Origin of the sequence: Actinophytocola xinjiangensis (assembly GCF_001921215.1) — a bacterium.
GTDB lineage: Bacteria > Actinomycetota > Actinomycetes > Mycobacteriales > Pseudonocardiaceae > Actinophytocola > Actinophytocola xinjiangensis.
Genome location: NZ_MSIF01000009.1, coordinates 1 through 57671 on the forward strand (window position 1 = coordinate 1; position 57671 = coordinate 57671).

The following is a 57671-nucleotide window of genomic DNA, read 5'->3' on the forward strand; positions in this document are numbered from 1 at the left end:
CCCGCGTCCGCGCGCGGGTCAGCGGCTACGGCGCGTCGGCCGACGCCCACCACGCCACCGCGCCCGACCCGTCCGGCGCCGGGGTCGCCGCCGCCATCGGCCACGCGCTGGCCGACGCCGGGCTCGCCCCGGGCGACATCGACCACGTCAACGCGCACGGCACCGCCACCCGGCTCAACGACGCCGTCGAGGCACAGGTGCTGGCCAGGCTGTTCACCGACGGCCCGCCGGTGACCTCGGTCAAGGGCGTCACCGGGCACTCCCTCGGCGCGGCCGGCGCGATCGAGGCGGCCTGTACCGCGCTGTCCATCTCGCAGGCGGTGCTGCCGCCGACGGCCAACCTGGACACCATCGACCCGGCGCTGGACATCGACGTCGTGCGCGGCCGCGCCCGGACCACCCCGGTCCGCGCGGCCATCAGCAACTCCTTCGGCTTCGGCGGACAGAACGCCGTCCTCGTGCTCACCGCGAACTGAGGCACCATGCTCACCATCTCCCCCACCGGCGAGTTCACCGAGTTGCGTGACCGGGTCGCCGCCGCCGGCCTGCTCGACCCCCGCCCCGACCACTACCTCGTGCGGATCACGGTCAACCTCGCCTGCGCCGCCGCCTGCTGGACGGCGTTCGCGCTGGTCGGTGACTCGTGGTGGCAGCTGCTGGTGGCGGTGGCGCTGGGCGTGACGTTCGTGTGGTCGGGGTTCATCGGCCACGACGTCGGCCACCGGCAGGTGTCCCGCTCGCCGCGCACGGTGCGCGTGCTGGGGCTGCTGCACATGAACCTGCTGATCGGCGCGGCGTTCGGCTGGTGGGTGGCCCACCACAACCGCCACCACAGCGAGCCCAACAACCTCGACCAGGACCCGGACACCCAGCGCCGCCAGGTGATCTTCGACGTGTCCGAGCTGCCGGCCAAGGCCCGCACACCGTTTCGCCGGTTCGTCATCCGGTTCCAGTCGGTGATGTTCTTCGTGCTGTTGGCCCAGGAGGCGTGGCGGGTGCACCTGGCGGGGTTCACGGCGGCGCGCGCCGGGGCGCTGCGCCGGCCGTGGCTGGAGCTGGGGTTGGTGGTGGCGCACGGGGTGGCGTTGGTCGGCGCGACCGTGCTGGTGCTCTCGCCGCTGCGCGCGGTGGCGTTCCTGCTGATGTCCCAGACGGTGTTCGGGGTGTACCTGGGGGCGGTGTTCGCGCCCAACCACAAGGGAATGCCGGTCTACCGGTCCGATGTGGAGCTTGACTGGCTGCACCGCCAAGTGCTGACGGCCCGCAACGTGGCGCCCGGCCCGGTGACGGATTTCCTGTACGGGGGCCTGAACTACCAGATCGAGCACCACCTGTTCCCCGGGATGCCGAGGGGCAATCTGGGGCGGGCGCGGCCGATCGTGCGGGCCTACTGCGCCGAGCACGGGATCCCGTACGTCGAGGTGTCGGCGTGGGCGTCCTACCGGGAGGTGGCGCGGTTCCTCGGATCGGTCAGCGAGCAGGCCCGATGCGTGTCCTGATCGTCGCGAACCCGGCGGCCGGCGCGGTGACCCCGGCCGTGGTGTGGCAGGTTGTTCGGGTGTGTCCGGCGCCGGTTTCCGTGCGGTGGACGGGTTTCCCCGGCGAGGCGACGACGATCGCCCAGGACGCGGCGAACAGCGTGGACCTGGTGGTGTCGGTCGGCGGGGACGGCACGGCCAGCGAGGTGGCCGCCGGCCTGGCGACCGCGTACCGCCGGGTGCCGATGATGGTGGTGCCGGCCGGGACCGCGAACTCGCTGTACCGCACGCTGTGGGCTGACACGCCCTGGCCGGCGGCGCTGTCCCTGGCGCTGAGCGGTCTGCCGCCCAGCTGGCTGGATCTGGCCGAGGTGGACGGCAGCCTGGTGATCACCGGTGCCAGCGCGGGTTTCTCCCCGCTGTCCATCCACACCGCGAAGACCGCCGCGATCGGCTACCAGGACGCGATCCGTGACCTGGCCGGCCGTTACCGCCCCTACCCCGGCCGCGTCCTGGTCGACGGCCAACTGGTCCATTATGGATCGACGTTCGTGGTCAACGTCGGCGGCAGCCGCTACCGTGGCGGCGAGTACGCCCTGCTGCCCCATTCGGTCGTGGACGACGGCCTGCTGGACGTGTGCGTCATCGGCGGCGAACACCCGGCCCCGGTGGTCATCTCCTCGACGAGGGCTGGCGAACACCTGAACCTGCCCGGTGTGGTCTACACCCGGGGCCGCGAGGTCCGCGTCGAACGCACCGACGACCGTCCACTGTGGTTCGAACACGACGGCGAGGTGGCGCCGGTGGGCCGCCGCGGCTACACCGTCACGGTGCGGCCCGGCGCGGTCGGTGTCCTCGCGGCCCCGGACGCGCCGTCGGTCACTCGCCGGAGCGAGGTTTGCGGTCGTAGACGCAGGTGACGCGCCGCAGCCGGCCGTCGTCGGCGAACTGGGCGTAGTCGACGCCGGCGATGGTCGCCGAGCCGCCGAGGTCGAGCATCGCCCAGGTGTAGCGGGCGCGGTCGTGGTGGGAGAAGACCTCGCTGGTGCGGCAGAAGACGCGGTTGGGGTACTTGTCCTGGATGCGGGTGATGTTCTCGCTGATGGCGGCGTAGCCGTGGGCCTCGACCGCCGGCGCGTGGTAGGTGCCGTCGGTCGACCACACCGACTCGATCAGCGCGTGCCGGTGACCGACGTCGGACTCGTTCCACGAGTCGACGTACCTGTCGATCTGTTCCTGGCGTTGCCTCACGGCACCAGGTATAACCCGCCGCACGCGCGTCCGACCAGGGCAGGCGAGTACCCCTCGACCTGCCCGCGAGCCGCGCGTCAACGTCTCGTGCCCGATTCTGCTTGCCGGCACTCGATGTTGACTCAAGTCACACTCCAGTGTGGACCTGACCGAACGTCCGCCGGTAGTCCTTCGGCGCCACCCCGACCACGCGGTTGAAGTGGTGGCGCAACAGCGCCGCCGACCCGAACCCACACTGCTCGGCCACGTCCTCCACGGCGAGGCGCGTCTCCTCCAGCAGCTGACGCGCGTGCAGGACCCGCTGGGTGGTCAGCCACTTGTGGGGGGTCGTCCCCGTCTCCGCGACGAACCGCCGGGCGAAGGTCCGCTCGGACATCGACGCCCGCCTGGCCAGCGCCGCAACGGAATGCTCGGTCCGCAGGTTGGCGACCATCCACGTCAACACCGGCGACAGGCTGTCGGCCGTGCACGCGGGGATCGGCATGTCCACGTACTGCCGCTGCCCCCCGTCCCGCTGCGGCGGGACGACCATCCGCCGCGCGATCGCCGTGGCGGCAGCGGACCCCTGCTCCCGGCGGATCAGGTAGAGACAGGCGTCGATCCCGGCGGCTGTCCCGGCGCTGGTGACGATGTCCCCGTCATCGACGAACAGGACGTCCGGGTCGATCAACGCCTTCGGATGCCGCTGGGCGAGCAGGTCGACGTAACGCCAGTGGGTGGTGCACCGCCGCCCGTCCAGCAGCCCGGCCGCCCCGAGGATGAACGCGCCGCTGCACACCGAGATCAGCGTGGCGCCCCGGGCCGAGGCCTCCCGCAACGTCTCCAGGACGGCGACCGGGTAGTCGTCGGCCTCACGGATGGTGGCGGCGGCGACGGCGACCAGGTCGGCGTCGGCCACCCGGTCGAGTCCGTGCTCGGGGACCAGCGTGGCCCCGACGCCGGTCTGGACCGCCTTACCGGCGGACTCCCCGCACACCCGAAAGTCGATCTTCGGCACCCCTTCCTCGGTGCGATCGACACCGAAGACCTCACACAGGACCCCGAACTCGAACGGAGCCATCTGATCGATGACCACAGCGGCGACGGTTCTGAGCATGGGGTCGAGCGTAGATGGCAGAAAGTTGACGCACAAGGTCAGTCCTGCCACTGGTGGCGGGATTGAGGTGGGCGCAAACTTACTGCCATGGCACTTTTCATGACATTGACGGTTCTCGGAATGGTCCTGTGGGGACTGGAGCGCAACAAGAGCGGGAAGGGGGTCCTGGTCGGCTCCACCGACGTCCAGGACCGAGACCGCGAGAGACTGAACGCCGATCTGATCCGTCGCGCGTGAACTGTGGTGGGTCGCGTGGGTCCTGCCGCACGACAGGACTCAGGGCCGGCGCCCCACCCCGCCGTGATCAACGGTTGTGGGGCGCCCCTGAACCGGGGTTCCAGCCGCGCAGCGCCGCTGGGACCGCTGACCGGAAGGTGGCTTCGGCGGTGGCCGGGTCCAGGGCGCCGGCCAGCTGGAGTGTCACGACTCCATGGAGGGTCACCCAGAGCGAGAGCGCGATGGCGGTCGCGTCGCCGGTGAGGATGGATGCGGCCAGGGCGCGGTCGATGGCGCTGAGCAGCGGTCGGACAGGGTCCCCGGCCCCGACCGTGCCCGAGGGGTCGAAGGTCCGCACACCGCCGAACAACGCCATGTAGAGGTTGGCGTGTTCGGTGCCCCAGCGCCGGTACGCGACGGCGAGGGCGTGAAGGTCGGCGAGCGGATCATCGGTGTGACCGGCACCGCCGCGAGGTCGCGGTACAGGCTCGCGACCGCCCTGCCGCGCCCTTGAGGGAGAAGGTCAGGGCGATCGGCCCGATTCTGAAATGGAACTACCCCCGTGCACGTGATCGAGATCAACGACGGCGAGTTGATGGCGCGGCTGACCGATGGCGGTCGAGGTGACCGGGCAATCTCCGGACATCCGCACGCCGCGCAGATCGGCACCCATTTCGCTCGGGTGTACGCGGTGGCCGTCTGAAGTGGCCCCGGTCCGGCCTCTGCCCGTGCGACGACACGCCGCCCCAGACCCGGACGGCGGGTGCCGCTGTGGCTGGTCCAGGCGCGGCCGCGACCACCCTGGACTCCCACCCTCCACTCGAATACATTCGGTCAGGACTGCTTTTAAGGTGGTGTCACCATGCCCCTGACCGGCAAGACCGTCGTCATCACCGGCGGCGCCCGTGGAATCGGTGCGGCCATCGCCGAGGCGCTGGTCAACGAGGGCGCCCACGTCGTCGTCGGTGACCTCGATCTCGCTACCGCCACCGAGACGGCCGAGCGGATCGGTGCCATCGCCCTGCCGCTCGACGTCACCGACCACACCGGTTTCACCAAGTTCCTCGAGGAGGCCGAGGGCCAGCTGGGCCCGATCGACATCCTGATCAACAACGCGGGGATCATGTCGCTGTCCCCGCTGGAGGACGAGAGCGACCGGGCCACGGCCCGCCAGCTGGCCATCAACCTGCACGCGGTCATCCACGGCACCCGCGAGGGCATCCGTCGGATGCGGCCCCGCGACAGTGGGCACATCGTGAACATCGCGTCGGCGGCCGGGAAGGCCGGGTTCGCGGGGGCGGCGACCTACTGCGCCACCAAGCACGGGGTCGTGGGGCTGTCGGAGGCGATTCGGTCGGAGCTGCGCGGTACGGGGATCCACGTCACCGTGGTCATGCCGGCGATCGTGCGCACCGAACTCGCCAGTGGGCTGAAGGAAGCGCGGTTCTTCACCTCGGTCGAGGCCACCGACGTGGCCAACGCCGTGGTGAAAGCGTTGCGGCGCCCCAAGTTCGAGGTCTACGTCCCCAGTTCGCTCGGCGTGATGAACCGGGTCACCCGCCTGCTGCCCCGCTCCGCCGCCGAGTGGCTCGTGCGCGCCTTCAAGGGTGACCAGCTCCTCGTCGACACCGAACGTGACGCGCGCGCCGCCTACGAGGCCCGGGCCGCGGCCAGCGCCCCCGCCACCGAGGACGGCTGATGACCCCACCGACCCTCACGCCCGACCTGGCCGAACGCCTCGCCGCCCTGGTCACCGGCGACCCCGCCACCACCTACACCACCACGGCCGTGTTCACCGGCGGGGACCTCGCGACGCTGCCCCGGTCAACGGTCGCCGACGTGCACACCGCCTACGAGCGTGCCGCCCGCGCCCAGCCGGCCTGGGCCGACACCCCGCTCGCCGAGCGGCTGGCCGTGTTCGACCGGTTCCACAGCCTTCTGCTGCGGGAACGGGACATCGTCACCGATCTCATCCAGGCGGAGACCGGCAAGGCCCGGCGCGACGCGTTCGAGGAGTTCTGCGAACCGGCGCTGGTCACCAGCTACTACCTGCGGGTCGCGCCCCGGCTGCTGCGCGCCCGCCGCCGCGCCGGGTTGCTGCCGGGGGTGATCGGCGCCCGCGAACTGCGCCAGCCCAAGGGCGTCGTCGGGATCATCGCGCCGTGGAACTACCCGCTGGCGCTGTCGATCGGCGACCTCATCCCCGCCCTGATCGCCGGGAACGCCGTGGTGCTCAAACCGGACAGCCAGACGCCGCTCAGCCCGCTGCTGGGGGCCGACCTGCTCTACCGGGCCGGTCTTCCCGACGACCTGTTGCAGGTCGTGCTGGGAGACGGGCCGGTGATCGGCGGCGCGGTCGTCGACACCTGCGACTACCTCGGGTTCACCGGGTCGTCGGCCACCGGGGCGCTGATCGCCGAACGGGCCGGGCGGCGACTGGTCGGGTGCTCGCTCGAACTCGGCGGCAAGAACCCGATGGTCGTCCTGGACGACGCCGACCTCGCGCACACCGCGCGGACCGCCGTGCGCGCCTGCTTCGCCAACGCCGGACAGCTGTGCCTGTCGCTGGAACGGATCTACGTGCACGACTCGGTCCTCGACCGGTTCACCGACGCGTTCGTCGCCGAGACCGGGCGGCTGCGGCTGGCCGCCGGATACGACTACGGCGCCGACATGGGCTCGCTGACCTCCCAGCGGGCGCTCAAGACCGTCGCCGAGCACGTCGACGACGCCCGCGCCAAAGGGGCCACCGTGCTCGCCGGCGGGCAGGCGAGGCCCGACCTCGGACCGTACTTCTACGAGCCGACCGTGCTCGCCGGGGTCACCCCCGACATGCGTTGCCACGCCGAGGAAACGTTCGGCCCGGTGGTGTCGCTGTACCCGTTCGCCGACGACGACGAGGCCGTCGCGCTGGCCAACCAGACGCCCTACGGGCTCAACGCCGGGGTGTTCGGCCGCGACCGGCGGCGGGCCGCCGCGCTCGGCGCGCGGCTGCGGGTCGGCACGGTCAACGTCAACGACGGGTTCACCTCGGCCTACGGCAGCACCGACGCCCCCATGGGCGGCATGGGCGCCTCCGGGCTCGGCCGCCGGCACGGCGCCGACGGGCTGCTCAAGTACACCGAGGCGCAAACGATTGCCACCCAGCGGTTCGGTGCGCTGAACCCGCCACGCTGGCTGCCCTACGGCCTCTACGCGAAGGTCATGACCCGCTCACTTCGCCTGCTGCGGCGGCTGCGGCTGCGCTGAGCGCTGACTGTGAACTGGGAAAGGCCCGACGCGCCAAACCTCTGTTTGGCCCCTTGTGGTGGGTGGAGTTCTCAGGTGAACATCAGCTACCAGGTGTAGTGGCCGTGAGGGCACCCGAGAGGGTTCGGCCCACCGCACCGGACAACTGAAGATCACCTCCGCGCCGACCTGGTCGGCGTCCCCTGCAGGAGGCAATGCGTGAGACACACACGCCCGTCCATCATCACGGTCGGGGCGCTGGCCGCCCTGTCCCTCATCCTGTCCACCACCGGTGCCTCGGCCTCCGACCAGGAGCCAGCCGCGCCACCGGTCGACCGAGCGTCCGCCGAGTACTACGTCTCCGGCGACCTCGACGTCCACCTGCGCAACGCGGTCGCCAAGACCGGCGCGGTGGTCAACTCCGTCGAGCACGGCGCGCTCAACATCACCGCCACCCCCGCCGAGGTCCGCGCGATCGAGGCCCTCGGCCTCGCCGTCGACGCCGAACCGGGACTCGCCCACTCCCACGACGCCGACGACGTCACGCCCCAGGACTTCCCGCCGGCCGACTCGAACTACCACAACTACGCGGAGATGACCTCGGTCATCAACGCGGCGGTCGCCGACCACCCGACGCTGATCAGCAAGCGGGTCATCGGCCAGTCCTACCAGGGCCGCGAGATCGTGGCGCTCAAGATCTCCGACAACGTCGCCACCGACGAGAACGAGCCGGAGGTCCTGTTCACCCACCACCAGCACGCGCGCGAACACCTCACGGTGGAGATGGCGCTGTACCTGATCGCGGAGTTCACCGACAAGTACGGCACCGACAGCCGGATCACGAACCTGGTCAACTCCAGGGAGATCTGGATCGTGCCGGACATGAACCCCGACGGCGGCGAGTACGACATCAGCTCCGGCTCGTACGCCGGCTGGCGCAAGAACCGCCAGCCCAACTCGGGCAGCTCCGCGGTCGGCACCGACCTCAACCGCAACTGGGGCTACCAGTGGGGTTGCTGCGGCGGCTCGTCCGGTTCGCCGTCGAGCGAGACCTACCGGGGTTCGGCGGCCGAGTCGGCGCCCGAGGTCAAGGTCGTGGCCGACTTCGTCCGCACCCGCGTCGTCGGCGGGGTGCAGCAGATCAAGACGAACATCGACTTCCACACCTTCTCCGAGCTGGTGCTGTGGCCCTACGGCTACACCTACGCCGACACCGCGCCGGGGCTGACCGCCCGCGACGCCAACGCGTTCGCCACGTTGGGCCGGCAGATGGCCAGCACCAACAACTACACGCCCGAGCAGGCGTCGGACCTCTACATCACCGACGGGTCGATCGACGACTGGCTGTGGGGCAACCAGAAGATCTTCGCGTACACGTTCGAGATGTACCCGTCCTCGGGTGGCATCAGCGGCTTCTACCCGCCCGACGAGGTGATCCCGAGGGAGACCTCGCGCAACCGGGAGGCCGTGCTGCGTCTGCTCGAGTACTCCGACTGTGTGTACCGGGTGATCGGCGAGACCTGCGACGGTGAGGAGCCGCCGCCGGCCGGGCCGACGTTCGAGAACGCCACCAACGTCGACATCCCCGACGCCGGGACCGCGGTGACCAGCCCGATCACCGTGTCCGGCGTGGCCGGCAACGCGCCGTCGGACCTGCAGGTGGCGGTGGACATCAAGCACACCTACCGCGGCGACGTGCAAATCGATCTGGTGTCACCCGACGGGACGACGTTCCGCCTCAAGAACACCGGCAGTGACTCCGGCGACAACATCGTCCAGACCTACACCGTCAACGCGTCCGGCGAACTCGCCAACGGCACCTGGCAGCTGCGGGTGCAGGACCTCTACCGCCTCGACACCGGCTACATCGACCGGTGGGCGCTCACCTTCTGACTGATTCCGGTCGGGGAACGAAAGGACACGAACACATGACAGCGAAGACCTGGCTCTCAGGCTTCAGACGACTCACCCTGATCACCGTCGGCGCCGCCGCCATCCTCGGCGCGGCCGCCGGCCAGGCGGTCTCGGCCCCGCCCCCGGCACCGGCCGACGACGTCACGCCCCAGGTCGTCGGCGGCACCCGGGCCGCCCAGGGCGAGTTCCCGTGGATGGTGCGCCTGTCGATGGGCTGCGGCGGCGCCATGTACACCACGCAGCTGGTGCTCACGGCGGGCCACTGCGTCAACGGAACGGGAAACAACACCTCGATCACGGCCACCCTCGGCGTGGTCGACCTCCAGGACCCGGCCCGCACCACCGTGCGGTCCAACTACGTGTACCGCTCCCCCGGCTACCCGGGCGGCGGTGACGACTGGGCCCTGATCCGCCTGGAGCGCGCGGTCAACGTCCCGACCCTGCCGGTCGCGTCCACCACCGCCTACGACAGCGGAACGTTCACCGTCGCCGGCTGGGGCGCGGCCACCGAGGGCGGGGCGCAACAGCGGTACCTGCTCAAGGCCAACGTGCCGTTCATCAACGACACCCAGTGCGCCCAGGCCTACTCCGACCTGATCCCCGCCGAGGAGATCTGCGCCGGCAACTGGAGCAGCGGCGGCGTCGACACCTGCCAGGGCGACTCCGGTGGCCCGATGTTCCGCCGCGACAACAACAACGCGTGGATCCAGGTGGGGATCGTCAGCTGGGGCATCGGCTGCGCACGCCCGCAGAACCCGGGGGTGTACGCCCAGACCAGCTACTTCTCCGCCGCCATCGCGGCCGCCGCGGCCGACCTCGGCGGAGGCGGCGGCGAACCCCAGCCGACCTGCACCACCCAGGCCAACACCACGCGGGTGTCCATCCCCGACGCCGGCACCGCCATCACCAGCCCGGTCACCATCGCCGGCTGCTCCGGCGCCGCCTCGGCCACCAGCACGGTGAAGGTCGACATCAGCCACACCTACCGGGGTGACCTGGTCATCGACCTGGTCGCACCGGACGGCACCGCCTACCGGCTGAAGAACTCCAGCAGCTCCGACTCGGCCGACAACGTCGTCGCGACCTACACGGTCAACGCGTCCAGCGAACAGGCCAACGGAACCTGGCGGCTACGGGTCCAGGACGTCTACGCGGCGGACACCGGCGCCCTGAACAACTGGGCACTGACCGTCTGATTCTCCCGCTCGACCGCGAGCCCAACGTTCCCCGTGAACGTTGGGCTCGCGGCGTCACAGCCCGAACCGGGCATCGCCAACGACACGCCGCACGACAGACGGGCCGGGTTCGGCTCGGCCGGCGCCAGTTCGTGACTGCCCCAGCTCGGCACCCACGAAGGCCCGGCTGCCGGGGCCGACCACGGCCGACGGTGCCGCGTCGGCACGATCGGTCCAGCCGCGACGAGCAACGTCCGCGCCGACGTCGCATCCAACGCGCACGAGTGGAAGCACCTCGACCGCTCCCGCGGGCCGCCCGACTTCCTCACCAACCCACGATGTCGACACGGTGAGTGATCGAACAGGCACTGCTCGGGTCTGGCCTACACCGGCTCAGGCGGGCAAGATGTGCGGCAAGTTACTGTGAGGTAGGCGGCGCTCAGGCCAGTCAGCGCCCCCCGCACGTGCCAAGGAGCTGATGATGCGCGAAGTTGCGGTGCCCCCGCTGACCACGATCGCGGACAGTGGTGGTCTGGCCGACATCGTGTTCACCAACGCCGTGGAGGCGCCCGGTGCCACGGCGTTCCGGCGCAAGATCGACGGCACCTGGCGCGAGGTCACGACCACCCAGTTCCGCGCCGAGGTCGTCGAGGTCGCCAAGGGGCTGGTCGCGAAGGGGATCGGGCCCGGGGACCGGGTCGGGATCCTGTCGGCGAACTGTTACGAGTGGACGCTGTTCGACTTCGCGATCTGGGCGGCGGGGGCGGTGTCGGTCCCGATCTACGTGACGTCCTCGGCCGAGCAGATCGAGTGGATCATGTCGGACTCGGGGGCGGTGGCCGTCGTCGCGGAGAACGGGGCGTTGGAGGCCAAGGTCGAGGACGTTCGGGGGAAGCTGCCGGCGCTGGAGCACGTGTGGCGCATCGACACCGACGCCGTGTCCGGCCTGGTCTCGGCGGGGCAGGGCACCAGCGACGACGTCGTCACCGAGCGGCGTACGGCGGTCACGCCCGACGATCTGGCCACCATCATCTACACCTCGGGCACCACCGGCCGACCCAAGGGCGTGGTGCTCACGCACCGCAACCTGCTGTCCGCTGTCGGCAACGCCGTCGAGTACCTCGGCCCGATGTTCAAGAGTGAGGGCGCCTCGACCCTGCTGTTCCTCCCGCTCGCGCACGTCTTCGGGCGCATGGTCGAGGTCGGCGCGGTCATGGCTCGCGCGACGCTCGGGCACTGGGCCGACGTCAAGACCCTCACCGACAACCTCGCGGTCTTCCGCCCCACCTTCATCCTCTCCGTGCCCTACGTGCTGGAGAAGGTCTACAACGGCGCCCGGCAGAAGGCCCACGCCGGCGGCAAGGCCAAGATCTTCGACGCCGCCGCCGCCACGGCCATCGCCTTCAGTGAGGCCGGGGACCGCGCCGGCCTGGGGCTCAAGCTCAAGCACGCGGTGTTCGACCGGCTCGTCTACAGCAAGCTGCGCGCGGCGCTCGGCGGGCAGGTGGCCCACGCGATCTCCGGTGGCGCCGCCCTGGGCACCCGGCTGACGCATTTCTTCCGCGGCGTGGGCATCACCGTCTTCGAGGGCTACGGGCTCACCGAGTCGACCGCCGCGTCGGTGGTCAACGCCCCGGGGCTGTTCAAGCCGGGCACGGTCGGCAAGCCGTTGCCGGGCACCGCTGTGCGCATCGCCCCCGACGGTGAGATCCAGCTGCGCGGCGACGGCGTGTTCACCCGCTACTGGCAGAACGAGCCGGCCACCAAGGAGGCCATCGACGGCGAGGGCTGGTTCTCCACCGGCGACCTGGGTGAGCTCGACACCGACGGCTTCCTGCGGATCACCGGCCGCAAGAAGGAGATCCTGGTGACCAGCGGCGGCAAGAACGTCGCCCCGTCGGTCATCGAGGACCGGATCGCCGCGCATCCGCTGGTCGGGCAGGCGCTGGTGGTCGGTGACGGGCAGAAGTACGTCGCCGCGCTGATCACCATCGACGCCGACTACTTCACCTACTGGAAGACCACGGTCGGCAAGGCGCCGAGCGCCACGATCGCCGAGCTGGCCGAGGACCCGGACCTGCTGGCCGAGGTCCAGCGCGCCGTGGACGACGGCAACCAGGCGGTGTCCACGGCCGAGTCGGTGCGCAAGTTCCGGATCCTGGCCACCGAGTTCAACCCGGAGAACGGCTACCTGACACCGTCGCTCAAGCTCAAGCGCAGCGTGATCATGAAAGATTTCTCCGAGGAGGTCTCCTCGCTGTACTAGGGTTCTCACCCGACCCGCACAAGTCCTTGTCCCGGATAGACCTGGAGGGCGGCCGCGATGGGGCGACACTCATCGGCCAAACCGAGGGGCCTGCGCTCGCGGTCGCCGATCGTCCTGCTGAGCGTGCTGCTGGTGGTGGCCCTGCTCGGCTGGTTCGCGGTCGACTTCCTCAGCGAGCGGCTCGGCGCGTCCAACTGCGACACGACCACCGAACTGAACGTGACCGCCGCCGAGGACATCGCCGGCGTGGTCACCCAGGTCGCCCGGCAGGGCGTCCCCGCCCAGGACGGGACCTGTTTCAACATCCGGATCACCCCGCGCGAGTCGTCGGCGGTGGCCGACTCGCTGGTGCTCTCCGACGGCACCGACCGCCCGCACGTGTGGATCCCCGAGTCGGAGATCTGGTTGCAGCGCGCCCAGGAGAAAGGCGCCTGGAACGTGCCGGTCAACGGCACCTCGATCGCCAGCTCGCCGGTCGTGCTGGCGCTCACCGAGGACACCGCCGGGCGGCTCGGCTGGCCGGGCAAGCCGCTGACCTGGGCCAGCGCCCTGGGCCCGCAGGCGCCCGAGAACCTGGCGATCGGGCTGCCGGACCCGGCGCGGGAACCGGCCGGCGTGTCCGCCCTGTTCGCGGTGCGCGACATGTTCGCCACGGCCGAGGACCCCGGCCGGGCGGTCACCAGCGAGCTGCGTTCCCTGTCGCCCAACACGGTGCCGCGCGCGGCGGACCTGTTCTCCCGCTTACCCGGCGCCGACAGCACCGACCAGCCGCTCGACGGCTTCCCCACCTCCGAGCTGGCCGTGCTGCGGCACAACGTGAGCAACCCCGACTCGCCGCTGGTCGCCGCCTACTCCGACCCGGCCATCCCCGCCCTCGACTACCCGTTCGTGGTGCTGCCGGACGCCCCGAAGGCCGAACGTGAGGCCGCCGAGCGGTTCCTGTCCGCGCTGATCGACCAGACCTCCACCGGCAAGTTCGCCGACGCCGGTTTCCGCACCCCCGACGGGGAGATGCTGCGCCCGCGCGGCGAGGACAAGCGCACCGACGGCGGCCGGCTCACCCCCGTTCCGCTGCCGGAACCGGCCGACGTGGACGCGGTACTCAACCAGTGGGCGGGGGTCAACCTCAGCGCCCGCATCCAGGTGCTGATCGACGTGTCCGGGTCGATGGCCGAGCCGGTGCCGGGCACCGGGCGCAACCGGATGGCGGTCACCCTGCAGGCCGCCGAGCTGGGCATCGGCCTGATGAAACCGACGACCAAGCTCGGCATCTGGTTGTTCTCCACCAACCTCGACGGGCAGGGCAAGGACTACCGCGAGCTGTTCGGCGTCAAGACCGTCGCCGAACACAAGGAAGGCGGCGCGCTGGAACAGCTGCGCGCGGTCGAGGCGTTACCCAACGGCGCGACCGGCCTGTACGACAGCACGCTGGCCGCCTACAAGTCCTCGACGCAGAACTACGAGGCCGGCCGGATCAACATCGTCGTGGTGCTCACCGACGGCCGCAACGAGGACGCCAACGGCATCACCCGCGAACAGCTGCTCGCCGAACTCGACGCCCTGCAGGACCCGCGGCGCCCGGTGCAGATCATCGGCATCGGCATCGGCCCGGACATCGACGAGGGCGAGCTCAGCGCCATCGCCGAGGCGACCGGCGGCGAGTCCTTCACCACCCCGGATCCCACCCGCATCAACGAGATCTTCTACGCCGCGCTGTCCCGCCTGCTCTGCCAGCCGCCCGCCTGCCAGACCGGCGCAGGCGGCTGACTCGGGGCCCCGCGCCCGCTAGGGTGAGCGCCGAGTCGGGGCTCACTGGAGAGAACGCGGGGGTCCCTTGTCCGTCGACCTGCGGGTGGCCGGTCCCCGGCACCTCAACCAGCGGCGCTCGTTACGTTCCCCGGTGGCCGTCGTCGCGTTCCTGGTGGCCGCGGTGCCGTTCGTGGTGCACGCGGTGGCCGCGCTGGGCGGCTACTTCGGCCAGGACGACTTCATCTTCACCTACCGCGCGGCGCACTCGGCCGCCCACGACCTGGACTTCCTGTTCCAGCTCTACAGCGGGCACGTGCAGCCGGGCGTGTTCGCCTACGTCTGGGTGGTCACCGCGATCGCGCCGCTGAACTTCACCGTGGCGATGGCGCCGGTGCTGGTGGTGCACGCGCTGACGCTGTGGCTGTGCTGGCGGGTGCTGACCCGGCTGTTCGGTGCGCGGTGGGGCGTGGTGGTGGCGTTCGCGGTGTTCGCCGCGTCGCCGCTGGTGCTGTTCCCGACGCTGTGGCTGGCCTACGCGCTGCAGCTGCTGCCGGTGCTGCTGGCGGCGTTCGGCGCGCTGCACGCGCACCTGCGGTTCCTGCACGGCGAAGGTGCCCGGCACGCGGTGTACGCGGGGCTGTGGACGGTGTTCGGGCTGGCCTTCTACGAGAAGGCCGCGCTGATCCCGGCGATGCTGCTGGCGGTGACGATCCTGGTCGCGCCGGCCGGCGAGCCGCCGATCCTGTGGGCGCTGCGCCGGTTCCGTTGGGTGTGGCTGGCCAACGCGGCCCTCGTCGGGCTGTTCGCGGTGCTGTACCTGTCGGTCGGGGACGCGCCGGTCAACCAGAACCCGGTCGGCACCCGCGACGTGCTCGACCTGGTGTACCGGTCGCTGGTGGACACCTTCCTGCCCGGCCTGCTCGGCGGCCCGCTGACCGGCGCGGCCGGCGGCGCGACCTGGGCGACGCCGCCGGTGTGGGTGCGGGCGGGCGCGGCGGTGGTGGCGGTGGCGCTGATCGTGGCCAGCGCGGTGCGGTCGCGGCGGCGGGCGCTGCTGCCGTGGCTGTTCCTGGCCGCCTACCTGGCGGTCGACCTGGCGATGGTGGCCTCGGCGCGGCTGGGCGTGTTCGGCTCGGTGATCGCGACCGACCCGCGCTACCTGGCCGACGCGGTGCCGGTGGCGGTGCTGTGCGCGGCGTTCGCGTTCCTGGCGCCGTGGCGGGTGGGCGACCCGGCCCCCGAACCGGAGCCGGCTCCGGCTCCGGCTCCGGTGAACGCCAGGGTCGCGGTCGGCGCGGTGACGGTGCTGGCGGTGGCCGGTGGGCTGGTGAGCTTCCTGCGGGTGGCGCCCGAGCTCCAGTTCCGGCCGGCCCGCGAGTACGTGGCGACCGCGCGGGCGGCGTTGGCCGAGCAGCCGGGCATGGTCCTCTACGACACCGCCGTACCGAACAAGATCATGATCGACTGGTTCGTCGGCGACGCGCTGACCTCGCGGGTCGTCGGCCTGGTTCCCGAGTCACCCCGGTTCGACCGCCCGGCCGAGGACCTCTACCAGCTCGACGGCACCGGCACCCCGCAGCCGATCCTCACCCTGGCCGACACGACCGCCGCGCTCGCCGGCCCCCAGCCCGACTGCGGCTACCAGGTCGCCGAACAGGTCGTGCGGATCCCCATGGAGGACACGGTGACCGGCCGGCGGATCGTGCGCCTCGGCTACTTCACCGGCGAGTCCGGCGACGGTGTCGTGCGGGCCGGCGACACCGAGGTCCGGGTCCGGTTCACCGAGGGCCTGCACGTGCTGCACCTCGTGGTCACCGGCGAGTTCACCCACGTCGAGGTCAGCCGGTCGGCGCGCACGGTGCCGATCTGCGTCACCGACGTGCTGGCGGGCGTTCCCGGCTGAGAAACGGCTAGAACGGGTCGTAGGGGCCGTGGTGGCCGAACCAGCCGGCCACCGTGCGCAACCGCAGGCGCAGCAACACCTTCAGGAACACGTTGCCCACGAACCACGGCAGTTGCGCCGCCACCCGCAGCCGGTCGGTGAGGTCCGGGCGGCGCACGGTGAACCTGGCCAGCGAACGGCTGCGGTCCAGGTACCGGTAGCGCGACCCCAGCAGCACCTTGTCCAGCGTGCCGGCGGTGACACCGATCGAGGAGAAGCAGTCGTGCACCAGGATCTCGCCGCCCTCGGGCAGATGGGTCGACCAGCGCAGGTCGTCCACATAGGTCCAGTAGTCGTGTTTGCCGTCGACGTAGAGCAGCTCGAAGGGACGGGTCCAGTGCGGACGCAGTCGCGTGGAGTAGCCGACCACCAGCTCCACCACGTCCTCCAGGCCGGCGGCGGCGATGTTGGCCTCGAACAGGTCCCTGGTGGACGCCCCGCCGAACAGCCGCCCGTCGACGAACGCGTCGATCGCCACCACCGTGGCGCCGACCGTGCGCGCCGCGTGGCCCAGCACGATCGTGGACCGGCCCTGGTGGCTGCCGATCTCCACGACCGTCGCGCCGGCCGGCAGGCGTTGCACGGCGTCCCACAGCATCCGGGCCTGGCCCTCGGTGAGCCACCCGGGGATCTCGGCCACCGACGCCCACGCGTGGTCGAAGTCCACCGCTCTCCCATCGAAAGGCCCAGTCAGGACAAGGCACCTTAGCCCTAATATGCGCACGATGTTAACCACCGACGGTAGGGTCGGCCGGCTGCTGCGCAACCCGGCCGTCTGGGTCATGGGCGGACTCACCCTGCTGTCGTTCCTGCAGCGCCCCGGCCGCACCACGTTCGACACCAAGCTCGACCTCGCCGTCGACCCGATCGCCTTCCTCGCCAGGGCGCTGCACCTGTGGAATCCCGAGGCCACCGGCGGCGAACTGCAGAACCAGGCCTACGGCTACCTGTTCCCGATGGGCCCGTTCTTTGCCGCCGGGCAACTGCTGGGGCTGCCGCCGTGGCTGACCCAGCGGGTGTGGTGCGCGCTGCTGCTGTGCCTGGCCTTCGGCGGCATGCTGGCGTTGACCAGGGCCCTGCGCGTCGGCACCGAACCGGCGCGCTTCGCCGGTGCCCTCGCCTACACCCTCGCCCCCCGCATGCTCACCGAGATCGGCCCGCTCTCGGCCGAGATGCTGCCGGCCGTCGCCCTCCCGTGGGTGCTGTTACCGCTGGTCAAGGCCGGCCGGATCGGGTCGCCCAGACGCGCGGCCGGCCTGTCGGCGCTGGCCGTGCTCGGCATGGGCGGGGTCAACGGCGCGATGGTGCTGATGGCGCTGGTGCTGCCGGTGCTGTGGCTGGTGACCCGCCGGTGGACCGCCGAGCACGTGCGGCTGGTCGTGTGGTGGTGCGTGTCGGTGCTGGCGGTGTGTCTGTGGTGGATCCTGCCGCTGCTGCTGCTCGGCGAGTACAGCCTGCCGTTCCTCGACTACATCGAGTCGGCGACCAACACCACCGCGCCGATGTCGCTGTGGGAGGTGCTGCGCGGCACCAACCAGTGGGTCGCCTACGTCGTGGCCGGCACCCCGTGGTGGCCCTCGGGCTTCATGCTGATCGACAACCCGGTGCTGATGCTGGTCACCGGGCTGGTGGCGGCCGTTGGCCTGTTCGGTCTGGTGCTGCCCCGGCTGCCCGAGCGCCGGTTCCTGACCCTGGGCGTGCTCACCGGCCTGGTGCTGCTGACCGTCGGCTACGTCGGCACCCTCGACGGCCCGCTGGCCGCGACCGTGCGCGGCCTGCTCGACGGGCCGCTGGCGCCGCTGCGCAACGTGCACAAGTTCGAGCCGGTGCTGCGCCTGCCGCTGACCCTGGCCCTCACCCACGCGCTGACCGGCCGGCTGCCCGGCCTGGCCAGGGGCACCTCCGCGCTGCGCGCCCGACGCGGCCGGGTCGCCGTCGGGTTCGTGCTGGTGGCCGTGATGGCCGCGCCGGCCTGGCTGCTGACCCTGCGCCCCGGCCCCGGCTGGGACGAGGTGCCCGACCACTGGCGCGAGGCGATGACCTGGGTCGCCGACCGCGACGCCGACGCCCGCACCCTGCTGCTGCCCGGCTCCGGCTTCGGCGACTACACCTGGGGCCGCACCGTCGACGAGCCGGCGCAGGCGCTGGCCAGGTCGCCGTGGGCGGTCCGCAGCCAGATCCCGCTCGGCTCGGAGGGCAACACCCGGCTGATGGACGCCGTCGAGGACGCGCTCACCAGCGCGCGCGGCTCACCCGAGCTGGCGGCGTTCCTGTCCCGCGCCGGCTACCGCTTCCTGTTGCTGCGCAACGATCTCGACCGGACCAGTACCGCCGCGCCTGATCCCGCCGTGCTGCGCGCGGGCCTGGCCGGCTCTCCCGGGCTGCGCCGCGTCAGCGAGTTCGGCCGGGCCGGCGACGGGCCGGCCATCGAGGTGTACGAGGTGGACGGTGCGGTGCCGCGCACCAGCCTGGTGTCCACGGCGGACGTGCCGACGGTCAGCGGCGGCCCGGAGTCGCTGCTGGGGCTGCTGGAGGCCGGTCTGCTCGACGCCCGCACGCCGGCCGTGCTCGCCGGCGACGGCGGCCTGCCCGACTCGACGCACTGGCTGGTCACCGACGGCCTGCGGCACCGCGAACGCAACGTCGGGCGGGTGCGGGACAACCTGAGCCAGACCCTCGCCGACGGTGAGCAGCCACGCCAGCAGCGCCCGTCGACCGACGTGCTGCCCTTCCGGGGCCGCGAGCACCAGACGGTGGCCGCCTACCGGGGCATCCGGGGCGTGGCCGCGTCCACGTCGATCGCCTTCGCCGACGCCGTCGGGGCGTCCGACCCGTCCGGGCAGCCGTTCGCCGCGCTCGACGGCGACCCGCTGACCGCGTGGCGCTCGTCGAGCTTCACCGGCCCGGACGGGCAGTGGCTGGAGGTGGAGCTGGACACGCCCCGGCAGGTCAGCGAGGTGACCATGCGGATCGTGGACAGCCTGCGCGTGGGCTGGCCGGTCACCCGGGTGCGGATCACCACCGACAGCGGCAGCGTCGACCACGACGTCGCCCGGGGCGGCGGCGAGCAGCGGTTCACCACCGCGCCCGGCCTGACCAGCACGGTCCGGGTGACCGTGCTGGGGGTGGCGGCCGGGCGGCAGACCGGCAACGTGGCGATCGCCGAGCTGGCGATCCCCGGTGTGAACCCGCTGCGCGCGCTGCGGGTGCCGGCCGACGCCGTGCCGCACGCCGGGCAGGACACGGCGTTCGCGTTCAGCCGGGGCGCCGTGCCGAGGTACGCGTGCGTCGATGGCCGGTGTGTGGCCGACACCGCGCGTGTCGGCGAGGAGCCCGGCGGCGTGCACCGGCTGTTCGCCACGGCGTCGCCGGGGACCTACGAGCTGGCGGGCACGGTCCTGCCGGCCCCCGGCGGCGTGGTGCCGGCCCAGCCCGATGGCCTGGCGGTCGGCGCGTCCAGCCAGCTCACCGGCGATCCGGCGGCCGGCCCGCTGGCGGCCGTGGACGGCGACCCGGCGACGACGTGGATCGCCGACACGACCGACCTGCGCCCGACGCTGCGCCTGGAGTGGGACGAGCCGGTGCGGATCACGAACCTGCGGCTGTCGACGGCGGCGGACTCCGGCGGTTCGCGGCCGACGAGCGTGCTGATCACCGTGCCGAAGGGCACCCAGACCGTTCCGGTGACGCCCGACGGCGTCGCCCGGTTCTCGCTGACCACCTCGCGGTTGGAGATCGCCGTGCTGGGGGTCGAGTCGCGGCCGGGCGCGCCGGCCGGGATCACCGAGCTGTCCCTGGGCGGGGTCGACCTGCCGGCGCCGCCGACGCGGTTCGAGGTGCCGTGCGGCGAGGGGCCGACGGTGGAGCTGGACGGTTTCGTGCACCAGACGTCGGTGTCCGGCTCGATGGCCGACTACCTGGCGCACCGCCCGCTGCGCCTGTCGACCTGCCGGGACCTGACCGGTGGTGTGGAGCTGGCGGCCGGCGAGCACGAGCTGCGCACGGCGGCGTCCCCGTCGTTCGTCGTCCAGGACCTCCATTTGTCCACTGTGGACAGTACGGTTCCGGTGGCCCGCGAGCACACAGTGACCCGGTGGGACGTCAACGAACGGAGGATCGACGTGGCCGCCGGCGACCCGGCGGTCCTGGCCGTCCCGGAGAACGCCAACGACGGCTGGGTGGCCACAATGGACGGACAGACGCTGGAGCGGCTGCGGGTCGACGGCTGGCAACAGGCGTGGCTGGTCCCCGCCGGCTCCGGCACGGTGACCCTGAGCTTCGCCCCCGACCGCCAGTACCGGGTGAGCCTGGCCGCCGGCGCCGCGAGCGCCCTGCTGCTGGCCCTGTCACTGCTGGTGCCGCCCCGGCGCCGCCGCCCGATCGACGTCCGCGCCGGCGGCCGGCGACTGGTGCCGGTCGTCCTGATCGGACTGCTTGCGGTGTTGGGCGGCATGTTGCCGGTCGTGCTGCTGATCGCGTGCCTGCTGCTGCGTTCACTGTGGCCACCAGCGCCCCGCTGGCTGGTCGCCGCCGCGACCCTGACCGCCACGGCGTTCGCCGTCACCGGCCGCCTGCTGGAACACGGCCAGGCATGGGCGTACGGCTGGGTGGCGCAGGGCGCGCTGCTGCTGGCCGCCGCGGCCGCCGTGTCAGTGTGCGTCGACTGGTTCGACCCGCCTGGCACGAACCTCGACCAGCGCACCGGCCGCCACCAACAACCCGGTGGCGACCACCGCGGCACCGACGACCTGCCCGAGACTTCCGTTGAGCCAGAACGTGATCAGCGCCGCCTCGACCAGAACGGCCCCCCAGATCAGCGCCAGTGACCGCCGGTCGGCGCTGGCGATCCGCGAGTACAGCAGGATCTGGGTCAGCGCGAGCAGCGAGCCGACCGTCGCGAACGCCCACAACGGCAGGGCGCTGTCGGCGTACTCGGCGCCGCCGATGACGCCGACCACCGTCGGGCCGAGCACAGCCGTCCCCACGACGACCACACTGTCCAGCACCGCGCAGACGGCGAGCGCCAGCGGCACGAACCGCCGCCGCCCCTCCGCACTGGCGAACCGGGGAAGCACGAGAATGGCCACCGCCTGCGGCAACCAGTACGCGATCTTGGTGACGATCGCCCCGACCGCGTACTCCCCGGCCTCCGCCGGGGGCAGCTGGTGCCGCGCGAGCAACAGATCGAGGTTGACCAGCAGCACGAGCGCCAACATGGCCTGCACCGCGTGCACGACCTCCCGGACATGCCCCCGGTCGTGCCGCGCGGGCGACGGCCGGCCCACCACCACCCAGCCGATCACCGCCACCACCAGGGCGCCGATCGCCGTACACGCCAGGGCACCCTCGGCGTCGCGGAACACGACCAGGCCCACGGCCGTCCCGCCGATCCGACCGAGACCCTCACAGGCGAGCAGTCCGGCGAGCGTCCCGAACCGGCGGGTGCCCTGGAGGATGCCGTACCACAGGCAGATCACCGTGATCGACGCGAGCGACGCGGCGAGCCAGACCACCGGCCACACGCTGTCCAGATGCAACAACCCCATGATCAGGGGCGAGCCGAGCAGCAGCACCGCCGCCACGACCCCGCTGACGGTCAGACCGAGCGAGAACAACTCCGACGCCGGTGACCGCCCCGCTCCGGCCGACCCGCCTGCGCTGGTCGGCCCGCCTGTGCCCGCAGTGCCGGCAGGGCTTGCGGTGTCGGCCGGGCCGGTCGTTTCCCCGGCCTTGCTGCGCGCGGCGCGCAACGCGGCGACCGTCTGGAGCCCCAGGGCCGGGACCGCGCCGACGACCAGGACCGCGAGCAGCGACCCCAACTCGCCGAAGTCCGCCGGGACCAGCAGGCGCGCGCCGAGAACGTTGAGCAGGTAGGAGGCCCCCTGGTTGCCGGCGACGCCGACGGAGACCAGCAGCGCGGCGAGCCGTACGCGCTCCGCCACCGTCACCTCCCGCCGCCGACCAGCGGGACTGTAGCCCAGCGCGAGGGCGGTGGGGAGTCCGCCAGAAGTAGCCTCTGCGTCATGCGCGCGGTCGTGGCGGTGGCGGTGGGACTGGCGCTGCTGGCGCTCGCCCCGCTGCTCGGCCGGGGCTTCGTCCTGACCTACGACATGGTGTTCACCGCGCGGCAGTGGCTCACGCCCGAGGCCGTCGGCCTGTCGACCGCGCTGCCCCGCTCCGTGCCCGCCGACGCCGTCGTCGCGCTCCTGACGACCGTGCTTCCCGGTGACGTGGTGCAACAGCTGATCCTCGCCGCCGCGCTCGTCGCCGGACCCGTCGGCGCGGCACGGCTGGTGCCCACGGGTTCGCTCGGCGTCCGCCTCGTGGCGGCGGTGACGTACGGCTGGAGCACGTACGTGGCGGAGCGGCTGTTCATCGGGCACTGGCCGTACGTGGTCGCGTACGCGTGCCTGCCCTGGATCGCCCATGCCGCGCTGGCGCTACGCGAGTTGGCCCTGCGTGGGGCGGGCCTGCGCCCCCCGGGATCCAGCGTACCGGCGACCGCCGACGGTTCCGGTGGTCCCGGGGGGCCGAGCGGGACGGTGTCAGCGTCCCGACCAGCGCTTTCGTCGCCAACGGGCCCAGTTGTCCACAGCTTCGCCGACCCCGCCCCCGAACCACCGGCCGACGACGAAGCACCCACCGACCTGTCCGTTCCAGCCGACGAACCACGCTCGCCCGGGCCTGACGCCGCGCCGCCACCCAACCGGTCCGGTTCGTCGGCCGGGCGGGGCGCTGGGGAAGTGGCCGCGGAGGCCGGGGCGGGCGGTGGGCACGACGGCCGGCGTCGGTGGTGGCGGGGGGTGGCGGTGTTGGTGGTGGCCAGCGCACCGGCGGTGATCACGCCGTCCGGGGGGTTGATGGCGGCGGCGGTGGCCGTGGTGTGTGGCGGCTGGCGGCGGCTCTGGATCACCGGGCCGCTGGTCGTCGTGCTCAACGCGCCGTGGTGGGTGCCGGCGTTGGCGCATCCCGGTGGTGGGTTGTCGGCGGTGGAGGGGGCCGGGGCGTTCGGGGCCAGGGCGGAGAACTGGGGCGGGGACGTCGTCAGCTTGTTGGGGCTGGGGGGAATCTGGAACGCGGAGGCCGTCCCCGACAGTCGGGGGAATCCGTTGGTGCCGGTGATCACCGTGATCATCGTGGCGGTCGCGGCTCTCGGGTGGTGGCGGTGGCGGCGGTCCGGGCCGGCCGCCGCGCGGCTGGTCGCGTTGGGGGTGCTGGGGGTCGGGCTCGGCGCGGTGGGTGGGACGGCGGCGGTCGAGTGGCTGGTGGCGACCGTCCCCGGCGGCGGGCTGCTGCGGGACTCGCAGAAGTGGGTCGTGTGGTGGGCGTTGCCGTTGTCGGTCGGGTTCGCGCTCGGGGTGGGGGCGGCGGCCTCGACACTGAGGAGAGGGCGGCGGGGGCTGCTGGTGGCGGCGGCGGTGCTGCCGGTCGTGGTGATGCCGGATCTGGCGTGGGGCGGGTGGGGGCGGTTGCAGGCCGTCGAGTACCCGCGGGACTGGCAGACCGTGGCCCGGACGCTGGCCGACGATCCCCGGGGCGGTGACGTCGTGGCACTGCCGTGGTCCGCGTTCCGGCAGTTCGGGTGGAACGGGCACCGCACGCAGCTCGATCCCGCGCCCCGGGTCCTTCCCCGGCCCACGGTCGTCGACGACACGCTGTACGTGGACGGGAAAGCGGTTGCCGGCGAGGATCGCCGCGCGGCCGACGTGGCGGCGGCGATCGCGCGGGGTGACGACCTCGGGGCGTTGGGGATCGGGTGGGTGCTGGTCGAGCACGGCACGCCCGGACCGCCCACCGACGACGTCACCGACGGGATGGAGCGGGTTCACCAGGGGGAATGGCTCGACCTGTACCGGGTCCCCGGCGACATCGCGGAGGTTCGGGGCGCCACGCCGCCGGCCGGGCCAGTGGTCGCGGCCGACGTGATCGCACTCGCAACTGTCACGCTGAGCTTGTTGTGGCTTGTGTTACCAGCCGGTAGATTGACACCCTCCAGACCCAGGAAACGGAAGTAGGCACCGTGGGAAAGATGGTCGGCGCAATCGCATCCGTTCTGGTCGGTCTCGCCCTCGCCACCGGGGTCGCGGTCGCCGTCTCCTCGGCCTCCGCCCCGGACAAGAACATCGACCTCAACGACCCCGCCACCCCGAACAACTTCGGCGGCGGCAACAACACCGTCAACTACGGCTCGACCGCGCCCTAAGCCCCACCCGGCGGCCCTTCTGGGCGGCGGCCAGGCGCCCGCAGGACGTACCTGGTCGAACGCCAGTGGGTGGCTCGGTCGTCGACCGTGCGGGTGGCCAGGATCGCGTCGCCGGTGACCCGGGCGACCCGCGCCGGGCCGAACCGGGTCATGCGCATGGGCGCGGGGTAGCCGAGCAGTCGCCGCTGGGCCAGGCGGACCAGCGGGCCAGGAACCACCCGCCACACCACACCCTTGAACGTCCACAGTGGACGCGTCGTGCACTGCAACAGCGCCACCCCGCCCGGCGCCAGCACGCGGAGGAACTCCCTCAGATACGTCTCGATCACCGGCGCCGGCAGGTGCTGGAGCACCAGTTCCGAGTACACCAGGTCGAACCCGCCCGACTCGAACGCCGACAGGTCGCTGGTCTCGTTGAGCACGAAACGGCAGTTCGCGGGCGGGGACAGGCTCCGCGCGGTGGCCAGCATCGCCGGCGCGACGTCCACGCCGACGACCTCGTCGGCGTGCCCGGCCAGGGCCTGGGTCAGGCGCCCGGCACCACAGCCGAAGTCGAGGACCCGCCCCCAGCGCGGGCCCACTCCCAACTCCGCCAGCCAGGAGACCGCGTCGGCCACGTCCGACCGGCCGGTCGCCAGGAACTGGTCGGGGTCCCACCGGCCGCCCCGCTTGTCGGCGGCCACGTACACCGCCCACAGCGGATCCTGTTCGGCCAGCCGGACCCAGTCCCGCCGTACGTCATCGAAGCTCACGTCGCGCATTAAACGCCATGCTCTCCCGCAGGACCTGCTCGAAGGCGTCGACGGTGCGGTCCCAGGCGAAGTCAGCCGCCCGCGCCCGGCCGGCCTCGCCCATGGCCCGGCGCTGGTCGGGATTGGTCAGCAGGTGGTCGACCTGGCGGGTCAGGTCGTCGAGATCGTCGGCCAGCAGGCCGGTTTCGCCATCCACAATGGACTCGGCGACGCCGCCGGCGCGGTGGTAGGCGACCGACGGCACACCGTGCGCGGCCGCCTCCATGATCGCGATACCCCAGCCTTCCTTGACCGACGGGCACAGGTGCACCCACGACCTGGCCAGGATCTCGTGCTTGTCCCGTTCGCTGACGTAGCCGTGCAGCGTGACCCGGTCGGACAGGTCCCGGCGGCGCACGTGCTCGGCCAGCGTGTCCTGCCACCAGCCGTGGCCGACGACCTCCAGGCGCAGCTTCGGCCAGCGGGCCACCAGCGCCGCCAGCGCGTCGACCGCGTGCTCCACCCGCTTGTGCGGCACCACCCGCCCGACCACCACCAGCACCGGGTCCGGGTCGCGTACGGCGCTGACCGGCGGCGGCGCGTCCAGACCGTTGCGCACCACCGTGGTCCGGGCCGTCGACACACCCAGGCCGGCCAGTTCGCGGCGGGTCTGGTCCGACACCGTCAGGTACCGGCAGTGCCGGTACAGCCAGGGCGCCACCCGCGACTCGATCCACCAGCCGATCCGGCCCAGCACCGGGCCGAGCACCGCCGGCCACTGCTCGCGGTGCACGTGGTGCACCAACGCCAGCACCGGGCACCGGGCCACCAGCGGCGAGAAGAACGGCATCCCGGCCTGCACGTCCACGACCACGTCCGGGCGTAATCGGCGCACGGCCAGCAGCGCCTGCCAGTACACGCCGAAGCGTCCGCCCCGGCGGCGGAACCGCACGCCGTTGACCCGCTCGTCGGCGGGGGCGCGGTCATGGGCGGCGCACTGGATCGTGACCCGGTAGCCGCGCGCGGCCAGACCCTCGGCGACGCGTTCGACGTAGAGTTCCGAACCGCCACCCTCGGGATGCGCGGTGTCACGCCAGTTCACGAGGAGCACCGACGGGCCGTTCATCAATTCTCCTGGTCAGCGGGGGTGGTAGGTTACCGACCGGTACAGTGGACCAAATAAATGACGAAGGCGTAACCCCCAATGGTAGGTAGCACCGCGCGAACCGATCAAGCGAACGCGACGCTCACCAGGTCGGTGCGGCTTTTCCGCGCTTTTCTGAAAGAACAGTCCGACCCGGACCACTTCTACCAGATCCTGGCCGACGACTCGGTCTCCCAACTCGCCACCTTCACCCCGCTGCGCGAGCGGCTCGTGCTCGACGTCGGCGGCGGCCCCGGCTACTTCGCCGACGCCTTCCGGGCCGCCGGGGCGCACTACCTCGGCGTCGACCCCGACGTCGGCGAGCTGTCCGCCAGGGGGACCCCGGCGGCCGGCATGGTGCGCGCCAGCGGAACCCAACTTCCCTTGCGGGACAACGCTGTCGACGTCTGTTACTCGTCCAACGTGCTGGAGCACGTCGCCGACCCGCCGGCCATGCTCGCCGAGATGGTGCGGGTGACCGCGCCGGGCGGCACGGTCTTCGCCTCGTTCACGCCCTGGTACTCCCCGTGGGGTGGCCACGAGACCGCGCCCTGGCACTTCCTCGGCGGCCACTACGCCCGCCGACGCTACACCGAAAAGCACGGACGGCAGCCGAAGAATCGTTTCGGGGAGAGCCTGTTCGCCTTCCGGGTGGGCCCGGCGATCGCCTGGGCACGCCATTGTGACAATGCCACGCTGGTGCGCGCCCTACCCCGTTATCACCCGTGGTGGGCCACCTGGATCGTGCACGTCCCGGTACTGCGGGAATTCGCCTCCTGGAATCTCGTCCTGGTGCTGCGCAAACGTTAGTTCTCGGCGTGGGCCGGCATCCGGCGCGTGGTCTGGTCCTCCCCGCCGCGCCGCCCGGCGGCCGTGGTCGCCAGCAGCAGCCCGCCGACCACCACCAGCACACCGCCGCCGATCCACATGAACACCGGCCAGGTCGTCAGCAGGCTGAGCTTGGACTTGTTGTCCGTGGCCTTCGAGACGTTGTCGTTGACCGTGGTCTCGGTGAACCCGAGGGTGCCCTCGAAGACCGTCGTGCCGCCGCCGGGGGCCTGCCCGGTGGTGAGCAGCTGCTGGCGCATGTCCTGAGCGCCCCGGATGACGATCCCGGTCTCCGGCTCGACCCACACCGTGCGCTCGACCTCGTAGTACAGCTCGGCGTCGACCGACGGTTCCGGCAGTCCGACCAGCGAGCCTGGTACGTCGCGGTCCGCGACCTTGGTCGGCGACACGTTCATGACGAACTTGTAGACCTCGAGGTCCTTGATCGTCTCGACGCCCTCGAACCGGGCCTCGATCGCCTCGCGGGCGGTCAGGTCGTAGTACTGGTAGTTCCGCTGCTCGGTGCCGAACGGGAACTTCAGGCTCTGGCCGGGCTGCTGGAGCGAGTTGCGGTCGGCGGTGACCCGGTTGTCCTGCTCCTGCTCGATGTACTGGCCCTCGCAGGGCGCCACGGCCTCGTTGGTGAACCGGTCGACGCACAGCGACCGCACCGAGGCGTTCACCACGGTCCCGGAGGCGTCGTCGACGGTCCGGATGGCCTCGACGAACACGCCGATGTCCCCGTCCTCCTCCACCTCGGGAGCGGTCAGGTCACCGGTGACGTAGGTGGTCGAGGTGAGGCTGAGGTTCTGGCGGATCTCCGGCGACGGCGCACCGTCCACCGTTTCGACCACGAGCGCGGTGATGCCGTGCCCCTCGGCGACCGAGATCGACTCCTGGTCGAGCGGGATCTTGGCGAGCTGGGGGTAGGCGTAGAAGCGCAGCAGCAGGCCGAGCGCGACCGCGAACACCCCTAGCCCGAGCAGAATGAAGCTGAGGATGCGGCGCAACGGTCCTCTCCTTTGAGGGTTCTTCGTAGTTTTGGCTAAATTACCCGACAGTAACCTGTGCGCAAGCGCCAATCGGAGTAGTGCTCCCGGGGTACCGGCGCCGCCCGGCTACCGCGATGATCTGTGCATGCGATGCGACGTGTGGTGGGCCAGCCCGGCACCAGCGACCCCCCGCCTGCTGGCGCTGCTCGACGAGAACGAGCGCACCCGCTACGGCAACTACCGGCGCGAGATCGACCAGCTGCGGTTCCTCACCGGCCGCGCGCTCATCCGCGCGGTCGCCGGCCAGTGGCTGGGCGTCGAGCCGGAGGCCGTGCGCCTGGACGCCAGCTGCTACGACTGCGGCAAACCCCACGGCAAACCGACCGTCGTGGGCCCCGGCGCGCCCGAGGTGTCGATCTCGCACTCCGGCCAGCGGGTGGCGCTGGCGATCGCCCGGGGCGCCCCGCTGGGCGTCGACGTCGAGGAGATCCGCGACGCCGAGGTCACCGACCTGGCCAGGATCTCCTTCTCCGAGGCCGAACGCGCGGCCTTCGCGCACGTCCCCGAGCCGGAGCTGCGGGCGGCGTTCTTCACCTACTGGTCACGCAAGGAAGCCGTCGTGAAGACCACCGGCAAGGGCATGTCGGTGCCGATGAGCCAGTTCACCCTCACCCCGCACGACGCGCCGCCGGCCGTGACCGCCTCGCGGACCGCCGAGGTCGACCCGGCCGCCCTGCGGATGGCCACCCTGGACCCCGGCGATGGCTACCGGGCGAGCCTGGCGGTGCTCACCGTCGAGGACCTGGAGGTCACCGAGCAGCCGGCCGACGACCTGATCAGGGCCCTGGGTTAGGACACCGGGCTGACGGTCATCCCCATCGCCCGCAGCAGCGTGGCGAACTTGGCGGAGGTCTCGGCCAGCTCCAGGTCCGGCCGCGACGCCGGCATGATCCCGGCGCCGGCGTACAGGGTCATCCGCTGGCCGGCGAGCTCCGCGCACCGGATGCCGACCACCCACTGGCCGTCGCCGTGGACGTCGCACCAGCCGATCGCCCCGGCGTAGAAGCCCCGGTCGAACGGCTCCAGCTCGGCGATCGTGGCGGTGGCCGCGCCGAACGGCGCCCCGCACACCGCCGGGGTGGGGTGCAGTGCGCTGGCCAGCCGCAGCGACGTGACCTCGGGGTCGGCCAGCACACCGGTGATCCTGGTCGACAGGTGCCACACCGCGCTGGTGCTGACCAGCGACGGCCGCTCGGGCACGGTCAGCGACCGGCAGTACGGGCGCAGCGCCTCGACCACGGCGGACACCACCACCCGGTGCTCCTCGTGGTCCTTGGCCGAGGCCAGCAGCTCCTCGGCGGCCAGCCGGTCCTGCACGGGGTCGGGGTGGCGCGGGATGGACCCGGCCAGCGGGTTGGCCTCGACGGTCAGCCCGGTGCGGGTGAGCAGCATCTCCGGGGTGGCGCCGACCAGTGTCCGGCCGCCGGGCAGGTCAACGGCGTAGGTGTAGCCGGTGGCGTTGTCCCTGGCCAGGTTGGCCAGCAGCGCGCGGACCTCGACCGGGTCCGGCAGGTCAAGGCGCAGCGTCCTGGCGAGCACGACCTTGTCCAGCTCGCCGGCGCGCAGCCGGGTCACGGCCCTGGCCACGGACCGCTCGTAGTCCTCGCCGGAGGGCAGCGGGGTGACCGCCGCGCCGGCGGCGACCGGCGCGGTGGCCGGGGAGGTCGGGCGCAGCGGCCCCGACCAGCGCACGGCCTCGGGCAGGACCAGGTGCGGGGCGGCGGAGCGGTCGAACGGGAGGGCGCCGACGGCCAGCGGCGCCGGCGAGTCGACCAGCAGCTTGGTGACCCTGGCGGACAGCTCGTCGGGGTCACGCTCGTCGACCACGGCCTGGGCGCCGGTGGCCAGCAGCGAGTGCCGGGGGGCGGCGAGAAGGAACGAGCCTGGCCGGTAGTCCGCGATGAGGCCATCTGTCACGACTCTCATCATGCCCACGATCCGGCCGGGAAAACTCCTCCACGGGTAGGATTTTGAACACGTTCAGGGCCCGCCGACCGCCGGTCCGGCGATCAGCGGGCCCTGTCCCGAGAAACCGGGGGACGCTACTTCAACGCGTCGATCAGCGCCGCACGCTGGCGGTCGCCCAGGCCGGCCGCCCGCCGGTCCGGATCGACACCAGCCTGCTCCAGCAGCGCGGCGACCTTCACCGCGCCGAGCCCCGGGACAGCCTTGAGCAGCGCCGCGACCTTGGTCTTGCCGACCGTCTTGTCTTCCTTCGCCCGTCCGAGCACCGACGCGATGGTCTGCTTACCGGACTTGATCGACGCCAAGAGCTCGGACCGCGCCTTGCGCGCCTCCGCAGCCTTGGCCAGCGCGTCAGCGCGCTGCTCTGGAGTCAACGTGGGCAGAGCCACCGTGGTGATCCTTCCTTGCTCGACTTCTGGCCGGTCCGCGAAAGAGCCCTCCCCAGGCCTGACCTGGGCGAACCCCCGCGGTGCCGCGACCAAGTAAACACACCGTCGTCCAGGAACCTACGCGCGACACGCGCATTCTTCACGGCGAAACCGCAGGTAACCCACGTTCTGGGGGTCTGATACGCAGCGTTACCCGTCTCCGGTCCGGCGGTTCTGCCCATGTTCAGCCGACCCGTTTCCGCACTAATGTTCCCTCTGCCGCCACACCAGCCACAGGGAGCTTGAACAGCGATGTTGGGCACCATGCAGGACGGGCAACTGTCCATAGCGAACCTTCTGCGCCACGGCAGCCGGATCCACGCCTCCGCCGAGGTCGTGACCTGGACCGGAACCGGGTCACGGCGGGCCACGTTCGCCGATCTCGGCCACGACGCCGCCCGGCTCGCGCACGCGCTGCGCGGCCTGGGCGTCACCGGCGACCAGCGGGTCGGCACGTTCATGTGGAACAACTACGAGCACCTGGTCACCTACCTCGCGGCACCGGCGATGGGCGCGGTGCTGCACACGCTCAACGTCCGCCTGTTCCCCGAGCAGCTGACCTACGTCGTCAACCACGCGCAGGACCACGTCGTGCTGGTCGACGGCACGCTGGTGCCGCTGCTGGCCAAGGTCCTGCCGACGTTCACCACGGTCCGCCACGTCGTGGTCGTCAACGGCGACCCGGCGGCCCTGAAGGCGCCCGACGGGGTGACCGTGCACTCCTACGACGCCCTGCTGGCCGACCAGCCCGACGAGTTCGACTGGCCGGACGTGGACGAGCGGTCGGCGGCCGCGATGTGTTACACGTCGGGCACGACCGGTGACCCGAAGGGCGTGGTCTACACCCACCGCTCGATCTGGCTGCACTCGATGCAGGTCTGCATGACCGACTCGATGGCGCTGGCCCAGTCCGACCGGGCGCTGGTGATCGTCCCGCAGTTCCACGCGATGTCCTGGGGTCTGCCCTACGCGGCGGTGATGGTCGGCGCGTCGCTGGTCATGCCCGACCGGTTCCTCCAGCCGGAGCCGCTGGCCGCGATGATCGCAGCCGAGAAGCCGACGATGGCCGGCGCGGTGCCCACGATCTGGCAGGGTCTGCTGGCGTATCTGCAGGTCAACCCGCAGGACCTGGCGCCGCTTCGGCGTGCGGTGGTCGGCGGCTCGGCGTGCCCGCCGGCGCTGATGCGGGCGTTCGACGCGCTCGGGGTGACGATCATCCACGCCTGGGGCATGACCGAGACCTCGCCGCTGGGCAGCGTGGCGCGCCCGCCGGCCGGCCTGGACCAGGAGGCCGAGTTCGGCTACCGGGTGTTGCAGGGCCGGTTCCCGGCCGGGGTCCGCGCCCGGCTGGTCGACGACGACGGCGCCGAGCTGCCCTGGGACAACGAGGCGGTCGGCGAGCTGGAGGTGGCCGGCCCGTGGGTCGCGGCGGCCTACTACCGGGTCGGCGAGGGCGAGGAGGGCGCGGAGAAGTTCCACGACGGCTGGCTGCGGACCGGGGACGTCGGGGCGATCACCCCGGACGGCTTCCTGCGGCTGACCGACCGGTCCAAGGACATCATCAAGTCCGGCGGCGAGTGGATCTCCTCGGTCGACCTGGAGAACGCGGTGATGGCCCACCCGGCGGTGGCCGAGGCGGCGGTGATCGGCGTGCCGGACGAGAAGTGGGACGAGCGGCCGCTGGTGGCGGTCGTGCTGGCCGACGGCGCCAGCGCCACGCCTGACGAGCTGCGCGAGTTCCTGCGCGACAAGGTCGCCAAGTGGCAGCTGCCGGAGAACTGGACGTTCGTGGACGAGGTCCCCAAGACCAGCGTCGGCAAGTTCGACAAGAAGGTCCTCCGCGCCGCGGCGGCCAACGGGAAACTGGATATCTCACACCTGCGCTGAGCAGGCGTTGTCGAAGGGACGTCATGACCACGGTCGACGGGGCGACCGACGCCGAGGCGAGAAGGGCACCGCACGCGGTGGTGCCCTCCGCCGAGGCGATCGGTACGGGGGTGCCGGCCAGGGCCGCCACCAGGGGCAAGACCGGGGTGGCGGACCAGCTCCCATGACCACACCTCAGTCATCCGATGACCTGGGTATCCTCGACCGGGTGCCGGACCAGGGGAAGAAAAGGGGCAGGCGCCGCAAGCTCAACGCCACGTCGTACGTCGTCCTGGGCATGCTCAGCTACTCGCCGGCCACCAGCTACGACCTCAAGCGGTGGGTGGCCAGTACCGTCGGGAACTTCTGGGCCTTCGCCCACTCGCAGCTCTACGACGAGCCGGCGCGGCTGGTGGCCGACGGGCTGATCACCGAGACCGTGGAGCGGACCGGGCGACGTAAACGGACCTACGAGATCCTGCCCGCCGGGCGGGAGGCGCTGCGCGAGTGGCTCTCGACGACGACCGACGAGCAGACCGAGGTCCGTGACCTCGGCCTGCTCAAGCTGTTCTTCGCGAACTTCGGTGACCGGGAGGACGTGCTGGCGCTGGCCCGCGACCGGCACGCCGCCCACCGCCGGCGCGCCGACACCTACGCCGCCCAGCGCGACGAGCTGTCGGACTACGCGGATCGCTGGCAGGTCAAGACCGTCGAGCTGGGTGTGCGTTACGAGCGGTGTGTCGAGCAGTTCTGGGCGGACTTCATCAAGGAACTCGAGGAAGAGCAACAGTCGTAAGCTGTTTACATACCCAGCACCAGAAGCGAAAATCTTCACCATGAAGGCGCTTCCCGTCGTGCTGGCCGCGTTCGCCCTCCTGCTCTCGGTGCTCCCCGCCTCGGCCGCCGCCCAGCGCGCCGAGGACGCACCCGTCGACTTCCACCAGTGGCGCGGACAGCGCGACTTCCACCACGGCCAGGCCGACGGCGTACGGCCCGGCCCCGGCGGGACGCTGGTCGTCGGCCGCCCGGCGGGCACGGTCGAGCACACCGAACCCGACCTGGGCACCACCCGCCGCTACGAGTACGGCCGGTGGACCTCCCCGCCCTACCGGCACGGCTTCGGCGCCACCCAGGCGGTCGCCTCGTGGAACGCCACCACACCGGCCGGCACCTGGCTGACCGTCGAGCTGCGCGGGCGCACCGCCACCGGCGATCAGACCGCCTGGTACACCATGGGCCGCTGGGCCAGCGGCGACCAGGACATCATCCGCACCACGCTGCCCGACCAGTCCGACGACCACGGCTACGTCGACGTCGACACCTTCGTCGCCCGCTCCGGGGTGACCCTGCGCGGCTACCAGCTGCGGGTGACCCTGTACCGCGAGGCCGGCAGCGCCGCCACGCCCCGGCTCGCCATGGTCGGCGCGATGACCTCGGCCATCCCCGACCGGTTCACCGTGCCGACCAGCCCGTCGGCCGGCGCGTGGGGCGTGGAGCTGCCCGTCCCCCGGTACTCGCAGAACATCCACGAGGGCGAGTACCCGCAGTACGGCGGGGGCGGCGAGGCCTGGTGCAGCCCGACCTCCACCGAGATGGTCGTCGAGTACTGGGGCCGGGGCCCCAGCGAGCGGGACCTGGCCTGGGTCGACCCGTCCTACCAGGACCCCAGCGTCGACCACGCCGCCCGGTTCACCTACGACAAGGACTACGACGGCACCGGCAACTGGCCGTTCAACACCGCCTACGCCTCGACCTTCGGGCTGGCCGGGCACATCACCCGGCTGTCCTCGCTGGCCGACGTCGAGCGCCACATCCTGGCCGGCGTCCCGGTGATCACCTCGCAGTCCTTCCTCGCCTCGGAGCTCGACGGCGCCGGCTACGGCACGGCCGGGCACATCATGGTCATCGTCGGGTTCACCGAGGACGGCGACGTGATCGCCAACGACCCGGCGTCCAGCTCCAACGACGCCGTGCGCAACGTCTACCAGCGCGAACAGTTCGAGACGATCTGGCTGCGCACCAAGCGGTACAACGGCTCGGGCGGGATCTCCAGCGGCTCGGGCGGCATCGCCTACATCATCGCGCCACCGGGCACGCGGCTGCCGAGTTCCTAGTCTGGAGCCGATGACCTTCGGCGACCGGGACTATCCGGCCGCGCCCTACCCCGGTGCGCGGCCGGACCGCTCGTTCGTCCACGACCGGGCGACCGGCCACCCGCTGCGCCCCGACCACACGGCCCTGGCCGGCTGGCGCACCGAGCAGGGCACCGACCTCGACGAGTGGCTGGCGGCCCGGGGCGCCGCGCCGCTGGCCGAGCGGGTGCCGGTGCTGTGCTACGGCTCCAACGCCTGCCCGGCCAAGCTGACCTGGCTGCGCGAGACCCTCGACCTGCCCGGCCCGGCCGTGCTGCTGCGCGCGACGTGCACCGGGATCGGCGCCGTGTGGGCGGCGGGCCTGCGGGTGGTCGACGACCAGCGCCCGGCCACGCTCGCCGCGCTGCCCGGCGTCCGCGAGACGCACGCGGTGTGGCTGGCGACCCCCGAGCAGGTCCGGGTGCTCGACGAGTGCGAGGGCCGGGGCCTGCGATACCGGCTCGCGCGGGTCGCCACCGGCGAGGTCCGGCTCGACGACGGCGCGGTGGTGGACCGGCCGCTGGCCTACGTCGCCGCCCCGGGCGGCACCGCCCGGCTCACCCGCCACCCGCTGCTGGTCGATGGCCGGCCGGTGCGCTGTGCGGCGGTCGGCCAGGCCGAGGCCGCCGGCCTGACCGGCGTCGTGGCCGAGGGCGACGGGCTGGCGGTGGCGGTGCTCGACGGTGCGCCGGTGCCGGCCGACCACCCCGGGCGGCTGTTCGTTCCCGGCACGCTCCAGCCGGGCGCGTCGCACTGGTCGTCGCTGGCCCCGCACGCCGCCGGCCCGCCCCGGCGCGCGGAGCTGGCGGGACGGCCGGGGGTGTGCGGCTGGGTGGTCGACCTCGCCGACCCGGCCGCCGCACTGTCCACTGTGGAGGAGTACGTGGGCGCGGAGTACCGGCGGGTCCGGGTCGTCCTGGCCGGTGGGACGGTCGCCTGGACCCTCGGCCGGGCCGGCCCGGCCGAGGGCCTGCCGGAGCTGGCCGCCCCGTGGGGAACGACCTGACCGTCCACACCGGACGGAGCACGCCCGCGTGGTCGGGCGGTCACGGGGAGCCCGGACCCGACGGATCTGCGCGATTCCCTGGTTTCCGGGCACCCCAGCGGGCAGGCTGTGCCCCATGACCCCGGATCAGCGCACGGCGACGGAGCCGACGGAGCTGCTGCCCGTCGCCGCCTCGCCGGGTGACCAGGCACAACAGCCGGACCCGCTCGCCAGGATCACCCTCACCCCGCGCCGCTTCGCCTCCCTGCTCGCCGGCGCCGGGCTGCTGCTCGGCCTGGTCCTCGGCCTCGCGCCGGTGCACGTCGCCAGCCTCGACGAGGCCCGCGCCAGCTCGGTGAGCTGCGGAAACACCGTCGGCGGGGTGGAGACACCGCTGCTGACCCAGGACCTGGGCGACGCCGGCCCGACCGTCGTCGCCACCTATGTCGGCACCTGCCAGGAGGCCATCGGCACCCGGCTGGTGTTCGCCTGGCCGATGTTCTTCGCCGGCATGATCGGGGTCGTCTGGCTGGGCGTGGTCCGCCGCGAGCCGCTACCCGAGCAGCTTGCCGGGGTTCAGCACGCCTGAGGGGTCCAGCTCCCGCTTCACCGCGCCCAGCACGTCCACCCCGAGCGGGCCGATCTCGGCCGGCAGGTAGGGCGCGTGGTCGACGCCGACCGCGTGGTGGTGGGAGATGGTGCCGCCGGTGGCCGTGATCGCCGCGCAGGCCGCCGCCTTGGCCCGGCCCCACTGGCCGAGCGGGTCGTCGAGGTCGCGCGGCACCAGCACGGTGAAGTACAGCGAGGCGCCGGTCTCGTAGGCGTGCGAGACGTGGCAGGCGACGACCGGGCGGCGCCCGTCGGTGGCCAGCACGTCGACCAGCGCGGCCCGCACGGCCGAGCGCAGCGCGTCCAGGTTCGACCAGTACGTCGCGGTCTCCAGGGTCTCCACGCAGACACCGGCGTCGAGCAGCGCGTCGCGCTGGCGGGGGCCGTGGAACCGGCCGTGGCGCCACTTCTCGCCGATGACGGTGCCCAGCGTGACCGGTCGGGCCGAGCGCAGCACCCGCAGGCTGGCGCGGCGGCGCGCGGCCAGTTCGGCGGCGGAGGTGGCCTCCCAGCCCAGCACCAGCAGGCACGGGTCTGCCACGCCGCGGGCCCGCAGGTACCGGCGCACCAGCGCGGTCTTCCAGCCGCCGGACAGGGCGAAGGCCAGGTCGGTCTCGTGCGGGTCGGACAGTCGGGTGACGTCGGCGAGTACCCCGGCCTGGGCCAGGGCGCGGACCGCGGCCGTGCCGGCGGTCCAGCCGTCGAGCACGTGGCCCTCGTAGCGGCGCACGGTCGGGCGCTGCCGCACGCGCAGGGTGACCTCGGTGAGCACGCCGAACGCGCCCTCGCTGCCGACGACGAGGTGGCGCAGGTCGGGGCCGGCTGCCGAGGCCGGGGAGACGCCCAGGCGCCATTCGCCGCGTGGGGTGGCCAGCCGCAGGCCCTCGACCATGTCCTCGAACCGGCCGTAGCCGGCGGAGGCCTGCCCGGAGGAGCGGGTGGCGGCGAACCCGCCGATGGTGGCGCGTTCAAAGGACTGGGGGAAGTGGCCCAGCGTCAGGCCGTGCGCGGCGAGCATCCGTTCGGCGTCCGGGGCGGTGACGCCGGCCTGCAGGACCGCCAGCCGGGACACCGGGTCGACCGAGACCAGCCGGTCGAGCCGGCACAGGTCGAGCACCACGACGGCGCCGAGGTCCCCGGCCGACGCGGTCACCCCGCCGACGACGGAGGTGCCGCCGCCGAAGGGCACCAGCCCGATCCGGTGCTCGGCACAGAGCTCGACGACGCGTTGCACCTGCTCGGGATCGGCCGGCACGACCACCGCGTCGGGCACGGCCAGGTCACCGGTCCCCCGATGCCGCATGAGGTCCACATAGGACATTCCACCGGCGCGTCCGAGACGGTCGTCCCGTCCGAGCAGCACGTGTTCGGTCCCGACCACGGCCGCCAGCGCGTCGCGTACCCCGTCGGGCAGTCGCGGCTCGCCCACGACGAGCGCTGAGTCCGGGGCGACGGGGGTACTGGTCTCGACCAGTCCCGTCCTGGCGGATAGCCAACGGGTGGCGTGGTTGGGCAGGATGGAGTCCTGGCCCCCCTCGGGAGTCCACCCCCGACGAACGAGATGATCAAGTTGCGCGCCGGTGTGGTCACTGGGTTCGGTCACGGGTATAGTGTGACATATGACGTCCATCCGTCACACAACGTCGCCCAACCGCGTCGCTGACGACGTCCTGCTGGACGCGGCCATGACCTGCGTCCTGGCGGTGGGCGTGCGCCGCACCACCCTCAGCGACGTGGCCCGCAAGGCGTCAGTGAGCCGGATGACGCTCTACCGCCGCTTCCCGGACGTGCGCGGCCTGCTCTCGGCGCTGATCACCCGCGAGTTCGGCAAGGTCATGACCGAGGCCAACCGCGAGGCCGCCAAGGAACCCACCGCCCGGGGCCAACTGGTCGTCGCGTCCGTCCACACGATCCGCGCCCTGGCCAACAACCCCCTCATGCACGCCGTCATCGAACGCGACGGCGAGATGCTGCTGCCGTACATCATGGAGCGGATCGGCACCAGCCAGCGGATGACCGAGGAGTTCCTGCGCGCCCAACTCGCCGCCGGCCAACGCGACGGCTCGATCCGCGTGGCCGATCCGGCGGTCCAGGCCAGGACGGTGTTCCTGTTGTTGCAGCCCTACGCCTTCTCCATCCGCCCCTCGACCTCGGACCTGCCGCTGGAGTCCCTGCTGGCCGAGTTGGCCCGCCTGCTCGACGCGGCACTGCGCCCGTGAACACCTCGCTCAACGCTGCCCGCCGCGCCCGCGAACTGGCGGAGCTGGCCGACGGTGCCGTGGTCGACGTGCTGGTGATCGGCGGCGGTGTCACCGGCACCGGAATCGCCCTGGACGCCGCGTCCCGGGGCCTGTCGGTGGCCCTGGTCGAGGCCCACGACCTGGCGTTCGGCACGTCCCGCTGGTCCAGCAAACTCGTCCACGGCGGCCTGCGCTACCTGGCCAAGGGCGACGTGCGCCTGGCCCACGAGAGCGCGGTCGAGCGCGGCATCCTGATGACCAGGACGGCACCCCACCTGACCAGGCCCCTGCCGCAGTTGTTCCCGTTGCACGAACAGATCTCCCGGGCCGGCGCCGCGTTCGTCGGCACCGGCCTGCGCGCCGGCGACGCGCTGCGCAGGGCCGCCCGAACCCCGTCGAGCCTGTTACCCCGCCCCCGCCGGGTGTCCGGCCAGGAAGCCCTCGCGCTCGCCCCCGGCCTACGCTCCCGCGGCCTGCGCGGCGGCCTGCTGTCCTTCGACGGCCAGCTGGTGGACGACGCCCGCCTGGTGGTGGCACTGGCGCGCACCGCCGCCGGCCTGGGCGCCCGGATCCTGACCCGCGTCAAGGTCACCGAGGCCTCCGGACAGGAGGCCTCCGCCGTGGACACGTGCACCGGTTCCGCCCTCACCCTCCGCGCCCGCGCCGTCGTGAACGCCGCCGGCGTCTGGGCCGGCGACCTCGTCGACTCGGTGCGATTACGGCCCTCGTTGGGGTCGCACGTCGTGGTCGACGGACAGGTTCTCGGACTGGGCGGCACAGCGCTCACCGTCCCCGTCCCCGGAGAACGCAACCGCTTCGTCATCGTGCTGCCCCAACGGAACGGCTTGGTCTACATAGGACTGACAGACGAACTGTTCGACGGCCCGATCCCCGACGAGCCGACCGCCCCCGCCGCCGACGTGGAGTTCCTGCTCAGGGTCGCGTCCTCGGTCCTGGAACGCCCCCTCGGCCCCGGGAACGTGCTGGGAAGCTACGCGGGCCTACGCCCCCTGCTGGACGCACCCGGCCGAAGTGCCGACCTGTCCCGACACCACGCCGTCCTGACCTCCCCGTCGGGAGTCGTGACCGTCGTCGGCGGGAAACTGACCACCTATCGGCAGATGGCGCAGGACGCCGTCGACGCCGCCGTTCGAGGGTCCGGGGTGTCGGCGGGGCCGTCGCTGACCCGACGGTTGCCGTTGGTGGGAGCCGATTCCCGGGAGCGGCTAGGCTCCGGCCGGCTGGCCGGACTCTACGGAACCGAGGCGCCGGTGGTGGCGGCCCTGTCGGACGAGGTGGTGGCCGGGGAGATCACCGCCGGGGAGATCCTGTTCGCCGTGCGGCACGAAGGCGCCCTGTCCGTCGACGACGTGGTGCACCGGCGGACCCGCATCGGGCTCGTTGCCTCGTGGTTGTCCTCGTACCGGGCCGCCGTGTCCTCGGTCGTCGAGGCCGCCCTGCCCACCCTGACCTGACACCTCCTGGTCAGAAAGGAAAACCGGCTGCCCTCCACCAGGGAGAGCAGCCGGTCACACCGGAGGATCAACGAGCGTTGGCCGCCCGCAACCGCTCGGCGACAGCGGTGACCTCGGCAACGGAACCGACGATCTCGAAATGCATCTCGTCAGCCCGTCCCTGGTAGTCGCCACCCCACCGCACGACGTTGTCGACCTCACCCAGAATCGTCCGGATCTCGGTCGTCTGCTCGGCGGTGAACGTCCCCCGCTCCCCCAGCACGTGCCGGGTCGCGTTGATGTCCACGGCCGTGGCGCTGGCGTGGTTGGAGATGTCCCCACCGCCGCGCACGTTCCGCTCCGCGTAGCCCCAGTCGTCGCGCTCGTTGGCGGCCTCGGAGTTCAGCGAGATGTCCTCGACCCGCCGGTGCACCTCACCGAGAACGTGCATCAGCACGTCGCCGGCCGGCCCGTCGGCGACGTTCACCCGCACGTCGGTCCCCGGGATCGTCCTGGGCCCGCGCGCCGGGTTGACCGGCCAGCCGTTCTGCGACACCGGCCCGTCCTGCACCCCGTTGACGACCGGGATCGCCGGCAGCGCCCCCAGTCCGACGTCGGCCTGGGCCCGCTGGGGTGCGGTCCCGTCGAGACCGAAGCCCTGGGGGATCGGCACCGTCGAGCCGGCGGCCTGCGGGGCGGCCAGGGTCTGCGGCTGCGCGGCGCTGGCCTTGCCGCCGATGCCCTCCAGCAACTGCTTGACCGACTGCGCGACCTTCACGATCTGCTGCACGGTCTGCATGATCTTCTGCAGGCCGGACACCAGCTTCTGGATCGCCTGCATCAGCTTCTGGCCGGTCTGCACGGCCTTCTGCACCGACTGCGCGATCCCCATCGCGACGCTCGCGCCGAAGGACAGCCAGGACTTCGACAGCGCCTCGATACAGATCTGGATGATCTTCTGCACGGCCTCGCTGATCAGGTCCATGACGGCCTTGCGGACCGACGCCAGCAGCTGTCCGCCCTGCTGCACCGCCTGCGAGATCCCCCGACTCGCCTCGCCCAGCGCTGAGAGGCCGTCGGCCTGGTTGTTCGACGCCGCGCGGTAGCCCTCGGCGGACACCCCGGTCCAGGACCGGGTCTGGCCGGTGGACGCCTCGCGGTACTGCTGGGCGGTCTGGTTCAGGTTCCCGCACGCGCCGTTCCAGGAGTCGGACGACGAGGTGATGGAGCCCGCGTCGCCCTTGAGCACCTGGAACGGCTCGCGCAGGAACGACACCGCCCCCAGCACCCAGCTCACCCCGGAGGAGGCGATGGCACTGAGTGGGTCGCCGTCCATGTTGATCACGTCGAGCGCGACCTTCGCGACGCCGCCCGCCGCCTCCAGCCAGTCGCCTTCCTCAATGGCGTTGGCCGTGGAGCGGATGTCCTTGAACAGCATGTGCGCCGAGACGGTCCGCTCGGCCATGTCGGTGGTCACCGGGTCTTCGCCTCCAACTCGGGCTCGAACGCCCTGAACAGGCCCGTGTGCGCGTCGTCGGCGGCCTGGTAGGCCTCGGCGACCTGGCTCAGGCCGGACTGGACCTGCTCGACCGTCTGGCCCGCCCGGTCGATGCCCTCCCGCAGTTCGGCCGCCGCCTGGGTGATCGCCTGCGCGAAGAACTGGCCGATCTGGCCGAACGCGCCGCCACCCACCGAGTCCTGCGCGTTCGAGGAGGTCGACCGCACCATCATCGCCACGGTGTGCACCGTCTGCGCGTGCGCGCGCACCTCCCCGACGCTGACGTTGAAATCAGACATGGAAATCACCCATGGGATCCGCCGATCGTCCGTCGCCTCGCCCCGGCCTGCCCCGACCGCGAGCGCGTATCACTTGATCACTTCTGGGGGGTTGTCGAAGTAGTCGTCGTCGGAGCGCCGGTCGCGCTGGGCCTCAAGGTTGAACACCTCGTCCTTGCCGTCCCCCGCGTAGCCTTCCGGCAGGTGCTCCTTGACCGCCTCCAGCGCCGCGCCCTCGCCGACGAACTTCGTCATCACGTCGACGACCTGCGCGCCCACCTCGCGCTGGGCGGCCCGGGTGGTCTCCAGGATCACCCTGGCCAGGTGTTCCGGTTCGATCTCCCGGGCGCCGGGGCGGATCACCAGGTCGGTGGTGGCGCCGCTGGCGTTCACCCGCACGGTCACCTCACCGTCCTGCGAGGTGGCCGACCCCCCGACCGTCTTCAGTGCCTTCTCCGCCTTCTCGGCCTTGGCAGCGGCCTCCCGCAGCTTCTCGTCGTACTGCGCGAACCACTTCGTCGGGTCGTCGATGCCCTGCTCCATGACCTAGCCACTCCAATGGTCCTTCGTGGATCATCACTGCATCCTGACGAGGAACCTACGCGGTCCGCTTCCGCCGAAGGTCGTCGGTCGGCGAAGAATTTTCAAAGGTAATCCGTGGCGGATAGTCTCTTGACGCGCATCGGTATTTCGAGGGGAGGTCGCGGTGGCGGGGTCGTTGCCCCCCGGTCAGGGGCCGGGGGACGTCATTGCGCTGGTGGCCCGCCGCGAACTGCGGACCCGGTTGCGCACCCGGTCATTCGTGATCAGTACGGCCGTCTCGCTGATCGTGCTGGCCGGTTTCGTGCTCGCCCAGAGCACCGTGTTCGACGGCGACCGGATCACCACCGTCGGCCTCAACGGCCAGGCGAACGCGATCGCCGATGCCGTCACCGACGCCGCCGGCCTCGACTACCAGGTCCGCACGGTCGAGGTCACCGACCTGACGCAGGCCCGCGACCAGGTCGCGGACGGCTCGCTGGACGTGCTGGTCAGCGGCGCCCCCGCCGAACTGACCGTGCTGACCAGGGGCGACCTCGACCCCGATCTGCACAACGTCCTCAATGGAATCGTGCAGCGCCAGGTGCTGGCCGGGCTGCTGGCCTCGGTGGAGGACCTGGACGCCAACGCCGTGCTGGGCACGGTCTCCGGCTCACACGTGCGGGTGAGCACGCTCGACACCGACGACCCCAACCACGACCAGCGGCTGGCGCTGGCCCTGGTGATGGTGGCGCTGCTCTACGTCTCCCTGCTGCTCCACGGATCGATGGTCGCGCAGGGCGTGGTCGAGGAGAAGTCCAGTCGGGTCGTCGAGCTGCTGCTGGCGACCGTCCGGCCGTGGCACCTGTTGTCCGGCAAGGTCGTCGGGCTCGGGCTGGTGGGGCTGATCCAGCTGGCGACGGTCGGTCTGGTCGGTCTGGCGCTGGCCCTGCTGACCGGTGTGCTCACCATTCCCGGCGCGGCCGCCGGCACGCTGGCCTGGGGTGTGCTGTGGTACCTGCTCGGTTACCTGCTCTACGCGACGGTGTTCGCCACGGCCGGTTCGCTGGTGTCCCGGCAGGAGGACGTGCAGGCCGTGCTGATGCCGGTCACCGCCGTGCTGGTGGCCGCGTTCGTGCTCGGTTTCGCCGTGCTGTCAGGCAATCCCGCCGGGCCGACGGCGACCGTGCTGTCGTTGCTGCCGCCGCTGTCGCCGATCCTGATGCCCGGCCGGATCGCGCTGGCCGCGGTGCCGCTGTGGCAGGTGGGGCTGGCGGTGCTGTTCACCGTGGTGGCCGTGGTGGCGCTGGCCCGGCTGGGCGGTGTGGTGTACCGCAACGCGGTTCTCCACACCGGACCCCGACTTCGGTTGCGCGACACCCTCCGGTAACGGGAAACGCCCCCGCACGACGTGTGCGGGGGCGTCACGGAAAGCGTTGTGGCTCAGCGCTTGTCGAGCGAGAGGTAGTCGCGCTCGGTCGCGCCGATGTACACCTGGCGCGGGCGGCCGATCTTGGTCGCCGGGTCGTTCATCATCTCCCGCCAGTGCGCGATCCAGCCGGGCAGCCGACCCAACGCGAACAGCACGGTGAAGAACTTCGTCGGGAAGCCCATCGCGCGGTAGATCAGTCCGGTGTAGAAGTCGACGTTCGGGTACAGCTTGCGCTCGACGAAGTAGTCGTCGGCCAGCGCGTGCTCCTCCAGCTGCTTGGCGATGTCGAGCAGGCTGTCGTCGCTGCCGAGCCGGCCGAGGATGTCGTCGGCGGTCTTCTTGATGATCGCCGCGCGCGGGTCGTAGTTCTTGTACACCCGGTGGCCGAAGCCCATCAGCTTCACGCCGTCCTCGCGGTTCTTCACCTTCCGCACGAACGCGCCGACGTCGCCGCCGGAGTTGCGGATGCCCTCCAGCATGTCCAGCACCGCGCTGTTGGCGCCGCCGTGCAGCGGACCGAACAGGGCGTTGATGCCGGCCGAGATGCTGGCGAACAGGTTCGCCTCCGACGAGCCGACCAGCCGCACCGTCGAGGTGGAGCAGTTCTGCTCGTGGTCGGCGTGCAGGATGAACAGCAGGTCCAGCGCGCGCACCAGGTCGGGGTCCATCGCGTAGGGCTCGGCGGGGAAGCCGAAGGTCATCCGCAGGAAGTTCTCCACCAGCCCCAGCGAGTTGTCCGGGTAGAGGAACGGCTGGCCGACCGACTTCTTGTAGGCGTAGGCGGCGATCGTGGGCAGCTTGGCCAGCAGCCGGATGGTGGAGATCTCCACCTGCTCCTGGTCGAAGGGCAGCAGGCTGTCCTGGTAGAAGGTCGACAGCGCGGACACCGCGGAACTGAGCACCGGCATCGGGTGCGCGTCGCGGGGGAAACCGTCGAAGAAACGCTTGAGGTCCTCGTGCAGCAGGGTGTGCCGGCTGATCTTCGAGGCGAACTCGTCGAGCTGGGCCTGGTTGGGCAGCTCGCCGTAGATGAGCAGGTAGCTGACCTCGATGAAGGAGGACTTCTCGGCCAGCTGCTCGATCGGGTACCCGCGGTAGCGCAGGATACCGGCGTCGCCGTCGATGTAGCAGATCTCCGACGAGCACGCGGCGGTGTTGACGAAGCCAGGGTCCAGCGTCACCAGCTCCGTGGTCGACAGCAGCTTGCTGACATTGATCCCCGACGAGCCCTCCGAGGCATGCGTGAGCGACATCTCGTATTCGCCGCCCGGATATCGCAACGCGACGGATTCCGGCGCGCCGTTTGGTGTTGCCGAACCGTGGGCGCTGTTGTTGCCAGCACCGGCGGTCGCGGTCCTCGCGTCAGGCATGCGTAGTCCCTCTCAACAAACGTGTCTTGTTGTTCTCAACGCTAGTGCGATCCGCGCCGCCCGGACAGTCCACGGAGTGTGGGCCACCGCACTCTATGAGTGAAGGCCCAGCTCAGCCGCATAGGGTGGTTCGGCTCCGGCACGCGAAACGGTGACCGAGGCCGCGCGCGCGGCGAATTCCAGCGCCGCCCGCCAACCATCGGCATCGATCTCCCGTACCCCCGACGGGTTGCCCATTCCCGCCTTTTCCAACCAGTGCAGCAACGCCCCGTGCACGGTGTCCCCCGCCCCAATGGTGTCGACCACCACGGCCGGGACCGTCGGCACCTCGATCCGGTCACCGTCCGCCGTCAACGCGACCAGCCCGTCGGCGCCCCTGGTCAGCACGGCGGCGGCCGGCCCGGCGGCCAACCAGCCCCGGACGGTGTCCTCCAGGTCGTCCTCCAGGCCCGCCCGGTCGCCCGGGTCACCGGCCAGCCACGCCGCGTCCTCAACGGACAGTTTGAGCAGGCCGATGTCGGGCAACCAGGAGGTGAACCGGGCCCGGTAGGCGTCCGGATCGGTGATCATGGCCGCCCGGATGTTGGGGTCGACGACCACCAGGCCGCCCCGGGCGGAATGTCGGCGCAGCACCGTTTCGTAGGTACTCGCGCCCGGCTCGAGAACCAGCGACAGGGTGCCGAGAGAGACGATCGTCACGTCCGGGCCCAGCTCGCCGGGATCGGCGACCAGCCGGTCGGCCGTGGCCTCGACGTGGAAGGAGTAGCGGGCCGAGCCGTCCGGGCCGATACCGGCGACCGCGAGCGTGGTCGGCTCGTCACCGCGCTGGACCAGTGAGACGTCCACACCGGAGCGCCGCAGCCGGTCGACCAGCGCGTCCCCGAAGGTGTCGGTCGACACCCGCGAGAGGAAGCTCACCGGCGACCCGAGCCGGCCCAGGGCGATCGCCACGTTGTAGGGGCCGCCGCCGGGCAGTGGCGCCAGCGCGCCCAGCTCACCGGGTAGGGCGTCGGCCGCCGGTACGAGATCGATCAAGGCCTCGCCGCCGACGCAGAGCATGTGCACCTCACTGGATTTTCGACTACTACCCGACAGTAGGTCGTCATACTAATCCGGCACGCACGACCTGCGGAGGACCGAATGCCTGCTGAGCGCCTGCTCCCGGATCAGGACGCCGAGGACCTGATCAAGCTGACCAGGGAGATCGCCCGGGACGAACTGGCGCCGCTCGCGTCCGACCACGAGGAACAGGGCCGGTTCCCGCGCGAGCAGTTCCGGACCCTGGGGCGGGCCGGGCTGCTCGGCCTGCCGTACCCGGAGCGGTGGGGCGGGTCGGGGCTGTCCTACGAGGTGTACCTCCAGGTGCTGGAGGAGATCGCCACCGCGTGGATGTCGGTGGGCGTCGGCCTGTCGGTGCACGTGATGTCGTGCTACGCGCTGGCCGAGCACGGCACCGACGAGCAGCGGGAGCGGTGGCTGCCGGACATGCTCGGCGGGGACCTGCTGGGCGCCTACGCGCTGTCCGAGGCCCAGGCCGGATCGGACGCGGCCGCGTTGACGACCAAGGCGGAGCCCTCCGACGAGTCGTACGTGGTGAACGGGGTGAAGTCGTGGATCACCCACGGCGGCCACGCGGACTTCTACACGACGATGGTGCGGGCGCCCGGCGGGATCTCCTGTCTGCTGGTGGATTCCGGGACACCGGGGCTGTCCGCGAGTCCGCCTGAGCGGAAGATGGGGTTGACCGGGTCCTCCACCACCCAGATGATCTTTTCCGATGCCGTCGTGCCCGCTTCCCGACTGATCGGTGAGGAAGGGGCCGGGCTGCGGATCGCGTTGACCGCGTTGAGTTCCGGGCGGTTGGGCATCGCCGCCTGCTCGGTGGGACTGGCACAGGCCGCCCTGGACGAGGCCGTGGCCTACGCGAAGGGGCGCTCGCAGTTCGGGCGGGCGATCATCGAGTTCCAGGGGATGGAGTTCCTGCTGGCCGACATGGCGGCGGCCGTGGAGTCGGCCAGGGCCACCTACCTTGAGGCCGCCCGGCGGCGGGACCGAGGAGTGGCCTTCGCCCGGCAGGCCTCCGTCGCGAAGCTGGTGGCCACCGACGCCGCCATGAAGGTGTGCACCGATGCCGTTCAGGTTCTGGGTGGGGCCGGGTACACCCGGGACTTCCCGGTGGAGCGGTACCTGCGGGAGGCCAAGGTTCCGCAGATCTTCGAGGGGACCAACCAGATCCAGCGCATGCTGATCGCCCGGTCCCTGCGCGGTTCCTGAGTTGTGGGGTGGCCGGCAATCCCGATCCGGCCACCGTCGACCTCTTCCCTATTCGGTGTAGAAGGGGTTCGTGGTTCGGCCTTCGCCGGTTGACTCGTCGAAGTGGTAGACGTCCCTGCCGTTGACGAAGACCCGGACCGCTCGGCTCATGACGTCCAGGGGATCGCCGGACCACAGCACGATGTCGGCGTCCAGCCCTGGGCGCAGGGCGCCCACCCGGTCACCCAGACCCATGATCTCGGCCGGGTTGATGGTGATCGAGCGCAGCGCCGTCTCGGAGTCGAGGCCTTCCTTCACGGCGAAGGTCGCCTGGTGCACCAGGTAGTCGATGGGGACCACCGGGTGATCGGTGGTCATGGCGATCTTCACGCCCGCCCTGGCCATGATTCCCGGGTTGCGCATCGAGCGGCGGCGAACCTCCACCTTGGACCGGCCGACGATCAGCGGGCCCATGATCACCGGGATGTCCTTGGCCGCCAACGTGTCCGCCAGCAGATGACCCTCGGTGCCGTGGTTGACGATCAGGCGGTAGCCGAACTCCTCGGACAGGCGAATGGCCGTCGCGATGTCATCGGCCCGGTGGCTGTGTTGGCACCAGGGCAACTCGCCCTCCAGCACGCGCACCATGATTTCCTGGGTGTTGTCGCGCTCGAAGGGTTTGCCCTCGCGGATCGCCCATTCCCTGGCCTCGCGGTAGTCCTGGGCCTTGGTGAACGCGTCGCGGATCACGGCCGCCACACCCAGGCGGGTGGACGGGAGTTTGTTCTGGTCCCCGTACACCCGTTTCGGGTTCTCGCCCAGGGCGCTTTTCACGCTCACCGGTTCCCGAACCAGCATGTCCTCGACCGTGCGACCCCAACTCTTCACCGCCACGGTCTGGCCGCCGATGGGGTTGCCGGAACCGGGCTTCACGACCACCGTCGTCACGCCCCCGGCCAGGGCGTCGCGGAAACCCTGGTCGTCGGGGTTGATGCCGTCCAGGGCACGCAGTCGCGCGCCGTTGGGATCGGTCATCTCGTTGACGTCCAGGCCCGCCCAGCCGTCGCCCTCCTCGTACACGCCCAGATGCCCGTGGGCCTCCACGAAACCGGGCAGCACCCACGTGCCCGACGCGTCCACAATCTCCGCGTCGTCCGGAATGTCCACGTCGGCCTCGGCGCCGACGGCCACGATCACGCCGTTGTCGATCAGAACGGTTCCGCCCTCGACGGGTTCACCGTCGACCGGAACGACATATCCACCAGTGACAGCAGTACTCACGATCATGCAACCTACCTGCCCAGCGCCCGGATGCCCCACCGTCCGCTCCAGGTTCCCCCGGCCGGGAGCACGATCAGGTCCGTGCCGGAGTTCAACGCGTCCGGCGGGCAGGTCATCGGCTCGATGGCGATCGCCCGACCGACACTGCCGGGGAAGCCGGTGGGGGTGAAGACCTGCACCCAGGCGAACACCGGGTCCGCCCACACCTCGACGCCGCCGCCGTCGTGGGTCACCGTGTGGTGGACCAGGCCGTCGGCGCCGGGCAGGCAACCACCGAACGCGGTGTCCAGGTCGGCGGTGCGCAGCGGGCGTCCCGCGCGGAAGTCCAGGTCGGTGCCCTCCACCGACGTCGGCTTGCCGACCGGGACCAGGGTCTCCTCGTCGACCGGCAGCACCGTCGATGCCGCCAGGGTCAGCACACAGTCATCCACGTCGGTGCCGGCCGGGCGGGGATACGGGTGGGCGCCCACGCCGAAGGGCATGTCGTCGTCGGACAGGTTGTGCACGGTGTGGGTGACGGTCAGGCCCGCCTGGTCCACCGCGTAGGTGATGCCGGTGGCGAACCCGAACGGCCAGCCCTGCCGCCCGTCGACCCGCACCTCCAGGGTGAGGGCCGAGGCCGTGTGCTCGACGACCGTCCACTCCTCGCGCCGCGTCAGGCCGTGGATGGCGTTGCCCCGCGCCGGCTCGGTGACCTCCAGCTGCTGGGTCACGCCCGCATGCGGCCAGGTGCCCCCTCGGACCCGGTTGGGCCAGGGCACCAGCACCGCTCCGGCGCCGAGCGGCGGGGAGTCCTGCGCGCCATAGGTCTCGACGTAGGGCTGCCCCGCCACCTCGAAGGCACGCAGCGACGCGCCGACCGTCGTGACGGTCGCCCGCGCGTCGCCGTGCCCGATCTCCAGTTGTCGTCCGGTAGGTCCCATGAACAAGACCCTATTGGCCCGGCGTCAGTCCTTGAGCGCCTGCGGGTCGAACTCCTTGACCTGTTCGCCCCTGGCCCGCAGGTACGCCCAGTTCGCCACCCACAGCACGACGCCGAGACCGATCAGGATCAGCGCGATGTAGTAGTCGCTGGCCGGCCGGCCCGACAGCCACGGGATCGCCAGGTACCCGCACAGCACCCCGGCCAGCACCGGCGCCCACGTCGGCGCCCGGAAGTGGCGGTGCTCGACCGTCTCCCGGCGCAGCACCAGCACCGAGACGTTGACCACCGCGAACACGCACAGCAGCAGCAACGCCGTCGTTCCACCGAGCTTGCCGACGCCGTCGGAGCCGGCGGTGGCGACCAGCACGGCGGCGATCGCGCTGGTGATCAGGATCGACACCCACGGCGTGCGGCGGAACGGGTGCACGGTGCCGAAGATCTTCGGCAGGATCCGCTCGTTGGCCATGCCGTAGAGCAGCCGGCTGGCCATCAGCATGTTGATCAGCGCCGAGTTGACCACCGCGAACATGCCGATCCACTCGAAGATCCAGCGCGGGAACTCCGGCGCCCCGACCCCGATGACCTCCAGCAGCGCCCCGGACTGGGCGGCGGCCAGGTCGTCGGCGGCGATCAGCAGCGAGGACGTGATGGCGACCAGGACGTAGATCAGCGCGGCGGTGGCCATGCCCGACAGCAGCGCCTTCGGGAACACCCGGTTGGGTTCCTTGACCTCCTCGGCCATGTTCACCGAGTCCTCGAAGCCGACCATCGCGAAGAACGCCAGCGAGGTCGCGCCGGTGACCGCCAGCAGCCAGGTCGTGTCGGCCGTGTCGATCTCCACCAGCCGGCCCGGCTCGCCGTTGCCGCCGGCGACCGCGTAGACACCGACGCCGATGATGATCGCCAACCCGGCCAGCTCGATCAGCGTGAGGACCACGTTGGCCTTCACCGAGTGCGCCACGCCGATGAAGTTGACGATCGCCAGCACCACGACGAAGCCCACCGCCACCAGGGCGACCACGACCGTGGACACCTCGATGTCGAACGCCGCCGGTAGGTAGGTCTTGCCGAAGGCCAGCGCCGCCGAGGACGCCGAGGTGATCCCCGAGCACATCACCGCGAAGGCCACGATGAACGTCAGGAACGGTTTGCGGAACGCGCGGTTGGTGTACAGCGCGGCGCCGGCCGCTCTCGGATACTTGCCCACCAGTTCCAGGTAGGCGAACGCGGTGAGGAACGCGACGATGAACGCTATGAGGAACGGCAGCCACAGCGCGCCGCCGACCTTGCCGGCGACACTGCCGGTCAGGGCGTAGATCCCCGTCCCCAGGATGTCGCCGATCACGAAGAAGAACAGCAGCTTCGGCCCCATGACCCGCTTCAGCGCCGGCTGGCTCTCCTCGTTCCGATCTGTGTTCTCGGTCACCATGAACCCTGAGCATGCCTGATCATGGTCGCGGTTGCCAGAGTGCGTACTGTTACTACTTCACTACGTTCTGGTCCTGTGGCAGGTCGTCGGGATCCTCGCCGTGATCCTTGCCGTGATCCTCGCCGTCCGAGCCGGGGGCCAGGTAGCGCCAGAACACCGGCAGGCACGCCACCGCCACCACGGTCAGCACGATCACCAGCACGCCGCCGCCGGTGGCCGCCGCCGTGGTCCCCACCGCCGCCGCGCCCCAGCCGTGCACCAGGTCCGCGAGCCTCGGCCCGCCGGCCACCACCACGGTGAACACGCCCTGGATGCGCCCGCGCAGCTCGTCGGTCGAGTCGGTCTGCAGGATGGAGCTGCGGTACACCATGCTGATCATGTCGGCCGCTCCGGCCAGCGCCAGGAACACCACCGCCAGCCACAGCGACCGTGCCAGCCCGAACCCGACGATCGCCGCGCCCCACGCGCACACCGCGACCGTCACCCCCACCCCGTGCCGGCGGAAGGTGCCCACCCACCCGGACGCCAGCCCGCACAGCACCACGCCGATCGGGATGGCCGCGTACAGCCAGCCCAGCGCGGCCCCGCCACCCGGCGGGTCGCCGAAGGACCGCTGCGCCATCTCCGGGAACAGTGCCCTGGGCAGGCCGGCGACCATCGCGATGATGTCCACCAGGAACGACGCCAGCAGCACGTGTTTGGCCGCCAGGTAACGGAATCCGTCGACGATGTCGCGCAGTCCGGCCCGCCGGCTCGCCCCGGCGGCCGGCGGGATCCCCGGCAGGCGCACGAGCATCACCGTCGCCACGGTCAGCGCCACCGCGTCGACCAGGTACAGCGTGGACAGTCCCGCCAGTGGCATCAGCGCGCCGGCCGCCAGCGGCCCGAACACCATCCCGAACGAGGACACCGTCGCGCTCAGCGCGGTCGCCGAGGGCAGCAGGGTCACCGGCACCAGCCGGGCGACGGCCGCCGTGCGGGTCGGCATGTTCACCGCCACGAACGCCTGCTGCACGGCGAACAGGACCAGCACGAACCACACGTTGCCGGCACCGAGCGCGGCCTGGAGCCAGAACAGCACCGACGTGCCCGCGATGCCGACGTTGCTGACCAGGATCACCGTGCGCCGGTCGACCGCGTCGGCGATCGCCCCGCCCCACAGCCCGAACACCAGCAGCGGAACCAGACCGAACGCCCCGGTCAGCCCGACGTAGGCCGACGACCCGGTCAGGTCGAAGACCTGCTTGGGCACGGCGACGACGGTCAGCTGGCTGCCGACGGCGGTGACGGCCGTGGAGATCCACAGCCGCCGGTACGCCGGGATGGCCAGCGGCCGGGTGTCGATCGCTATCCGCCGGCGTGCCCCGTCCCCCACCCGGCAGACAGTAGGCCCGCCGGTGTGCGGTCAGGGCGTGAGAACCCTCACGGGCCCAGGCGTTCGACCTTCCAGCCGTCGCGGCCCTGCTTGAACTGGAGCCGGTCGTGCATGCGGTCGCGGCGGCCCTGCCAGAACTCCACGACCTCCGGCCGGATCCGCCAGCCGCCCCAGTGCGGCGGCACCGGCACCTCGTCGACGTCGGCGAACTGCCGCTGCACGTTGGCCAGCGCCGACTCCAGGGCGTGCCGGCCGCTGACCACGATCGACTGCGGCGAGGCCCACGCCCCCAGCTGCGAGCCGCGCGGGCGGCTGGCCCAGTAGGTGGCGGTCTCGGCCTGGCTGACCTTCTCCACCGTGCCGCGCACGGTGGCCTGGCGGTGCAGCGAGTACCAGGGGAAGGTCGCCGAGGCGAAGCGGGTGGCCATCAGGTCGTGGCTCTTGGCCGAGGTGTAGTTGGTGAAGAACACCACGCCCCGGTGGTCCAGGCCCTTGCACAGCACGGTGCGTGAGGCCGGGATGCCCTCGGCGTTCGCGGTGGCCAGCACCATGGCGTTGGGCTCGGGCGCGCCGGCGGTGATGGCGTCGTCGAGCCAGTGCTGCAACTGTTCCCACCAGGTGCCGGCGAGCTCGGGCTCGCTGAGGGTGCCCTCCTCGTAGGAGACCCGCATCTTCGGCAGTTCCAGAGTGAGGTCACCGGTCGACATCCTGCCGTCAGCCATGCCCGAGCCTCCTGGTGGTGTAGGGACCCACAGATCACTCGAGGGCCTTGCCGCCGGTCGCCGGAAAGCCCTCTGCCGGTGACGGTACGGGGATTTCCGGCGCGCGGAAACCTCACGACGGGTGATGACCCCCACCCGAATCGATGCGGAAACGCTGCGCGGCCACCGGCTACGCCGGACGGGTGATGGCCGCGACGAAGACCTGCCGGATCTCGTTGGCCACCGCGTCGGCCGGCATCGGCGGATCGTGCGCCTGCCACTCGCGCAGGATCCCGGTGACCGCGCCGACCAGTGCGATGGCGGTGAGCCGGTAGTCACGCTCCGGCGCGAGACCGGCCGCCGCCGCGCGGTCACACTCCGCCTCGATGAGGTCGGTGTACCGGTTGAACCAGTCGCGGTGCTGACGCTCCATGGCCTGGCTGATGCCCGGCACCTCGACGTAGTTGAGCCGGGGGAACCGGGGATCGGCGGTCACCGCGGCGACGAACTCGTCGAGCATGGTGGTGATCCTGGTCAGCGCGTCGGCGTCGCCGAGCGAGTCGAGGACCGGCCGCATCCGTTGCATGGCGAGGGTGTTGACGTGTGCGTGCAGTTCGAGGAGTAACGCCTCCTTGCTGGCGAACTTCTCGTAGAAGTTGCGGGTCGAGACGCCGGCCCGCGCACACAGGTCGGCGATCTTGGTCTTGTGGTAGCCGCGCGTGGTGAACTCGTCCAGCGCGGCCTCGAGCAGCCGCTCCCGCCGCTCGGCGCGCCGCTGTTCGGTGTCCACTCCCCGGTACATGCGGCTCTGCGGTCCTTGCCCCATCGGACCTTCTCCCTCAGCTCTCTAAGCTGGGAATATCCCGGCGGACCGTCACGTCCGGCCGGGACAACGTTCTGAAAATTTCAATTACCACAGTGAAGAAACCCCAGTTGAGGGTTGCCGACAATCCGAAATCCTCCCACGTTCTGCTCCGTCAGGTGTGGTGGTTCGTCCACTGGCCACGGCGTTGTTCACCGGCCCGGCCGAGCGCCCGCACTTCGGTGGGAGTTCCTCACACCATCTTCCCGCACCATCGTCCGCACCATCTGGAGAACCGTTTTACACCCCATCGATTCAGCGCTGACCAGGGGACCCCGGATCATGATTCAGTCCGGACACGGTAAACATCTCGCTTGCCCCGCCGTACGCGACTGAATATTCACAAAGATTCGTCGCCGCTGGTTTTTTCGGCGACCTCGGCGAGCCGGCGCGTGGCGGTCGCCGCGTCGTCGGCCAGCACGGTGACGACCGATCCGCCGGCCGCCAGCGGACTGCGCGACCACCACTGACCACTGGCCGCCTCGGCCTCGTCAGGGGAGAAGTCCGACTCGGTGGCCAGCACCCGCCGGCCGGCGAGCCCGGGCAGGCTCCGGTCCAGCGCGGGGTCCCCCACCAGCAGCCGCTGCCGCAGCACCGGCCGGCCGTCCCGGGTGACCGACGTACGGGTGTCCAGCCGGCCGGGCGGCTCACCGGCCCGGCCCAGGACCAGGACCTCCCTGGTGCGCAGCCGCGCGTCCCTGGCGAGCGTGGCGACCAGGCTCGCCTCGTGCTCGGCGCGTTCGGTGACCACCGTCGGCCCCGGCAGGTACTCCACGACCGCGCCGGCCCCGATCTCGAAGGTCACGGCCGACCGGCTGGCCCCCGAGAGCAGCACCGTCGCCGCGACCCCGACCAGCCGCAACCGCGCGCCGGATCCGACCCGGACGGTCAGCGCGAGGTCGTCGCCGCCGAGCGGCCCGGCGGCCGAGGCGACCAGGTGCACGAGCGCGGAACCGTTGGCACGAGCGGGAACCAGCGTCAACGGAGCCTGGCAGCGGAGTGTCCCGACGACGGTGTTCCCGTGCCGGTCGACCTCGACGGCGAGGTCCGCGCGCGCCCTCACAGCCGGTCGCGCACCCAGCCGGCCACCGCCGGCGCGTCCGGTGTGTCCACAAGAGACTGAAGGACGACCGGCAGCCCGTTCCGCACCCGGTGCGCGTCCCCCGACATGACCCCCAGATCGGCCCCCACCAGCGGCGCCAGGTCGGTCTTGTTGATCACCAACAGGTCGGCGGTGGTGACCCCCGGCCCGCCCTTGCGCGGCACCTTGTCCCCACCGGCGACGTCCACCACGAAGATCTGGTGGTCGACCAGCCCCCGGCTGAACACGGCCGTCAGGTTGTCCCCACCGCTCTCGATGATCACCAGCCGCAGCCCGGGAAACCGCTCGGCGAGCGAGTCGACGGCGTCCAGGTTGGCGGTGATGTCGTCGCGGATGGCGGTGTGCGGACAGCAGCCGGTGCGCACCGCCTCGATCCGCGCGGGGTCCAGAACACCCGCGCGGCGCAGGAACTCGGCGTCCTCGGTGGTGTAGATGTCGTTGGTCACCACCGCCAGGTCGACGTCGGCCAGCGCCCGGCACAGCGCCGCGACCAACGCGGTCTTCCCGCTGCCGACCGGTCCGCCGACCCCGATCCGCACCGCCCGCCCGGCGGCCGGGGCCTGGTCGTGGCGGTCCGCCTCGGCGACGGTCGGGTCGAAACTCACCGGGTGATCGTGGTCAGCTGACAAAGAGACGCACCTCTTCTCGATGATGCCGTTCGTGTTCCTCCGCGAGCAGATCCAGCCCCGGCGAGGATGGTGCCGGCAGCTCCGCCGGCGCACACCCCGCCCACCGCACCGCCTCCCCCGCGACGGCCTCGACCTCGTCCACCATGCCGGCCACCACCCCGTTGACCCACAACGGATCAAGTCCCAACAGCCGCACGGCCGCGCTCGCCGGCCCACTCACCGCCAGATAGGCCGCCACCCGGGCCGCCCCGGCGACCGACCCGGCCGCCACCCCGAGCACGATCGCGTGGTGCGGACGGGGGGTCGCGGCCAGCACCGCGCGCAAGGTTGATCCACAGTCACCATCCACACTGGGGACAACCATGACGCCCACCGCGCGCGCGAAGGCCTTCCCCTGCACCCGAGAGGCGTAACGCGCTGCCGCGGACGGAGTACGCGCGTCCAGTTCCGCGTCCAACACGTCCCAGACCCCGTCCCCCCGGGGGCTCCCGGCCGCGTGGGCCGACGCGGCGGCGAACACGGCCGCGAGCAGACCCGCCGTGCGCAGCCGGGCGGTCAGGAACGGCGGCAGGTCGGCCTCGGCGCGCAGCAACCCCCGGGCGGCGGCCTCCTCCAGCCCGCCGGAGTGGACGTGGCCGCCGCCGGGGAACCGGGAGTCGGCCAGCAGCATCGCCAGGACCGACATCAGAACAGGAAGTAGCGCTGGGCCATCGGCAACTCGGCCACCGGCATCGGTTCGACCGGTTCGCCGTCGATGTGCACCGTGAAACTGTCGGGGTCGACGGTGACGGTCGGGCGGGCGTCGTTGGCGATCATGTGGTCCTTGGTGACCGCGCGGGTGTTGGTGATGGCGGCCAGCGGGGTCGCGGTCCCCAGGTGCTCGGCCAGCGACAGCGCGGACTCGGTGACGAAGTGGCGGCTGGACGCGGCCGCCACCCTCGGCGCCGCCCCGTACATCGGGCGGGCCAGCACCGGCTGCGGCGTGGGGATCGACGCGTTCGCGTCGCCCATCGCCGCCCAGGCGATGAACCCGCCCTTGAACACCAGCGACGGCTTGACACCGAAGAACTTCGGCTCCCACAGCACCAGGTCGGCCAGCTTGCCGACCTCGACCGAGCCGACCTCGTGCGCGATGCCGTGGGCGATCGCCGGGTTGATCGTGTACTTGGCGACGTAACGCCGCGCCCGCAGGTTGTCGGCCGCGCCGTCGCCGGGCAACGCGCCGCGGCGGCGTTTCATCACGTGCGCGGTCTGCCAGGTGCGGATCACCACCTCGCCGATCCGGCCCATCGCCTGCGAGTCGGATCCGATCATCGAGATGGCACCCAGGTCGTGCAGCACGTCCTCGGCGGCGATGGTCGTCGGCCGGATACGGCTCTCGGCGAAGGCCAGGTCCTCGGGCACCGACGGGTTGAGGTGGTGGCAGACCATCAGCATGTCGAGGTGCTCGTCGATGGTGTTCACCGTGTGCGGCCGGGTCGGGTTGGTCGAGGACGGCAGCACGTTGGGCAGCCCGACCACGCGGATGATGTCCGGCGCGTGCCCGCCGCCGGCCCCCTCGGTGTGGTACGCGTTGACCGACCGCCCACCAATAGCGTCCACAGTGGACTCCAGGAAGCCGGCCTCGTTCAGCGTGTCCGTGTGGATCGCCACCTGCACACCGGATTCCTCCGCCACCCGCAGACACGCGTCGATGGCCGCCGGAGTGGAACCCCAGTCCTCGTGCAGCTTGAACCCGGCCGCGCCGGCCGCGACCTGTTCGCGCAGCCCCTCGGCCGAGACCGTGTTGCCCTTGCCGAGCAGAACGACGTTCACCGGCTGGCCGTCCATCGCCTGGAACATCCTGGTCAGGTTCCACGCGCCGGCGGTCACCGTGGTCGCCTTGCTGCTCTCCGCCGGGCCGACGCCGCCACCGACGAGCGTGGTCAGACCGGACGCCAACGCGGTCCCGGTCAACTGCGGGCAGATGAAGTGCACGTGGCAGTCGATGCCCCCGGCGGTCAGGATCTTCCCGTTCCCCCCGACGATCTCGGTCGACGGGCCGATCACCAGTGCCGGGTCGACG

At 71.5% G+C, this 57671-nt stretch carries 51 protein-coding genes and 2 pseudogenes (1 of these 53 running past the window's edge); 28 read left to right on the top strand and 25 right to left on the bottom strand.

Annotated elements, in window-relative coordinates:
* From BLA60_RS18945 to BLA60_RS18955, 3 genes and pseudogenes are all read left to right on the top strand, one after another.
* A pseudogene (locus BLA60_RS18945) lies at positions 1–476 on the top strand (3-oxoacyl-ACP synthase); the annotation flags it as partial.
* 6 nt (positions 477–482) lie between these two features.
* Positions 483–1499, top strand: a complete 1017-nt coding sequence (locus BLA60_RS18950; RefSeq protein ID WP_075134266.1) for a fatty acid desaturase family protein — start codon at positions 483–485, stop codon at positions 1497–1499.
* Positions 1487–2398 (top strand): diacylglycerol/lipid kinase family protein, encoded by a 912-nt coding sequence (locus BLA60_RS18955; protein WP_075134267.1) that lies wholly within the window; start codon positions 1487–1489, stop codon positions 2396–2398. The genes BLA60_RS18950 and BLA60_RS18955 overlap by 13 nt, the downstream gene beginning before the upstream one ends.
* Here the strand turns inward: BLA60_RS18955 and BLA60_RS44250 are convergent.
* The 3 genes from BLA60_RS44250 to BLA60_RS44870 all read right to left on the bottom strand — a co-directional run bounded on the left by BLA60_RS44250 (position 2358) and on the right by BLA60_RS44870 (position 4417).
* Positions 2358–2729 (bottom strand): nuclear transport factor 2 family protein, encoded by a 372-nt coding sequence (locus BLA60_RS44250; RefSeq protein WP_075134268.1) that lies wholly within the window; start codon positions 2727–2729, stop codon positions 2358–2360. The genes BLA60_RS18955 and BLA60_RS44250 overlap by 41 nt on opposite strands.
* 127 nt (positions 2730–2856) lie before the next feature.
* Positions 2857–3825, bottom strand: a complete 969-nt coding sequence (locus tag BLA60_RS18965) for a helix-turn-helix domain-containing protein (RefSeq protein ID WP_075134269.1) — start codon at positions 3823–3825, stop codon at positions 2857–2859.
* A gap of 304 nt (positions 3826–4129) precedes the next feature.
* Positions 4130–4417, bottom strand: coding sequence for a TetR-like C-terminal domain-containing protein (locus BLA60_RS44870; RefSeq protein ID WP_075134270.1), 288 nt, complete (start codon positions 4415–4417; stop codon positions 4130–4132).
* Between the two features lie 12 nt (positions 4418–4429).
* On the opposite strand from BLA60_RS44870, the gene BLA60_RS46250 reads away from it, so the two are divergent.
* From BLA60_RS46250 to BLA60_RS19005, 10 genes and pseudogenes are all read left to right on the top strand, one after another.
* Positions 4430–4555, top strand: coding sequence for a hypothetical protein (locus tag BLA60_RS46250; protein WP_281257464.1), 126 nt, complete (start codon positions 4430–4432; stop codon positions 4553–4555).
* Between the two features lie 54 nt (positions 4556–4609).
* On the top strand, positions 4610–4744 hold the full coding sequence (locus tag BLA60_RS46255; RefSeq protein WP_281257465.1) for a hypothetical protein: 135 nt from the start codon (positions 4610–4612) through the stop codon (positions 4742–4744).
* Between the two features lie 159 nt (positions 4745–4903).
* Entirely contained in the window at positions 4904–5740 is an 837-nt protein-coding gene (locus tag BLA60_RS18975) for an SDR family oxidoreductase (RefSeq protein ID WP_075134271.1), read from the top strand.
* The gene (locus BLA60_RS18980; RefSeq protein WP_075134272.1) at positions 5740–7290 is read left to right on the top strand and encodes a succinic semialdehyde dehydrogenase; all 1551 of its coding nucleotides are present in this window, start codon (positions 5740–5742) and stop codon (positions 7288–7290) included. Before BLA60_RS18975 ends, BLA60_RS18980 begins: the two co-directional genes overlap by 1 nt.
* A gap of 198 nt (positions 7291–7488) precedes the next feature.
* Complete coding sequence (locus BLA60_RS18985) at positions 7489–9162, top strand: M14 family metallopeptidase (protein ID WP_075134273.1); 1674 nt, start codon at positions 7489–7491, stop codon at positions 9160–9162.
* A gap of 35 nt (positions 9163–9197) precedes the next feature.
* Positions 9198–10001 (top strand): annotated as a pseudogene (locus BLA60_RS18990) (S1 family peptidase); the annotation flags it as partial.
* Between the two features lie 141 nt (positions 10002–10142).
* Entirely contained in the window at positions 10143–10379 is a 237-nt protein-coding gene (locus tag BLA60_RS45590; RefSeq protein WP_245812070.1) for a proprotein convertase P-domain-containing protein, read from the top strand.
* A gap of 460 nt (positions 10380–10839) precedes the next feature.
* On the top strand, positions 10840–12624 hold the full coding sequence (locus tag BLA60_RS18995; RefSeq protein ID WP_075134524.1) for an AMP-dependent synthetase/ligase: 1785 nt from the start codon (positions 10840–10842) through the stop codon (positions 12622–12624).
* Positions 12625–12681: 57 nt separating this feature from the next.
* Positions 12682–14391 carry a substrate-binding domain-containing protein gene (locus tag BLA60_RS19000; protein WP_075134274.1) on the top strand — a complete coding sequence of 570 codons (1710 nt, stop codon included), beginning with the start codon at positions 12682–12684 and terminating at the stop codon, positions 14389–14391.
* Between the two features lie 67 nt (positions 14392–14458).
* Positions 14459–16276: a hypothetical protein gene (locus tag BLA60_RS19005; RefSeq protein ID WP_084735095.1), complete on the top strand. Its 1818-nt coding sequence runs from the start codon at positions 14459–14461 to the stop codon at positions 16274–16276.
* 7 nt (positions 16277–16283) lie between these two features.
* Here BLA60_RS19005 and BLA60_RS19010 read toward each other — a convergent pair whose 3' ends face one another.
* Positions 16284–16982 (bottom strand): class I SAM-dependent methyltransferase, encoded by a 699-nt coding sequence (locus BLA60_RS19010; protein WP_245812051.1) that lies wholly within the window; start codon positions 16980–16982, stop codon positions 16284–16286.
* Between the two features lie 58 nt (positions 16983–17040).
* On the opposite strand from BLA60_RS19010, the gene BLA60_RS19015 reads away from it, so the two are divergent.
* The 3 genes from BLA60_RS19015 (at position 17041) to BLA60_RS43375 (ending at position 24518) form a co-directional block, all read left to right on the top strand.
* Positions 17041–21141 (top strand): alpha-(1->3)-arabinofuranosyltransferase, encoded by a 4101-nt coding sequence (locus BLA60_RS19015; protein ID WP_084735125.1) that lies wholly within the window; start codon positions 17041–17043, stop codon positions 21139–21141.
* Between the two features lie 1197 nt (positions 21142–22338).
* Positions 22339–24330 (top strand): MmpA family trehalose lipid delivery protein, encoded by a 1992-nt coding sequence (locus tag BLA60_RS19025; RefSeq protein WP_075134277.1) that lies wholly within the window; start codon positions 22339–22341, stop codon positions 24328–24330.
* A 14-nt stretch (positions 24331–24344) separates the two neighbouring features.
* On the top strand, positions 24345–24518 hold the full coding sequence (locus BLA60_RS43375) for a hypothetical protein (protein WP_154814451.1): 174 nt from the start codon (positions 24345–24347) through the stop codon (positions 24516–24518).
* Here the strand turns inward: BLA60_RS43375 and BLA60_RS19030 are convergent.
* On the bottom strand, positions 24515–25270 hold the full coding sequence (locus tag BLA60_RS19030; protein ID WP_162292984.1) for a class I SAM-dependent methyltransferase: 756 nt from the start codon (positions 25268–25270) through the stop codon (positions 24515–24517). The two genes, BLA60_RS43375 and BLA60_RS19030, sit on opposite strands and share 4 nt — an antisense overlap.
* On the bottom strand, positions 25257–26375 hold the full coding sequence (locus BLA60_RS19035) for a glycosyltransferase family 4 protein (RefSeq protein WP_245812052.1): 1119 nt from the start codon (positions 26373–26375) through the stop codon (positions 25257–25259). Before BLA60_RS19035 ends, BLA60_RS19030 begins: the two co-directional genes overlap by 14 nt.
* A gap of 132 nt (positions 26376–26507) precedes the next feature.
* On the opposite strand from BLA60_RS19035, the gene BLA60_RS19040 reads away from it, so the two are divergent.
* Positions 26508–27203 carry a class I SAM-dependent methyltransferase gene (locus tag BLA60_RS19040; protein ID WP_075134279.1) on the top strand — a complete coding sequence of 232 codons (696 nt, stop codon included), beginning with the start codon at positions 26508–26510 and terminating at the stop codon, positions 27201–27203.
* Here BLA60_RS19040 and pgfA read toward each other — a convergent pair.
* Complete coding sequence (gene pgfA, locus BLA60_RS19045) at positions 27200–28231, bottom strand: cell envelope lipid trafficking protein PgfA (RefSeq protein ID WP_075134280.1); 1032 nt, start codon at positions 28229–28231, stop codon at positions 27200–27202. The two genes, BLA60_RS19040 and pgfA, sit on opposite strands and share 4 nt — an antisense overlap.
* 127 nt (positions 28232–28358) lie before the next feature.
* On the opposite strand from pgfA, the gene BLA60_RS19050 reads away from it, so the two are divergent.
* On the top strand, positions 28359–29066 hold the full coding sequence (locus BLA60_RS19050) for a 4'-phosphopantetheinyl transferase family protein (RefSeq protein WP_075134281.1): 708 nt from the start codon (positions 28359–28361) through the stop codon (positions 29064–29066).
* On the opposite strand, the gene BLA60_RS19055 is transcribed toward BLA60_RS19050, so the two are convergent.
* A complete protein-coding gene (locus tag BLA60_RS19055) occupies positions 29063–30199 on the bottom strand; it encodes an isochorismate synthase (RefSeq protein WP_075134528.1) in 1137 nt (378 codons plus the stop codon). The two genes, BLA60_RS19050 and BLA60_RS19055, sit on opposite strands and share 4 nt — an antisense overlap.
* A 116-nt stretch (positions 30200–30315) precedes the next feature.
* On the bottom strand, positions 30316–30627 hold the full coding sequence (gene mihF, locus BLA60_RS19060) for an integration host factor, actinobacterial type (protein ID WP_075134282.1): 312 nt from the start codon (positions 30625–30627) through the stop codon (positions 30316–30318).
* Between the two features lie 291 nt (positions 30628–30918).
* On the opposite strand from mihF, the gene BLA60_RS19065 reads away from it, so the two are divergent.
* The 6 genes from BLA60_RS19065 to BLA60_RS19085 all read left to right on the top strand — a co-directional run bounded on the left by BLA60_RS19065 (position 30919) and on the right by BLA60_RS19085 (position 36238).
* Positions 30919–32553: a long-chain fatty acid--CoA ligase gene (locus tag BLA60_RS19065; RefSeq protein WP_075134283.1), complete on the top strand. Its 1635-nt coding sequence runs from the start codon at positions 30919–30921 to the stop codon at positions 32551–32553.
* A gap of 23 nt (positions 32554–32576) precedes the next feature.
* Positions 32577–32720: a hypothetical protein gene (locus tag BLA60_RS43380; protein ID WP_154814453.1), complete on the top strand. Its 144-nt coding sequence runs from the start codon at positions 32577–32579 to the stop codon at positions 32718–32720.
* A 41-nt stretch (positions 32721–32761) separates the two neighbouring features.
* Positions 32762–33328, top strand: a complete 567-nt coding sequence (locus tag BLA60_RS19070; RefSeq protein ID WP_162292985.1) for a PadR family transcriptional regulator — start codon at positions 32762–32764, stop codon at positions 33326–33328.
* A 40-nt stretch (positions 33329–33368) separates the two neighbouring features.
* Positions 33369–34646 carry a C39 family peptidase gene (locus BLA60_RS19075; protein WP_084735099.1) on the top strand — a complete coding sequence of 426 codons (1278 nt, stop codon included), beginning with the start codon at positions 33369–33371 and terminating at the stop codon, positions 34644–34646.
* Between the two features lie 10 nt (positions 34647–34656).
* Positions 34657–35670 (top strand): hypothetical protein, encoded by a 1014-nt coding sequence (locus tag BLA60_RS19080; protein WP_075134284.1) that lies wholly within the window; start codon positions 34657–34659, stop codon positions 35668–35670.
* 115 nt (positions 35671–35785) lie between these two features.
* Positions 35786–36238, top strand: a complete 453-nt coding sequence (locus tag BLA60_RS19085; RefSeq protein WP_075134285.1) for a hypothetical protein — start codon at positions 35786–35788, stop codon at positions 36236–36238.
* Here BLA60_RS19085 and BLA60_RS19090 read toward each other — a convergent pair.
* Positions 36203–37888 (bottom strand): FAD-binding oxidoreductase, encoded by a 1686-nt coding sequence (locus tag BLA60_RS19090; protein ID WP_075134286.1) that lies wholly within the window; start codon positions 37886–37888, stop codon positions 36203–36205. The two genes, BLA60_RS19085 and BLA60_RS19090, sit on opposite strands and share 36 nt — an antisense overlap.
* Between BLA60_RS19090 and BLA60_RS19095 the strand changes: the two genes are divergently transcribed.
* Entirely contained in the window at positions 37878–38477 is a 600-nt protein-coding gene (locus BLA60_RS19095; protein WP_075134531.1) for a TetR/AcrR family transcriptional regulator, read from the top strand. The genes BLA60_RS19090 and BLA60_RS19095 overlap by 11 nt on opposite strands.
* Positions 38474–39973, top strand: a complete 1500-nt coding sequence (locus tag BLA60_RS19100; protein ID WP_075134287.1) for a glycerol-3-phosphate dehydrogenase/oxidase — start codon at positions 38474–38476, stop codon at positions 39971–39973. Before BLA60_RS19095 ends, BLA60_RS19100 begins: the two co-directional genes overlap by 4 nt.
* A gap of 67 nt (positions 39974–40040) precedes the next feature.
* On the opposite strand, the gene BLA60_RS44875 is transcribed toward BLA60_RS19100, so the two are convergent.
* The 3 genes from BLA60_RS44875 to BLA60_RS19115 all read right to left on the bottom strand — a co-directional run bounded on the left by BLA60_RS44875 (position 40041) and on the right by BLA60_RS19115 (position 42271).
* Positions 40041–41429, bottom strand: a complete 1389-nt coding sequence (locus BLA60_RS44875) for a M15 family metallopeptidase (protein ID WP_075134288.1) — start codon at positions 41427–41429, stop codon at positions 40041–40043.
* Positions 41426–41749, bottom strand: a complete 324-nt coding sequence (locus tag BLA60_RS19110; protein WP_075134289.1) for a type VII secretion target — start codon at positions 41747–41749, stop codon at positions 41426–41428. The genes BLA60_RS44875 and BLA60_RS19110 overlap by 4 nt, the downstream gene beginning before the upstream one ends.
* Positions 41750–41818: 69 nt before the next feature.
* Entirely contained in the window at positions 41819–42271 is a 453-nt protein-coding gene (locus tag BLA60_RS19115; protein WP_075134290.1) for a YbaB/EbfC family nucleoid-associated protein, read from the bottom strand.
* 163 nt (positions 42272–42434) lie between these two features.
* Here BLA60_RS19115 and BLA60_RS19120 point away from each other — a divergent pair, with 163 nt between their 5' ends.
* A complete protein-coding gene (locus BLA60_RS19120) occupies positions 42435–43637 on the top strand; it encodes an ABC transporter permease (protein WP_245812054.1) in 1203 nt (400 codons plus the stop codon).
* Between the two features lie 53 nt (positions 43638–43690).
* On the opposite strand, the gene BLA60_RS19125 is transcribed toward BLA60_RS19120, so the two are convergent.
* Both BLA60_RS19125 and BLA60_RS19130 read right to left on the bottom strand, forming a co-directional pair.
* Positions 43691–45049 carry a citrate synthase gene (locus BLA60_RS19125; protein ID WP_084735100.1) on the bottom strand — a complete coding sequence of 453 codons (1359 nt, stop codon included), beginning with the start codon at positions 45047–45049 and terminating at the stop codon, positions 43691–43693.
* Positions 45050–45142: 93 nt separating this feature from the next.
* Complete coding sequence (locus tag BLA60_RS19130) at positions 45143–46108, bottom strand: carbohydrate kinase family protein (protein WP_075134292.1); 966 nt, start codon at positions 46106–46108, stop codon at positions 45143–45145.
* Between the two features lie 81 nt (positions 46109–46189).
* On the opposite strand from BLA60_RS19130, the gene BLA60_RS19135 reads away from it, so the two are divergent.
* Entirely contained in the window at positions 46190–47323 is a 1134-nt protein-coding gene (locus tag BLA60_RS19135; protein ID WP_075134293.1) for an acyl-CoA dehydrogenase family protein, read from the top strand.
* 48 nt (positions 47324–47371) lie between these two features.
* Here BLA60_RS19135 and BLA60_RS19140 read toward each other — a convergent pair whose 3' ends face one another.
* The 10 genes from BLA60_RS19140 to BLA60_RS19185 form a co-directional block, all read right to left on the bottom strand.
* The gene (locus BLA60_RS19140; protein ID WP_075134533.1) at positions 47372–48583 is read right to left on the bottom strand and encodes an amidohydrolase; all 1212 of its coding nucleotides are present in this window, start codon (positions 48581–48583) and stop codon (positions 47372–47374) included.
* 11 nt (positions 48584–48594) lie between these two features.
* On the bottom strand, positions 48595–49506 hold the full coding sequence (locus BLA60_RS19145; protein WP_075134294.1) for an aldose 1-epimerase family protein: 912 nt from the start codon (positions 49504–49506) through the stop codon (positions 48595–48597).
* Between the two features lie 24 nt (positions 49507–49530).
* Positions 49531–50937, bottom strand: coding sequence for an APC family permease (locus tag BLA60_RS19150; protein ID WP_075134295.1), 1407 nt, complete (start codon positions 50935–50937; stop codon positions 49531–49533).
* Between the two features lie 52 nt (positions 50938–50989).
* Complete coding sequence (locus BLA60_RS19155; protein WP_245812056.1) at positions 50990–52312, bottom strand: MFS transporter; 1323 nt, start codon at positions 52310–52312, stop codon at positions 50990–50992.
* A 47-nt stretch (positions 52313–52359) separates the two neighbouring features.
* Positions 52360–53034, bottom strand: a complete 675-nt coding sequence (gene pdxH / locus BLA60_RS19160) for a pyridoxamine 5'-phosphate oxidase (RefSeq protein WP_075134296.1) — start codon at positions 53032–53034, stop codon at positions 52360–52362.
* 169 nt (positions 53035–53203) lie between these two features.
* Positions 53204–53839, bottom strand: a complete 636-nt coding sequence (locus BLA60_RS19165) for a TetR/AcrR family transcriptional regulator (RefSeq protein ID WP_075134297.1) — start codon at positions 53837–53839, stop codon at positions 53204–53206.
* A gap of 376 nt (positions 53840–54215) precedes the next feature.
* Positions 54216–54938: an urease accessory protein UreD gene (locus BLA60_RS19170; RefSeq protein ID WP_075134298.1), complete on the bottom strand. Its 723-nt coding sequence runs from the start codon at positions 54936–54938 to the stop codon at positions 54216–54218.
* Positions 54935–55630 carry an urease accessory protein UreG gene (ureG, locus tag BLA60_RS19175; protein WP_425427074.1) on the bottom strand — a complete coding sequence of 232 codons (696 nt, stop codon included), beginning with the start codon at positions 55628–55630 and terminating at the stop codon, positions 54935–54937. Before ureG ends, BLA60_RS19170 begins: the two co-directional genes overlap by 4 nt.
* A complete protein-coding gene (locus tag BLA60_RS19180; protein WP_075134300.1) occupies positions 55596–56291 on the bottom strand; it encodes an urease accessory protein UreF in 696 nt (231 codons plus the stop codon). The genes ureG and BLA60_RS19180 overlap by 35 nt, the downstream gene beginning before the upstream one ends.
* Positions 56291–57671, bottom strand: the 3' portion of a protein-coding gene (locus BLA60_RS19185; RefSeq protein ID WP_075134301.1) for an urease subunit alpha. Its footprint extends 326 nt past the window's final position; only the last 1381 of its 1707 coding nucleotides appear in the window; its start codon lies off the right edge, out of view; the stop codon is at positions 56291–56293. Before BLA60_RS19185 ends, BLA60_RS19180 begins: the two co-directional genes overlap by 1 nt.

Bases quoted from the DNA above. Each gene is read 5' to 3' on its own strand.
- BLA60_RS19025 (WP_075134277.1), top strand. From the start codon at position 22,339: ATGCGCGCGGTCGTGGCGGTGGCGGTGGGACTGGCGCTGCTGGCGCTC.
- BLA60_RS19065 (WP_075134283.1), top strand. From the start codon at position 30,919: ATGTTGGGCACCATGCAGGACGGGCAACTGTCCATAGCGAACCTTCTG.
- BLA60_RS43375 (WP_154814451.1), top strand. From the start codon at position 24,345: ATGGTCGGCGCAATCGCATCCGTTCTGGTCGGTCTCGCCCTCGCCACC.
- BLA60_RS19130 (WP_075134292.1), bottom strand. From the start codon at position 46,108: ATGCTCTGCGTCGGCGGCGAGGCCTTGATCGATCTCGTACCGGCGGCC.
- BLA60_RS19080 (WP_075134284.1), top strand. From the start codon at position 34,657: ATGACCTTCGGCGACCGGGACTATCCGGCCGCGCCCTACCCCGGTGCG.
- BLA60_RS19110 (WP_075134289.1), bottom strand. From the start codon at position 41,749: ATGTCTGATTTCAACGTCAGCGTCGGGGAGGTGCGCGCGCACGCGCAG.
- BLA60_RS18965 (WP_075134269.1), bottom strand. From the start codon at position 3,825: ATGCTCAGAACCGTCGCCGCTGTGGTCATCGATCAGATGGCTCCGTTC.
- BLA60_RS19135 (WP_075134293.1), top strand. From the start codon at position 46,190: ATGCCTGCTGAGCGCCTGCTCCCGGATCAGGACGCCGAGGACCTGATC.
- pdxH (WP_075134296.1), bottom strand. From the start codon at position 53,034: ATGGCTGACGGCAGGATGTCGACCGGTGACCTCACTCTGGAACTGCCG.
- BLA60_RS19150 (WP_075134295.1), bottom strand. From the start codon at position 50,937: ATGGTGACCGAGAACACAGATCGGAACGAGGAGAGCCAGCCGGCGCTG.
- BLA60_RS18995 (WP_075134524.1), top strand. From the start codon at position 10,840: ATGCGCGAAGTTGCGGTGCCCCCGCTGACCACGATCGCGGACAGTGGT.
- BLA60_RS19180 (WP_075134300.1), bottom strand. From the start codon at position 56,291: ATGTCGGTCCTGGCGATGCTGCTGGCCGACTCCCGGTTCCCCGGCGGC.
- BLA60_RS19115 (WP_075134290.1), bottom strand. From the start codon at position 42,271: ATGGAGCAGGGCATCGACGACCCGACGAAGTGGTTCGCGCAGTACGAC.
- BLA60_RS18950 (WP_075134266.1), top strand. From the start codon at position 483: ATGCTCACCATCTCCCCCACCGGCGAGTTCACCGAGTTGCGTGACCGG.
- BLA60_RS19090 (WP_075134286.1), bottom strand. From the start codon at position 37,888: ATGGACGTCATATGTCACACTATACCCGTGACCGAACCCAGTGACCAC.
- BLA60_RS19015 (WP_084735125.1), top strand. From the start codon at position 17,041: ATGTTAACCACCGACGGTAGGGTCGGCCGGCTGCTGCGCAACCCGGCC.
- BLA60_RS19055 (WP_075134528.1), bottom strand. From the start codon at position 30,199: ATGAGAGTCGTGACAGATGGCCTCATCGCGGACTACCGGCCAGGCTCG.
- BLA60_RS18975 (WP_075134271.1), top strand. From the start codon at position 4,904: ATGCCCCTGACCGGCAAGACCGTCGTCATCACCGGCGGCGCCCGTGGA.
- BLA60_RS43380 (WP_154814453.1), top strand. From the start codon at position 32,577: ATGACCACGGTCGACGGGGCGACCGACGCCGAGGCGAGAAGGGCACCG.
- BLA60_RS19125 (WP_084735100.1), bottom strand. From the start codon at position 45,049: ATGCCTGACGCGAGGACCGCGACCGCCGGTGCTGGCAACAACAGCGCC.
- BLA60_RS19165 (WP_075134297.1), bottom strand. From the start codon at position 53,839: ATGGGGCAAGGACCGCAGAGCCGCATGTACCGGGGAGTGGACACCGAA.
- BLA60_RS19035 (WP_245812052.1), bottom strand. From the start codon at position 26,375: ATGAACGGCCCGTCGGTGCTCCTCGTGAACTGGCGTGACACCGCGCAT.
- BLA60_RS19095 (WP_075134531.1), top strand. From the start codon at position 37,878: ATGACGTCCATCCGTCACACAACGTCGCCCAACCGCGTCGCTGACGAC.
- BLA60_RS18980 (WP_075134272.1), top strand. From the start codon at position 5,740: ATGACCCCACCGACCCTCACGCCCGACCTGGCCGAACGCCTCGCCGCC.
- BLA60_RS19050 (WP_075134281.1), top strand. From the start codon at position 28,359: ATGCGATGCGACGTGTGGTGGGCCAGCCCGGCACCAGCGACCCCCCGC.
- BLA60_RS19000 (WP_075134274.1), top strand. From the start codon at position 12,682: ATGGGGCGACACTCATCGGCCAAACCGAGGGGCCTGCGCTCGCGGTCG.
- BLA60_RS18955 (WP_075134267.1), top strand. From the start codon at position 1,487: ATGCGTGTCCTGATCGTCGCGAACCCGGCGGCCGGCGCGGTGACCCCG.
- BLA60_RS19085 (WP_075134285.1), top strand. From the start codon at position 35,786: ATGACCCCGGATCAGCGCACGGCGACGGAGCCGACGGAGCTGCTGCCC.
- BLA60_RS44870 (WP_075134270.1), bottom strand. From the start codon at position 4,417: ATGGCGTTGTTCGGCGGTGTGCGGACCTTCGACCCCTCGGGCACGGTC.
- BLA60_RS19145 (WP_075134294.1), bottom strand. From the start codon at position 49,506: ATGGGACCTACCGGACGACAACTGGAGATCGGGCACGGCGACGCGCGG.
- BLA60_RS19075 (WP_084735099.1), top strand. From the start codon at position 33,369: ATGAAGGCGCTTCCCGTCGTGCTGGCCGCGTTCGCCCTCCTGCTCTCG.